This is a genomic window from Spiractinospora alimapuensis (assembly GCF_018437505.1).
Lineage (GTDB): Bacteria > Actinomycetota > Actinomycetes > Streptosporangiales > Streptosporangiaceae > Spiractinospora > Spiractinospora alimapuensis.
The window spans coordinates 3761151-3818353 of the sequence record NZ_CP072467.1; the positions used below are offsets into that span (position 1 = coordinate 3761151).

Below are 57203 nucleotides of genomic sequence, written 5' to 3' on the forward strand. Positions count from 1 at the left end.
GAAGCTTGATCAGGTCCTCGACCAGGACCACCATCTCGTCCGGTTTCTTGCGCATCGCCTTGGCGACCGACTTCGGTGCGTCGAGCAGCTTCACCTGGAGCGCCTGGGCACCCTTACGGCCTTCCACCACACCGAACTCCACGCGTTGGCCGGAACGTAGCCCCGCGGTGTCGGGAGGAAGGGCCGAGGAATGCACGAACACCTCACCGCCGTCGTCGTTGGTGAGGAAGCCGAATCCCTTGTCGCTGTCGTACCACTTGACCTTGCCGGTGGGCACGTGAGACCCCATCGTCGTTCGAGTCGGACCTGTGGCGGAGCCCGGTGCCCCCGAGGATGGGGGTCGCCTGGCGCCGCCACTCCCATCTTCCCATGGGAACAACTCGAGGCTAGCCCCATCGGCGGTGCGTCTACCACCCTGTAATTCCCCGCTCACCGAGGTCTCCGGCACCGCCGACGCCGGGAACAGTCGCCACTCCGGAGACGTCACTCCGGTCCCATTTTCGGATGGGTTCGATGGCGGGACCGATCGGGGTCGCAACTCGTGCCGGTGGGTGACATGGGGACCACGAATCGTCCTGGACGGGGAGAGTCGGGAGGGAACCGACGGAGCGGGAGAACGACGGCGAAGGCCCGAAGCGCGCCCTCCGGGCCTTCCCCTTGACCGCCCCCGGTTGCGGAAAGCACGGACGGGTGCGTCGGTGGCGGTCGGCGTAGCTCTCGCCCCGCCACGCCCTTGTGACGGCCACGAGAAGCTCTTCCACCCCACGAGGCGGAGCACGCTGGGCGGATACCTCTCCCAGGTTTATGCCCGGACTCGCGGTGATTGGGGGACCAACGAGCGGGGGTTAAGCGGATTTGTCCGCGAATTTACCTGTCGCTGACCTGAACGGCGTGTCACCCGTGACGGGGAAGTGGCCGGCGTCGACCCGGATGTCGGTGACGATCCGCGCCATCCGAACGAACAGGTAGAACGCGCAGACGAACGCACCGGCGCGTAGGCCCCAGACTCCGGTCGCGAGGAACGACTCCTGGATGATCGTGTCCAGGTACGGGGCTTCGCCGGGCCACAGTGCCATACCCACGACCGTCGTCGCGAGCGGCACGCCGAGTGCCACCCACCGGTCCATCCGCTTCCAGAACCCCCCGAAGGCCACCTGGGCCGCGGCGAGCGGCCAGAAGACCGTCAACGGAAAGATGATCGCCGAGATCAGGTAGAAGAAGGCCGCGGCGGCCGACGTCGGGGACTTCCGTACGCCGTGCGCACAGCGGACGAAGACGACCCCGGGCGACATGCGCCCGAGAATGCCCTCCCGCGGTTCGAACCCTTCCGGCGGGCTCTGGCGCTTGGGGCTCTTGACGGGCCGCTGGTGGAGCCGAGTGCGGCGCGGTCCTCCTCGCCAGGGTGGAGGCGCCCGCCTCAGGTTCACCGGCCGGGACAGTACCCCGAGTGGGCGACGGCCGTTCGCCGGAGGCGGGGGTCGGGTCTCCGTGGCCTCGACGGGCTCGGCGAGACCGAGATCCCGCGCCACGAGCTGCTCCGCCGATCCGAACTCGTCCAAGACCCGCCGCATCTCGTCGGCCGAGGCGACGCCGAGCTCCGCACGCCGCTTCTCGATCCGCTCACGCACCTCCTGGATGTACCGGGTGCGCCGTTGCGGGGGCATGTGCTGTTGGGTCTCGGCGGTCACCGAGGCCAGATACTCGTACAGCAGTTGATCGACACCCTGCTTCATAGTGCCAATACTGCCGGAAGATCACGTCGTCACAGTAGGTTGGAATTCCCCTAGTACGACAAGGACGTCCGATGCCGGTCGAATCCGCACGGAGTGACCCCCCAGAGCGTCGTGGCGGCGCTCCGAACGGCGAGGGCACGAGTTCGTTCATGGTGCTGATCCTGCACCTGCTCACCTTTGTGTGCTGCGCGAACTGGATCTTCGGACCGTTGGGCATCGTCTTCGCCGTACGTTCGGCGATGAACCGCGAGCAGGGACGCCTGGCGCGGGCGGAACTCCTCGCGCGCTACTCCTGGTACTGCCTGGGCGCGGGGCTGGTGATGCTCGTCGTGATGGTTGTGTTGGTTGGTGCGCTCGCCTACTTCGGGCTGCCCGTCATCGGCCAGTCCGTTATCCCGTACTGAGCGACCGAAGTGCCGAACTACACGGATTCGTGCCGTCTCCGTGTCCGAGCGTGGCGGTACGCTCGAGACCCGACACGTCGTTCGGTAATGCCCGCCGCGACATGAGACGAGCATTCCCATGAGCAATCAGTACCCAGATCCCAACGGATACTGGCAGAACAACCCCGGGTGGCAGGCCGCCCCACCCGACGGCCCCGGCGGCAGCTACTACGACTCCGCCGGCTACCCCGGTGGGGGCGGCTACGCCGGGGACGCTGGTTTCGGTGGTGGCTACGGTGGCCAGTGGGGCACCCCTCCGTCCTATCCAGAGCCTCCGGACCGCACGAGCACGATCTGGGCGCTGATCATCGGTATCGGCAGCTTCATGTGCTGTGCGACCAACCTCGTCGCCGTGGTCTTCGCCGCGATCGCCCTGTCGAAGGACAACGAACCGAACGAGATGGCGCGGTTCACGCGCTACGCGTGGATCTCCAACGGCATCCACCTGGGGCTGGTGGCTCTCTTCGTCCTCTTCATGGTCGTGATGATCATCATCGACCCCTAGCCCGCCCCCGGCCGTCACATCGGCCGGGGCTCGTCACCTCCACGGGTGGGAGCTCCGGTGCGGGGGCCACCGTGCGGAGCGCGGTTCGTGACGAGCTAGTCGATCCTGCGGTGGACGTCGGCGGATGCCGTGGGGCCGGGGTCGGCGGGGGCGATGGCCGGGCCGGGGACACTGGGGTCCACCGTTCCGTCCTCCAGCCAGTCATAGTGGTCGTCCATGGCGCGGTGTGACAGTTTGCGGTCGGTCTCGTCGCTGTTCGTCCACAGGGCTGTGAACAACGTGTCGACGCGGGCGCGGGCCTGGTGGGCGAACGCGTCGGCGAGTTCGTAGGCGCTTCGCGCCCGGCTGGGGTCGGCTGTCCCGTCCCTCAGCGCACGGGAGCACACGGCGCTGATCGCGAACAGTTCGGCGCCGATGTCCACCACTCGGCCGAGGAAGGCCTGCCGGTGCTCGAGGGCGCCCTGCCAGCGGGTCATCGCGTAGAACGTCGACCGGGCGAGGCGCCGGGCGGAACGTTCCACGAATCGCAGGTGGCCGGCCAGCGGGCCGAACTCCGTGAACCCGGTGGGGAGCTGCCCCTGGCCGACGGCGAGGGTGGGCAGCCACCGCGCGTAGAACTTCCCCGCCTCGGCGACCGCTCGGGCCTTCGCGGAGCGGTCGGTGTCCGGGGAGATGATGTCGCCGGCGACGGAAAGGTGGGCGTCGACCGCTTCCCGGGCGACGAGCAGGTGCATGATCTCGGTGGAACCCTCGAAGATCCGGTTGATCCGCAGGTCCCGGAGGAGCTGCTCGGCCGGCACGCCGCGCTCTCCGCGTGCCACGAGGGAGTCGGCGGTCTCGTAGCCTCGACCGCCACGCAGTTGGACCAGTTCGTCGGCGACCTCGTACGCCAACTCCGAGGCGTACAGCTTCGCGATCGCGGCCTCGATCCGGATGTCGTGATGCCCGTCGTCCGCCATCTGTCCAGCGAGGTCGAGCATCGCCTCCAGGGCGTAGGTGCTCGCCGTGATGAAGGCGATCTTCTTCGCGCCCTCCTCGTGCTCCCCGATGGGGCGTCCCCACTGGACGCGTTCCCGCCCCCACTCCTTGGCGTACTTCGTGCACAGCTTGGCCGCGCCGACGCACATTGCAGGCAGGGACAGCCGCCCCGTGTTGAGTGTCGCCAGCGCGATCTTCAGACCGCGGCCTTCGCGCCCGATGAGGTTCTCCGCGGGAACCCGGACGTTGTGGAACCGCGTGACCCCGTTCTCCAGGCCCCGCAACCCCATGAAGCGGTTGCGGTTCTCCACCGTGATGCCGGCGGATTCGGCCTCGACGACGAACGCGGAGATACCGCCTGGATGTCCGGGGCTCTCCGGGACCCGCGCCATCACCACCAGCAGATCGGCCACCACACCGTTCGTCGTCCAGAGCTTCACACCGTCCAGCACGTAGGCCGCGCCGTCCTCGGTGGGAACAGCGGTGGTGCCGAGCCGCGCGGGGTCGCTGCCGACGTCGGGTTCGGTCAGGAGGAACGCGCTGATGTCGGATGAGGCGCAACGGGGAAGGTAGCGGCTCTTCTGCTCCGGGGTCCCGAACATCATCAACGGTTGGGGAACGCCGATGGACTGGTGTGCTGACACCAGGGCGGACAGGGCCGGTGAGGCCGAACCGAGGAGGACGAGTGCCTTGTTGTAGTAGACCTGTCCGAGCCCCAAACCTCCGTACTCCACCGGGATCTTCATCCCGAGTGCCCCGAGTTCCTTGAGTTCCCGGAGGGTGGCGTCGGGGACGCGTTCGTCGTGCTCGATCCGCTGGGCGTCCACGTCGCGGCAGAACCTGCGGAGCCGGTCGAGGAAGGCGTCCCCGCGGTCGCGCGCGTCCGGGGACGGGACGGGGTAGGGGTGGATCAGGTCCATACGGAGGCGGCCCAGGTACAGCTCCTTGCCGAAGCTCGGCTGACGCCATTCCGTCTCCCGTGCGGACTCGGCGACCCGCCGGGCCTCCCGCTCGTCCACTCCGCTCGTGGCGCCGTGCATGGCGGTCATGGTCACCTCGCAGATATGTGGCGTTGACCACAACCTACCCAGCCGCGGTCCGGATAGGCGGGCGCCGAGCACCGGCGTGCTGTGCCCAGCGGGGCGGGAGTCCTGGTCGTGGCGTCGTCCCAGTCACCGTTTACTGGGAACGACGCTCGCGGGGAAGGAGACCTGGACCGTCGTGCCACCGTTGGGCGCGGAGTCGATCAGGACTTCTCCACCGTGGGCGACGGCGATGGCGTGGACGATGGCGAGCCCCAGGCCGCTGCCTCCGCCAGGGGCGCGTTGGCCTCTGTAGAAGCGATCGAAGGCCCGGTGCTGGTCGTCGAGGCTCATCCCAGGGCCGTCGTCCTCGACCTCCAGCCGAACCACACCCGCTTCCTCGTCCTCCTCCAGACGGATGGTGGCCGGCGTGCCGGCGGGAGTGTGTTCCCGCACGTTGGCGAGCAGGTTCGCGAGAACCTGGCGGAACCGTGCCTCATCGATCCACCAACTGAGCCGATCTGGTGTGGCGACCGTGAACGGTCGGTCCGGCTCGACCGCCTCGGCGTCGGCGGCCATCTCCCGGGTGATGTCGGCGAGGTCGCGGATGGACAGCGTGAGGACCTCTCCCCGGTCCAGTCGCGCGAGTTCGAGTAGCTCCGCCACGAGCTGGCTCATCCGCTCGGCCTCGTCGTGGATGCGTCCCATCGCGCCGGGGAGCTCACGGTCGGGAATCGCGCCCTGTCCGTAGAGCTCCGCGTAGCCCCGGATCGTGGTGAGAGGTGTGCGTAGCTCGTGCGAGGCGTCGGCGGCGAAGGTTCGGATCCTCTCCTCCGACTCGCGCTGCCGCTGGAACGCCTCCTCGATCCGTCCCAGCATGGTGTTGATGGCGAGCCCCAGCCGACCGACCTCGGTGCGTGAGTTGGTCTGGGGCATCCGGGCGCCCAGGTCGGGGCCACTGCTGATCTCACTGGCTCGCGTGGCCATCCGGTCCAGGGGGGCGAGGCCGCGCACCATGAGCCAGCGGCCGCCCAACGCGAGCCCGAGGACGAGGACCCCAGCCGTGATGAGCTGACTGCTGACCAGCCGCATCGGATATATCTCGCGCTCGTCGGTCGGGACGCCGCTCACCATGATCCAGTCGGGACTGAGTCGCACAGTGGCCCGTTGGGAGGGAACCGTGTCCGTGACGCCCTCCAGGTCGAAGATCTCCTGGGTGATCCCGAAGGAGCGCAGCGTCTCAACCGCGATGTCGTCGATACGCTCAAGCACGACGTCCTCGCGCGGCGTGTCCCCCCAGTAGTGCAGAACCTCGCCGTCCTCCGGGTCGAGGACCACAACGAAGTACCGAGACGGGCTGGGCGCCTCTTGCCCCGCCGGCGGCGTCCCCACCTCCATCCGCGTCTGGGCCCGCTCGGCCGTGAACTCGACCTCGCTGTCCAGCCGATCGGTGATGAAGCCTCGGAGCGTGAGGAAACTGACGACCCCACTGACCAGTAGCCCGAGTCCCGTGATGACGAGCAGTCCGATCAGGAGTCGGGTGGCGAGGGACCCGCCGGGGAACATCAGCGTTCGTCGTCCTTCGCCCGCAGCGCGTACCCCACACCACGTTGGGTGTGGATCAGCGGCGGGCCCAGGGGGTCCAGCTTGCGGCGCAGGTAACTGATGTAGGTCTCCACGATCTGGGACTGTCCCGCGTAGTCCCACCCCCAGACGTTCTCCAGGAGCTGGGCCCGGGTGAGGACGCGGCCGGCGTTGCTCATCAGGTAGGACAGCAGCCGGAACTCTGTGGGGGATAACTCGATCGGCGTGCCACCGCGGCGGACCGTCCACGTGCTCTCGTTGAGCTCCAGGTCGCTCACCCGCAGCGGGCGGTCCACCGGACCCTCCTTGGGATCCCCGTCGCCGCGCTGCGAGCGCCGCAGCAGCGCCCGGATCCGCGCGATCAGGGCCTCCACCGAGAACGGCTTGGTCACGTAGTCGTCGCCGCCCAGGGACAACCCCGTCACCGTGTCGGAGGGGGTGTCGCGCGCGGTCAGGTAGATGACCGGCACGTTGTTCTGGGCGTCACGGAGCTGACGGCAGACGTCGAAGCCGTTCACGTCGGGTAGCAGCACGTCCAGGACGATGAGGTCGGGGCGTTCGGTCCGAGCCAGCGCGAGCCCCTCGTTACCGGTCCGAGCGGTCACCACGGTGAAGCCGTGGAATCGCAGGGCGGCCTGCACGAGGTCACGGATGTTGGGCTCGTCGTCGACGACGAGAATGTGCGGCTGCGTCGCGGGGTCGGGCATAGGAACTCACTCAACTACGTCGTGGGGGTGGACGACCCTGACCGTTCCATCATGCCCTGACTGCCGAAGTGCGGCACAGTCAGTCGGGCGAAAGGCGACAAGCGGGAGCCGCTCCGCGCACGTGGAGGAGATCCGGTGACCCCCGGAACAACGCCACGGGGGCCCGAATCGAAGAACGCGCGCCCGGACGGACCGGACAAGAACATCCGGGCGCGGTATCTGAGACGCTCAGCTCCACACCGGCGACCCGAGACCACCAACCCGGGGGGTGTCTCCGACCCCCGACTTCGCACCATCGGTTCCGCCAAAGCTGACCATCGCCATGAAAACCGCACAGCCTGGGACACAGCATGGTACCCGCTGGGAATTCACTGGGTGAGTCCGAAGAACAGCGGGGAGTGTGTCACATGCGACGGTCGTGCCCCCGGAGGCCGATGAATTCGATCCGTCGCCATGTTGGCGCCAAGTCGCGTGAACCAGATGGCGTGCCCAGCCATCTAAGAAGGTAGGCGGCGACGAAGGGGCTGTGACTGACTCCCTCACGAAGCCGCGTTGGGTCCTTGGCGCAGAGGACGGCTGCGCCAAGGACCATCGTTCGTTCTCACCCGGTCGGCCGGTCTGACCACACGATCGTCACCACGGGGGGTTAGCCTGGCCCTGTGCGATTGGCGACGTGGAATGTCAACAGTGTCCGAGCTCGGTCCGAGCGGATATCCGCCTGGTTGGAACGCAGCGATGTCGACGTTGTGGCCATGCAGGAGACCAAGTGTCGAGATGACCAATTCCCCATGTCGGTCTTCACGGACCTGGGCTACGAGGTCGCGCATCACGGCCTGTCGCAGTGGAACGGCGTCGCGGTAGCGTCCAGGGTCGGCCTGGAACAGGTGGAGATCGGGTTTCCGGACCAGCCGGGGTGGGGGGATCCGCCCGAGTCGGAGGCCCGCGCCATCGGCGCGACCTGCGGCGGGGTGCGGGTGTGGAGCCTGTACATCCCGAACGGCCGCGAGATCGACGACCCGCACTACCAGTACAAGCTGCGGTGGCTCGAGGCCCTGCGGACCGCCGGGACGTCCTGGATCGCCGCCGACGACGCGCCACCGGTCGCGCTGTGCGGCGACTTCAACATCGCGCCGCAAGACGACGACGTGTGGGACATGGCCGCCTTCGAGGGCAAGACCCACGTCACCGAGCCGGAGCGCGCGGCCTTCAACGCACTCGAGGGAGCGGGGTTCACCGACGTCGTGCGGCCCCACACCCCCGGTCCGGGTGTGTACACCTACTGGGACTACAAGCAACTGTCCTTCCCCAAACGCATGGGGATGCGGATCGACTTCGTCCTCGGCTCGCCCGCCTTCGCCGCCATGGTGACGGAGGCGCGGATCGACCGGGAGGAACGCAAGGGCAAGGGCGCCTCAGACCACGCCCCGGTCCTCGTCGACCTGGAGTGACGGCTCCCAGCCCTCAAGAGCGCCGATCTCCCGGAGGAACTCCGCGGGGTCGGCGTCCTGCAGGCGGACCTCGAGCACGATGTCGATCTCGTCGCCCACCATGCGCACGCCCAGCGGCCCTGGGCCGCCGTCCCCGACACCGAAGTCCGACAGGCGGATCCGCGTCGTCGCCGTGAGGAAGTGTCCGAAGATCGTGTCGGGATGGATGTAGTCCGGTGACTCGCCCACCCAGGCTCCCGAGAGTGCGACCTCGCGGGTGACGCCGTGCAGGGACAGGTCCCCGCGTAGGACGAAGGACTCCGTTCCCCGCCGGCCCGGCTCGATCGCGGTGCTGACGAAACGCAGCTCCGGGTGTGTCTCGACGTCGAGGAAGTCGGCCGAGCGCAGATGGTCGTCCCGCGGACCGACCCCTGTGTTGACGCTGGCGGCCCGCAGCACCACCTCGACCGACGACTCCGCCAGCTCCGAGCCGACCACGACCACGCCACGCGCCTGCCCGATGGTTCCCTGTACGCGCCCGTAGCGCAGGTACTTCGCGACGAAGATGATGCTGGAGTGCAGTGGGTCCAAGTGCCAGACCCCCGGCGTGAGGGGCGGTTGGTCACCGTCGCCCGGAACGTTCGAGGTCATGCGGCTCCTCCGGTCGCCTCAGCTCAGCTTCCTGCCATTCCTCCATCCGAGTATTACCCCGACAGTTCGCCTAAAAGAGCTGGTCGGGAAGGTATTGCGACGAATGCCGCCCTTCGTCGCGCGAGCGCGGTCACGCACAGTGACTGGATCGTTGGTCGCGAAGGCCGACCCGCGCGGGGCTGGAAGTTCGCGTACCAGACATGTCGCGTGCACGGTGCGTAGTCGCACCACGGAAGGATTGTGAGGATCGCCGCATCCGCCGGCGGGCTGTGGAAAACCGACGAAGTGCGAGCGCACGGCGGCGCGAAGGAACGAACCGGGGAGCGCGGAGCCGGGGAACCAGGGGGTGGGGAACCTGGTGGGGCGGTGACTCCGTGGGGGTGCCCGGACACGGTCCCAGGCACCCCCACGCGGGCGTCACATCTGTTCGGGGGTGTTCACACCGAGCAGGTCGAGGCCCCGGACGAGGACGTCCAGCGTCGCGGCGGACAGGGCGAGACGAGAGGCGCGGACCGTGTCGTCGCCGGCCTTCAGCACCGGGCACTCCTCGAAGAACGTCGAGAACGCCGTCGCCAGGTCGAAGAGGTAGGCGCACAGCCGGTGGGGTTCCAGTGTGTCGCCCACCTGACGTACCGTCGGGCCGAACTCCAGGAGTTTGAGGGCCAGGGCCCGCTCCGCCGGCTCGGTGATGGTGACCGGTCCGGTCGCGTCCTCCGGCTTCAGCTCTCCCTTGCGGAAGATGGACCGGACCCGGACCGCCGCGTACTGCAGGTAGGGGCCGGTGTTGCCGGTGAGCGCGAGCATCCGGTCGAAGTCGAAGACGTATTCGGAGTCGTGCGAGACGGAGAGGTCCGCGTACTTGACCGCGCCGACCCCGACGTCCGCCGCGATCCGGTCCCGCGTCTCCGCGTCGAGGTGGGGCCGGGTCGTGGCCACGACACCGGCCGCCCGCTGGACCGCCTCGTCGAGCAGGGCCGTCAGGCGCAGCGGCTGCCCGCGGCGCGTACGCATGATCTTCCCGTCGTCGCCGAGAACGTTGCCGATCTGCACGTGGATCGGGGTGACGTCCGGCGGCAACCATCCGGCGGCGCGGGCGGTGTCGAACACCATGCGCAGGTGCAGCGACTGCGGGGCTCCGATCACGTAGACCACGCGGTCGGCCTTCAGGTTCTCCACGCGGTACTTGATCGTGGCGAGGTCGGTCGTGGCGTAGCCGTACCCGCCGTCGCTCTTGCGGATGATGAGCGGAACCGGCTTGCCCTCACGACCGGTGTAGCCGTCGAGGAAGACACACAGCGCGCCCTCGCTGACCATGGCGATACCGCGGTCCTCGAGCTCGTCACAGATCGGGCCGAGCATGTCGTTGTACTTGCTCTCGCCGGCCAGGTCGTCGTCGGTGAGCGTCACCCCGAGCTTCGCGTACACCGTGTTGAAGTACACCTTGGAACGGTCGACGAGTTCGCGCCAGATGCGCAGCGTCTCCTCGTCGCCTCCCTGGAGCAGCACGACCCGCTGGCGCGCACGGGCCGCGAAGTCCTCCCGCGAGTCGAACTCCGCCCGTGCCGCCTGGTAGAAGGCGTTGGGGTCGGTGGTGAGGAACTCCGCCTCCGCCGAGTCCGCACCCACCTGTAGGAGATACTCGATCAGCATCCCGAAGGGCGTCCCCCAGTCACCGATGTGGTTCTGGCGGATCACCCGGTGCCCAAGGAACTCCAGAGTGCGGGCCAGCGCGTCGCCGACCACGGTCGTGCGCAGGTGCGCGACGTGCATCTCCTTGGCGACGTTCGGCGCGGAGTAGTCGATCGGGATGACCTGCGGCGACTGTGTGGCCACGCCACTGCGCGGGTCGGACCGTACGGCACTGGCCCGCTCGGCGATCCACGCGTCGGAGAGTGTGAGGTTCAGGAACCCGGGCCCACTGATCTCCACCTCGCCGCACACGTCGGCCACGTCCAGGTGCTCCACGATCGCCGCCGCGATGTCGCGCGGCTTTCGGCCCAGTCGCTTCGCGAGCGGAAGCGCCACGTTCGCCTGGTAGTCCGCGAACTGTGACGGACGAATGACGGGGTCCTCGTCCGCGAACTCCGGGCCGAACGCGGCACTGAGGGCGGACTGGACACGCTGTGTGAGCACGGACTGCGGATCGGCCATGGCAGAGAGCCTATCGATCTCGAGAGGTGTCCGGATCAGCCCGGACGGCACCCCCGCCGACCCACGCCCCACCCGCTCCGCCCACTGTCCCCGCCACCCAACCGGAGGGGCGGCGCACCCGATGTCCACGGCATGCGAAGCGTGACGAACATCCAAGGACGTCACTCGGGTCAGCCCTCGAACGACGCGTCCCGACGAGCGTCCGACGTTCCGTCACCGTGGCCTGCCCCCCACTTCGAGGTCATCGCCGTCCACCGCGCTCCCTCGCCCGGCGGGGCCCGCGAAGTTCGCGCCCAAGAGCACCAGGCTGGCGGCCGGGCCCTGCCACCGGCATTGGCCACGTGGCGCGAGTCCGCGCGGGACATCCGAGTTGGTCGGCCGCTGCCGCGCGATGCCCCCTCGGCCCAGGTGGGAGGAACTCCGTACGCCACACCTCCGCCGGTGAGACGGGGATCGGGGGCCGCGCTCGAGGGGAGAGGCTTCGTGGTGTCGAGTATCGCTCTGTGGCGGTCCGCGGGCCGCGGGCCGAGGACTGCGTCACCTCCGGGGGCGTGGGTGCCTCGGCGGTGTCACCATTGGCTACTGCTGTCCTCGAGGTGGGCGCAGCGCGGAGCGTCCGGTGGGGACGTTGCGGCGGACGGTGTCGGCGATCTGGCCGCGGACGAGGGTGGCGGCGCGGGAGCAGGCGCGTTCGATGTCTTCGGCATGGCTGGCGCCGTGGGCGACGATGACGGTGCCGTTCAGGCCGAGGAGGACGCCGCCGGCGGCGTTGTCTCCGGTCAGGCGGTCTCGGACTTCCCGTAGCGCGCCGCGGGAGAGCCAACCGCCGATGCGGTTGCGCAAGCCGTTCGTGGAGGCGTCCCGGAGCTGGCCGAAGAGGAAGGCGACCGTTCCCTCCACCGACTTCAGGGCGACGTTCCCGGTGAAGCCGTCCGTGACGGCGACATCCACCGCTCCGGTGAACAGGTCGTGGCCTTCGATGTTGCCGCGATACTCGAAGGTCGGAGTCTCGGAGGCCAGGGCGGCGAGGAGTTCCGCGGCCTTGCGGGTGAGTTTGTTGCCCTTGCCCGGCTCGGCCCCGATGGTGAGCAGGCCCACCCGGACGGGGTCGACGCCGTGCGCCGTCGCGGCGTACGCGGCGCCCAGCCCGGCGTACTGGGCGAGCATCTCCGGTTTGGCGTCCGCGTTCGCCCCGGCGTCGAGGAGCACGGTGGGGTGCGGGCGGGTGGGCAGGTCCACCGCGAGGGCGGGGCGGAGCACACCGGGCAGGGTGCGAAGGCGCACCGTCGAGGTCGCCACGACGCCGCCGGTGGAGCCGGCCGACACCAGGGCCTCCGCCGCGCCCGTGCGGATCAGGCGGCAGGCGACCGCGACGCTGGACCGGGGACGGCGCCAGCTCGCGAGCGCGCCCTCGGCCATCGCCAGTGCGTCCTCCGCGTGCACCACCGGGATGTCCCGCTCCGCGCCCGCCTCGCGGAGCAGCGGCGTCACCTCCGCGCGGCGCCCCACGAGAACGACACGGATCCCCCGCCGGCGCACCGCGTCCACGGCGCCCCGGACGATCTCTCCGGGGGCGTGGTCGCCGCCCATCGCGTCCACGGCGATGACAGGGGACGTCGCCCACGCGTCCGTCGCGTCAGCCCCGCCCGCGCGTCGTGCGCCGTGTCCGGACTCCGCGTGCCTCATCCCTGTCCTTACCGACGTCGCTTGGTTACTCGACGTGAACAACCCTACGTGTCGGACATGTCCACGCGAGGGACGGTGGACCACTCCGTGTGGGAGGTGTCATTCATGCCACTTGTCCCGGTTAGGGGAGCTACGGGTACAAAGTGATCAGGGTGGGTATCGCTGTCCTACGGCGATTTCGCGCCGTCGCGTCGCTGGCTTCGCCGGCGACAACAGAAGGTTGAGAGTCGGACGGACGACCCCACGGGGCCCGTCCGTCAGACACATTCGTCGCGCAAGGGCCCGTACCGGCGTGCGCGACAATCGAAAGGAGACGTGTGAGCCTGACACAGGATGCGGCCGTGCCGCCGATGCCTCCGGCGGGACGTCGTTTTCGGGCCTACACCGCGAAGCACCTGGACGAACTGACCCAGCGTGCCGGTCTGGCGGCCGACGAACGCCTCGCGGTCCGTGCCGTGGCATCAGTGCTGCCGTTTCGGGTCAACGCCTATGTGATCGACGAGTTGATCGACTGGTCCTCGGCTCCCGACGATCCCATCTATCGCCTGACCTTCCCCCAGCCGGACATGCTGCCCGCCACCGACGTCGCACGGATGGCGGACCTGCTCACCAAAGAAGTACCGAAGAAGGAGCTCGACGCCGCCGCGAACGAGATTCGTGCCCGGCTCAACCCCCACCCCGCCGGCCAGATGGACCTCAACGTCCCCAAGGACGGCGAGGAACCCCTGCCGGGGGCACAGCACAAGTACCAAGAGACCGTCCTCTTCTTCCCGAAACAGGGCCAGACCTGCCACGCGTACTGCACCTACTGCTTCCGCTGGGCGCAGTTCGTGGGTGAGCCCGACCTCAAGTTCGCCAGCGACCACGTGGACCAGCTCGTGGACTACCTGGGGCGGCATCCAGAGGTCACCAGTGTGCTGATCACCGGCGGCGACCCGATGATCATGGGCGAGGGGGTGCTCTCCCGCTACGTCGAGCCGCTGTTGGAGATCGACACCCTGGAGTCGATTCGTATCGGTACCAAGGCGCTGTCGTACTGGCCGCAACGTTTCGTCACCGACCCGGACGCCGACGAGACCATGCGCCTGTTCGAGCGGGTGGTCGACTCCGGCAAGAACCTGGCGCTGATGGCGCACTTCTCGCACCCGAACGAGATGGTTCCGGACTTGGCCCGGCAGGCCGTCTCCCGGGTACGGGACACCGGCGCGGTCATCCGCACCCAGGCGCCCCTGATCCGCACGATCAACGATGACCCGGCGGTGTGGGAGAGCATGTGGCGTACGCACGTGCGCAGTGGCATGGTCCCCTACTACATGTTCGTGGAGCGCGACACTGGGCCGCAGGACTACTTCGCGGTTCCGCTGGCCGAGGCCTACCGGATCTTCCGTGAGGCCTACTCCCGGGTCTCCGGTCTGGCGCGAACCGTGCGCGGACCGTCCATGTCGGCGACACCCGGCAAGGTGTGCGTGGACGGCGTGACCGAGGTCGCCGGGGAACGCGTCTTCGTGCTGCGCTTCATCCAAGCCCGCGACCCGGAGCTGGTCGGTCGACCGTTCTTCGCCAAGTACGACGAGACGGCGGCGTGGCTGTTCGACCTGGAGCCGGCCCTCGGAGCCACCCACTTCCCTCATGAGGCGCCGCCCGCCCCGAGTGTCGAGGCCGCGGGAAACCCCGGGCTGTGAGTTCAATCGTCGGGTGAGCCGAGACGCGGAACGGACGAGGCGCATGCCCTGGGGACGGACGCACCGGCGCGGGCTGGTGGTCGGGGTCGACATCGGCGGCACGAAGCTCGCCGCCGGTGTCGTCACCCCCGGTGGCCACATCCTGGCCCGTCGCTACGCCCGCACCCCTGGCCAGGAGAGTCCCGAGGTGGTCGAGAAGACCATCACCGAGGTCGTGACCGAACTCGGCGCGCGGCACCGGATCCGCGCCGTGGGTGTGGCCGCGGCCGGCTTCGTCGACCGGGACAGGTCCACGGTCCTCTTCGCCCCTCACCTCTCCTGGCGGGACGAGCCGCTGCGGGACGCGCTCAGGGCTCGGCTCGGCGTTCCCGTCGTGGTGGAGAACGACGCCAACGCGGCGGCGTGGGCGGAGGTGCGGGTCGGCACCGGGGTGGGGGAGAGCAGCACGGTTCTGGTCAACCTGGGAACCGGCATCGGCGGGTCAGTGGTCCAGGACGGACGCCTCTACCGTGGACGGCACGGCACGGCCGGCGAGTTCGGCCACATGACCATCGTTCCCGACGGCCACCGGTGCGAATGCGGCAACCGGGGGTGCTGGGAGCAGTACGCGAGCGGCAACGCGCTCGTCCGTGAGGCACGGGACCTGGTGCGCTCACGCTCCCCGATGGCGCACGCCCTCGCCGCGGCGGTCGACGGCGACGTCGACGCCGTCACCGGGCCCCTCGTCACCTCACTCGCCCGGGGTGGTGACCGGGCCAGTGTGGAGCTGCTGGAGTCCACGGGCGAGTGGCTCGGCCTCGGCCTGGCGAACCTCGCCGACGCCTTCGACCCGGGGCTGTTCGTGATCGGGGGCGGGGTCTCGGAGGCCGACGGTCTGCTGTTGGATCCGGCGCGTCGCGCGTTCCGCCGCAATCTGGCGGGGCGCGGCTACCGTCCCGAGGCGGGGATCGTTCCGGCGGGCCTGGGCAACGACGCCGGCATGATCGGCGTCGCCGATCTCGCCCGTGCGACGGTCACCAAGTGGGACCGCCGCACGGGCACCGGATGGCACCCCGGGAAGAGTCGGCGCCATCAGGCGAGGCGCCGTCGGTGAGGGATCGCGCGGCCGGTCACGTCCCTACCGACGGGTTCCTACAGTTCGCCGGTGCGTACTCCGGCGAGGAACGCGCCGAACTCGGCGTGGGGGAAGGCCAGGTGACCCAGCGGACGGTTCTGGGTGTCGCGGATCAGGACCGAACTGTCATAGGTTTCGGCCACCTCGACGCAGTCGCCGCCCTGCTGGTTGCTGTAGCTCGACTTGTGCCAGTCAACGCGCATATATCTCGTCTCTCCTCTGTCGCAGTAGTTCGACCGTTTGTTCGGGTGAGAGCGCGACCCCTTGTAGCGTGCTGAACAATAGAGTTATGGGGCCGACGAGTTCTGGTTCGGCAACCATCTCTCCCTGCGCGACCGTCTCGACATACACCGCATCCGGTTTGTCATTGAATGACAGGATCTTGAATGGTCCGCTCAGGCCCGGATGGTGCCGGGTGCTGAACGGGACCACCTGAAAACGGATGCGTCGCTGTTCGATCAGGTCGAGCAGTAACCCAATCTGTTCATACACGGTTTCCGGTGGGCCCACCGGCCTTTTGATCACAACCTCGTCAACAATGAGCCAAACAATCGGACTTCCGGTGGAGTTGAGAAGACTCCTTCGCCTGGTTCGCGCGCTGATCAGCTTCGTTAGCTCCTCCTCCCCGAGGAGTGGATTCCCCGCTCGCAGGATGGTTCCCGCGTAGTTCTCGGTTTGGACCAGCCCGGGGACGAGGAGTGGATTATATTCCCGGACCATGGTCGCAACCGGTTCGGCTTTTACTAATTCACGTAGTGCCTCCGGAGGAGCGCCGCCGTGTAACTGGGGCCATATTTCGACCAACACGCCCTCGCCGCCAAGAACACGATCGGCCGCCTGTGCGAATGCGCGACTGGGGTATCGTTCTCCTCGTTCCACGGCACCGACTTGCTGGGGGGACACGTGGACGGAGTACGCGAGGGTCCGTTGGGACATTTCGGCGAGATTGCGCAGGCGCGTGAGCTCCGCGCCGAATCGCCACAAGGCCGGATTCTTCTCGGCTGGTCGCTTGTGCCCCATGACCACAGAGAACCACAGTTCTCCACTACCCGCCACCGGTTCGCCAAAAATACTCGGTGTTGCTCTATACCTGGTGTATCTATGGAAAATGTGCGGCGTAGCACGGGATAGTCGTCGCATGGGGATGGAAGATATAGAGCCTCCCGAACCCGTGAGCGAGAGGGAACATCGCCAACGGTGTCTCGCCCTGCGAACCCTGTCGTCGGCCCTGGCCGGTCACCGTGTCCGCAGCCGACTCTACGGACAGGTGGAGCTGGGTGTGCGCCGACGCGTGACCATCGACTTCCGACGTCGGTACGACCCACTGCTCAGCGTGCTCACCCGGGAGAGCGACTCCGAGATTCAGGTCCGCGTGCACGAGGACACATTCACCTGGAGCCGCGCGGACGGCGCACCGCGTGCCGTTCCCGTGGCGGACACGGAGCGCGCCGCCGAGGAGATCATCGTCTGCCTCGGCGGACACACCCGCTCCGGCCGATAACGTCCCAGTCCGTGGCACGCTCCGCCCCCCACGCGGCACGGGGTCGAGGAGCGTCGAAGCAAACCACCGCCAACGACCAGTGCCCGTGCGTCGACGATCTCGTCGCGGGCACCCACATGGCCAGGGCCCCTAGGGCACGTGTCCCATCCAGGCGAGGGCCTGGCGGACCAGCACTCCCTGACCGTCGGCCATCTCGTCCTGCACCGCCGGACCGGCGGCCTCCTCCGGCGTGAACCAGACCAGGTCCAGGGCGTCCTGTCGTGGCTGGCAGTCGCCGGTGACCGGAACGACGAAGGCGAGCGCGACCGCGTGCTGTCGTGCGTCGTGGAACGGCGTCACGCCCGGGGTCGGGAAGTACTCGGCCACGGTGAACGGCTGAGGCGAGGGCGGGATACTTGGCAGGGCCACCGGGCCCAGATCCTTCTCCAGGTGGCGACGCAGCGCGTCGCGGACCCGTTCGTGGTACAGAACTCGCCCCGACACCACGGTTCGCGTGAACGTCTGGTCCGGAGCGATCCGCATGAGTAGTCCGACGCTGGTGACGCCGCCGGATTCGTCCACACGCACGGGGATCGCGTTGACGTAGAGGATTGGCATCCGACCACGGAGTGAGTCGAGCTCCGTGGCGGTGAACCAACCGGGCATGGTGTCCGTCGTGTCCGTCATCCTCGCCTTTCTATCGCGGTTGGGCCTCATGGTGCGAGAGTGGCGCAGGAGGCTCCCGCCGGCCCACCTCGATTCTGCCCACTCGCGGATTGTCAGACCCTCGCCAAGGCCGCTACTCGCGGGTAAAGTCTCGCGGCATGGAGCTGAACGGAGTGGCCGCACTCGTCACCGGTGGCGCGAGTGGCCTGGGGGCAGGCACCGCTCGGGAGCTGGCGGCGGCGGGTGCCCAGGTCGTCATCGCGGACCTCAACATGGACGCCGGCCAAGCGCTGGCCAACGAGATCGGCGGCGTGTTCGTCGCCACCGACGTATCCGACGAGAACCAGGTGCGGGCGGCCGTGGCCGCGGCGGTCGCCACCGGCCGTCCGCTGCGGGTGGCGGTCGCGTGTGCCGGAATCGCGTGGGCGGCCCGCACGGTGGACCGCTCGGGAGCGCCGCACGACCTGGACAGCTACCAGAAGGTCATCCAGGTCAACCTGATCGGAACGTTCAACCTGCTACGGCTGGCCGCCGCCGCGATGGCGGAGACCGACCCGGTGGGGGAGGACGGCGAACGCGGCGTCATCGTCACCACCGCGTCGGCGGCCGGGATCGAGGGCCAGATCGGGCAGATCGCCTACTCCGCGTCGAAGGGTGGCGTGATCGGGATGACGCTCCCGGCGGCACGCGACCTCGCCGCGATCGGTGTTCGGGTCAACACCATCGCCCCCGGAATCCTGGAGACGCCGATCTACGGTGAGGGTGAGGGTGCCGAGGAGTTCAAGCGACGTCTCGTCGCGCCGGTGCCCTTCCCCAAGCGACTGGGAACGGCGGGGGAGTTCGCGAAGCTGGCACGGGCCCTGATGGAGAATAGCTACATCAACGCCGACGTCGTTCGTATCGATGGCGGCTTGCGGCTACCGCCGAAATAAGAGGAGAGCCGATGACGGAGACAGGCGACGCCTCACAGGAATCGCCGGTGATCTATGAGACCGACGGCGGGATCGCGGTCATCACGATCAATCGGCCGAAGGCCAAGAACGCGTTGGACGCCGCCACGGCGCAGGCGATCGCGGAGGCTTTGGACGATCTCGACGCCCGTCCCGAGCTGCGGGTGGGCATTCTGACCGGTGCGGGTGGGACGTTCTGCGCCGGGATGGACCTCAAGGCGTTCCTCCGTGGCGAGACCCCAGTGGTTGAGGGTCGGGGGTTCGGCGGCATCGTGGAGCGTCCCCCGCAGAAGCCACTGATCGCGGCCGTCGAGGGCTACGCGTTGGCCGGGGGGCTCGAGGTCGCGCTGGCCTGCGACCTGATCGTCGCCGCGCAGAACGCGAAGTTCGGCATCCCCGAGGCGAAGCGGGGGCTGGCCGCCGCGGCCGGCGCGCTGCTGCGCCTGCCCAACCGGGTCCCCCGCAACGTCGCGATGGAGATGGCCCTGACGGGTGACTTCGTGTCCACGGCCAAGCTCGCCGAGTTCGGCCTGGTCAACGAGGTGACCTCACCGGGGAAGGCGCTCGCCTCCGCCAAGGAGCTCGCGGGTCGCATCGCGAAGAACGCTCCGATGTCGATCATCGCCTCCAAGCGGGTGATCGTCGAATCGTCGGACTGGTCCCAGGACGAGATGTGGCGGCGCCAGGACGACATCACCGGTCCGGTGTTCTCCAGCAAGGACGCGATCGAGGGCTCGGCCGCGTTCGCGGAGAAGCGGGCGCCGGAGTGGAAGGGCGAGTAGGCTCCGGTCTCCTCTCTCGCCGGGCCTTTCGGTCCCCCAACGGCCCGCTCGTACGACACAGGAGAGGGGCGTGTCCCCGACGCTCGACGTCGGTGGGCACGCCCCTCCGTGCTGCGACTAGTCCACTGGCACGTCGTCGTCGAGTTTGGCGCCGTCGCCGTCCCGGTGGGCACGCCGTAGACGCATCCCCAGCGCGATCTGCGCGATGCCCAGCAGGATCGCGAAGCACCCGATCAACAGGGCGATCGCGAACGCTCCGGCGAGCGGTAGCAGGATCAGGCCGAGGCCGACCAGGATCGTCAGGATGGCGCTGACGATCAGCATCCACTCGTTGGGGATCTCCTTGCGGAGCTGCACCGCGGCCACGGCCTGGGCGATCCCGCTGGCGAGCGCCCAGATGCCGAAAACGATCACCAGCGCGAGAACGCCGGACGTCGGCCAGATCAGCAGCAGCGCGCCCAACACGACGCTGAGGACGCCCTGGAACACCAGCCACCACCGTGGTCGGTGTTCCTGCCGGTGCGTGAACGCGTGGTAGATCGCGAACAGTCCGTCCACCAGCAGGTACGCGCCGAGCAGGATCACCAGGACGAGCAGTGTGATGCCTGGCCAGAACACTGCGAGCAGTCCGAAGATGATCGCCAGGATTCCGCGGACGACGAACACCCACCACCGCCGCGACAGCAGTTCCCGCATAGACACCTCCATGACAATAAGTCACAGGGTAACTACCCATAGTTCTTTTCGTTCGCACATCGACATGTGTCACCCCATCTGACCTCGATGAGCGTTTCATCCGGTTCGCGGCGCCCCGTGCCAGATAGGCATGGGGCGCGTGGTTATGATGATCGGCATGTCGGGTTACCGGTCAGCGGGCGCCGAGGCGTCGCGACGGTAGCGGCGTGCGGACTCCACGCGCCGGATGCCCCCATCCCTTGGGGTCAGGCGCCCGGAAGCCGCACGCGGAGACGGAGAGAGAGCGAGGTCAGAGCGAACATCGTGTGTTTTGCGAACTCTGACCCCCGCGCCTTCACGAACCTGTGCGTCGTTCTGCTGAGCGAGGTCGGTGCGCGGCGCTGGAACGGCACCGGAGCGGATTTCTGGTTACGGCATCCGCGGACGTCGTACCCCGCTCCGAGGTGAGCCACCAACGCCCCCGTGTCCCGGGCCATCCACCGGACACGCCGCATCCACCATCCGCCACTTTCGTTCCACGCGCGGTGCAAGGTGGTGCACGGAGCTGTTCGCTCACCCGACGGTCCACCGGCGTCACCGTGCTTCCTTCTGGGGGGCGAACACGGGTGGAGAACCACGCGTGGGTGCCCGTACCGGTGGTCCTGCGTGATGCCGACACCTGCCGCCGGCCCCTGTCCGACTGACCTGAAAGGTGGTGCCGGGTGGTACTCGGGATCGTCTTCGCTGGGCTGATCGCCACGGCGGCACTGGCCCCGCTCCTCGCACGTTACTTCGGGCGAGAGGCGGGCTGGCTCCTGGGGGCGGCGTTCCTCGCCCTCACCGTCCTGGCGGCGGTTCAGATCCCCGCGGTGCTCTCCGGAGAGACACTCTCGTTCGAGCTCCCCTGGATCCCCGCGATCGATGTCGCGTTCCGGCTGCGCATGGACGGGATCGGGCTGCTCTTCGTCATGCTCGTCCTCGGTGTCGGGGCCGTGATCATGGCTTACTGCGCCCGCTACTTCGGCCCCGAGACCTCCATGAGTCGCTTCTACACGCTCATGGGCCTCTTCGCCGTCGCGATGCTCGGCGTCGTACTCGCCGACGACATTCTGCTCCTCTTCGTCTTCTGGGAGCTCACCAGCATCTGCTCGTTCTTCCTCATCGGTGGAGCGAGCCTGACCGCCGACAAGCCCGCGCTGCGCGCCCTCGTCGTCACGGCTGGGGGCGGGCTGGGCCTGCTCGCCGCGGTCTGCGTCCTCTCCCTGCACGCCGGCACCACCCAGCTCAGCGTGATCCTCAGCGACACCAGTTGGGTGACCGACGGCTGGGTCGGACCGGTCGTCGCGTTGTGCGTCATACTCGCCGCGTTCACCAAGTCCGCACAGGTTCCCCTGCACTTCTGGCTTCCCGGCGCGATGGCCGCGACCACCCCGGTCAGCGCCTACCTGCACGCCGCGGCCATGGTGAAGGCCGGTATCTACCTCCTGATACGCTTCACTCCCGCGTTCGGGGACCTCGCGCTGTGGAACGCCCTGCTGATCGGTCTGGGACTGACCACCGCGATCTGGGGTGGCGTCCTCGCCCTGAAGGCCACCGACCTCAAGATCCTCACCGCGCACTCCACCGTGAGCCAGCTCGGCTTCCTGGTCGCGGCGATCGGCGTCGGGACGCCCTACGCCCTCGCGGCCGCCGCCCTGCACACGCTGGCGCACGCGTTGTTCAAGGCGACGCTGTTCATGATGGTCGGAGTGATCGACCACCAGGCGCACACCCGGGACATCAAGGAACTCGGCGGGCTGCGTCGGGTCATGCCGGTCAGCGCCGTCATCGCCGGCCTGGCGGCGCTCGCCCTCGCGGGTATCCCGCCACTCCTCGGCTTCTACACCAAGGAGAAGGTGTTCGCGGGTCTGTTGGAGACCCCAGGTGGGGGTGCCTTCACCGTGGTCGCGGCCGTGGCCGCCGTCGCCGCGGCGGGACTGACCTTCGCCTACGCCGCGCGGTACTGGTACTCGGTCTTCGGTGGCCCTCTCACCCAACGCACCGACATCCGGGAGGGCGCGCCGACCTTCCTCCTCGGTCCCGTGATCACCGGCGTGCTCGGATTGGTGGCCGGCCTCGGTGTCGTCACCCTGACCCCGTTCGCCGAGCGTGTGGCCGCCGACAGCGGACACCCCGGGACGACAATCGGGATCCACGCGATCCCCGGTCCCAGCGTGGACCTCGCCATGTCGGCCGCGGCGATCACCCTCGGTGTCCTGCTGTTCCTCGCCCGTTCCCGCGTTGAGTCGGTCCAGGACCGCGTCAGTGCCCCGGTCACCGGTAACAGCGTCTTCGACCGTGGCTACTACCTCAGCCTCGCCGGTGGACACCGCGTCGGCGACCTCACCCGTACCTCGATCCCCGCGGCCCACATGCCGCCACCGCTCTTCCTCCTCTGTTGCATCGCGGCGGCCGCGCTGTGGTGGGGGATGGACGTCGGGCCGGCGGACTGGGCCGAGACCCGACCCACGGACTGGATCGTCGTCGGCGCGGTCGCCGCCGGAGTGCTGGCCGTCGTCGTGGTGCGACACCGGATCGCCGCGATGACGATCCTCGGCGTCGTCGGTGTGCTGCTCGCCGTCTGGTACGTGCTGCTTGGCGCCGTCGACCTCGCGTTGACGCAGCTCGTGGTCGAACTCCTGACCGTCGTCGCGCTCGTGCTCGTGCTGCGCCGACTGCCTCGACTGTTCCACCGCACCGGCGCCGTCCGGAACTGGACGGCCGGCGCCACCGCCGTGCTGATCGGCGCGCTGGCGGGCGCGGGGACATTCATGATGACCGGGCGTCGGGAGCTCTCCGAGGTCAGCCAGTGGTTGCTGGAGAACTCCGAGGCGGAGTCCGGCGGGATCAACGTGGTGAACACGATCCTGGTCGACTTCCGTGCCCTGGACACCCTGGGCGAGGTCACCGTCGTGGGCATCGCCGGGATCGGCATCATCGCCCTGCTCGGGACCACCTGGCTGCCCGCGGAGCAACGCCTGCCGCGTGGACGCGACCAGGCCGACGTGTCGACGGACAATCTCGTCATCCTCCGTGTCGTCGCCAAGGTCCTGACACCCATCGCGGTCGTGTTGTCGCTGTGGATGCTGTTCCGTGGCCACAACAACCACGGTGGCGGGTTCATCGGTGCGCTGATCGCCGGTGCGGGGCTGTGCCTGATGCACCTGACGGTCGCCGACCCGGCGCGTTCGCCGCTCCGCCGCTTCAACGGGGTTCCCCTCATCGCCGGGGGCCTGGTGCTCTCACTGGTGATCGGATCCCTCGGGGTCCTCTACGGCGGGTTCCTCACGCCGTTCCCGATCGAACTCGGCATCACCTACGTCACCTCGTCGGTGGTGTTCGACATCGGGATCTACCTGATGGTGCTCGGAACGGTGCTGATCATGCTGAACCGGTTGGGCGCACAGCAACCCGCGGACTTCGCGGGCGCGGCGGTCGACCCGGCACCGTCGGATCCCGACCCACCCGTGGCCGCGGCCGCGAGCCGTGGTGACGAGAAGGGGGTAACCAAGTGAGCAGTGCCATTCTCGTTGGTGTCCTGGTCGCGGGGGGCGTGTTCCTCGTCCTGCAGCGCGGCCTGATCCGGATGGCGTTCGGCATCGTGATGATCGGCAATGCCGCGAACGTCATGCTCCTGGCCTCGGGGGGAACTCACCGGCGTGAGGCGGCGGTGATCGACCAGATCGCCGCCATGAACGCGGCGGCGGATCCCCTGCCCCAGGCCTTCGTCCTCACCGCCATCGTCATCACCTTCGGCGTCGTGGTGTTCCTCGTCGCGCTCGCCGGTGCCGGGGGCAGCGACGACACCGAACCGGCCGGCCAGAATCCCGAACCCGGTGGAGGCCACGACGGGCTCGACCCGGTCGGGGACGCGACTGGCGAACCGAACGGCCAGGTTCCCGCCGTCGACGCGACCACCGGCGGCGCGATCCACGCCACCGGGACCACGACCACCGAGCGCCCGGAGGAGGATCGCTGATGGACGTCACCCTGCCCTTCGCGGCCGGTGTCCCCCTGTTCGTGGCGGCGCTGCTGCTGCTCCTCCGGGAGCCCGCGTGGCTGCGCCGCGGCCTCACCCTGGGCGTGGCCGCCGGCGCGCTCGTCTACGCCGGCTTCCTGATCGCCGCCACCTATGACGGCTCGGTCCTCGTGCACAGCGTCGGACTGTGGCCGGGGGGCGTCGCCATCCCCTTCGTCGCCGACACGCTCAGCGCACTCATGCTCGCGGTCACGTCCCTACTGACGCTGGTGTGTTCCGCGTTCGGCATGGTCGCCGGCGACGACGAGAAACACTTCTTCCAACCCCTGGTGATGGTCCTGTTCGCCGGCGTCGCCGGAGCGCTCCTCACCGGTGACCTCTTCAACTTCTTCGTGTTCGTCGAGGTCATGCTGCTGCCGTCCTACGTGCTGATCGGCATCCTCGGCGGAGTCGGACGCGTCCGCGCCGCCCGCGTCTACATCACCTACAACCTCCTCGCCTCGGTCGTCCTCCTCGCGGGGATCGCGTTCCTCTACGGAGTGGTGGGTCGGGTCAACTTCGCCGCGCTGAGCGGTGCCGCCTCGGAGTCCACCGCGGCGGCCGTCGCCGGCGCGGTCGTCCTCGTCGCACTGGGGATGAAGTCGGCGGTCGTGCCGGTCCACGGCTGGCTCTCCCGCGTGTACCCGGAGACCTCTCCCGCTGTCTCGGCCCTGTTCTCCGGACTGCACACCAAGGTCGGTATCTACGCCATCTACCGCATCTACTCGCTGCTGTTCGACGGCGACGACCGCTGGCTGGGCATTGGCGTGCTGATCATGTGCGCCACCATGGTGGTGGGCGTCCTCGGGGCGGTCGGCGAGGGAACGATGCGCTCCATCCTCGCCTTCCACATGGTGAGCCAGATCGGCTACATCCTGCTGGGTGTCGCACTGTTCGGACCCCTGGGCCTCGCCGCGGGGATCTTCTACCTGCTGCACCACATGATCGTGAAGGCCTCCCTGTTCCTGTCGACGGGAGCGGTGGAGACGGTCTACGGCAGTCAACGCCTGGAGGAGGTCGGAGGCGTCGCCCGGAAGGAACCCCTGGTGGCGTTCGCGTTCATCGGCGCGGCCCTGTCCCTGACCGGGATTCCCCCGTTCTCCGGTTTCTTCGCCAAGTTCCTGCTTCTGCAGGCGTCGATCGACGAGACCGAGTACCTGGCGGCCGTCGTCGTCGTGGCAGTCAGCCTCTTCACGCTGCTGTCCATGGCGAAGATCTGGACGAACGTGTTCTGGGGACCGCCGGGACGCCAGCCACCGGTGCGCGCCCCGGCGCGGGTCGGCGCCGTCGATGAGTCCGGTGGCGGGGACGCGGGCGAGCCCACCAGTGGTGGCGGCACCGAGGAGGACAAGGCGTCCGCACACGGGTCCCGGCGCCACTCGAAGGCCGGTCGCCCGTTGACCAACATCAGGTTCGCCCTCGCCGCTCCGGCACTCGTGCTCACCCTGGTGTCCCTGGGGCTGGGTATCGGGGCGCAGGGACTGCTCGACCTGTCACAGCGCGCCGCCGAGGGCCTGCTGGACACCTCGACGTACGAGGAGGCGGTGATCGAACCGTGAGCTCACTCATCACCTGGCCCATCCGCATGGTCGTCTTCGCGTGCCAGTTCGCGTTCGCGTTGGTGACGGCTTCGTTCCAGGTCGCGCGGGACGTGCTCGCGCCCAACAGCAGGTTCCGGCCGGGGATCGTCGAGTTCCCGCTGCGGTGCAGCACGGACTTCGAGATCACGATGATGGCCAACTGCATCACCCTCACCCCCGGAACCCTGACGCTCGCGGTGCGCACGTCCCCACCCACGCTGTGGGTCCACGGCATGTACTGCAAGGACCGGGACCAGGCGATCCAGGAGCTCCGTGACTACGAGAGCCAGATGCTGCGCGGGATCCGCCGTGACGGCGTCGTCCCGGACGCCCCGGTGACCGAGAACGGCCCGATCGAGGAGACGTCATGAGCCTCATCGACATCCCACTGGTGCTGATCGGCGTCGTCTTCGTCGTCGTTGTCATCCGGATGCTGCTGGGCCCCAGCCAGGGCGACCGCGCCGTCGCGGCTGACCTCTCGTTCTTCTGCTTCATCGCGATGACGGCGCTGTTCGGGGCCAGGCAGGGCTTCGGGGCGGCGTTCGACGTCGTACTGGTCGCGACCCTGACCGGGCTCGTCGCCACACTGTGGCTCTCGCGCCTGATCCGTGCCGAGCGGCCGTCCGACACCAAGGAGTCGGAATCCACGGGGGAGGGAGCCGCATGACGCTGCTCAACGTGCTCGCGGGCGTCGCCATCGGGTTCGGCACCGCGTTCATGGTGACCTCGGCGATCGCGCTGATCCGGCTGGACGACGTGTTCACGCGGATCAACGCTGTCACTAAGGCGGCCACGCTCGGGGTCATCCTGATCCTCATCGGATCGTTCCTGATGATGCCTGGGTGGGACACCGCCTGGAAGGTCGTGCTGGCCGTGCTGCTGCAGTTGATCACCTCACCGGTGGGGAGTTTCTTCGTCGCGCGGGCCGCCTACCGGTCGAGGTCCGCGCTTTCCTCCTCGACCTGTCGGGACGAGCTGGGCGGACGGGTTCCAGACGGGACCGAGTGACGCCCTGCCGCTGACCTGTTGGACGTCTCCCCAGGGGCCACGCCTGTGCCCTCTGGGGAGACCTCCTCCGGGGGAGGTATGACACCTGTCATGGGGCGCCCCGGGTGAGTTACACCCCGGCCTGGTGACAACGGTGTCTGCCGGGGTAACGGGCGCATGCGGTTAAGTGTTCGGTATGACCACGCAACCACTCGACTCCGCGTCCTCACCTCCCACGACGGAGCGTCCGGCCCTCTCCGTCGACGACCTGCGGGTCCGCTACGCCGACTTCGAGGCGGTCCGCGGGATCTCCTTCACCGTCGAGGCGGGCGAGCTGTTCGCGCTGCTGGGGACGAACGGCGCGGGGAAGACCACCACCATCGAGACGTTGGAGGGCTTCCGCCGTCCTCACTCCGGTGTGGTGCGTGTGTTGGGGCAGGACCCGTTTGGGCAACCGGCGGGCCTGCGCCCGTTCGTCAACGCGGTGCTCCAGCACAGCGGGTCGTTCCCCGAGCTCACGGTGAACGAGACGGTCGACCTCGCGCGTGACCTGGCCGCCTCGGCACGTGAGCGTGCCGAGGTTCTGGAGATGGTGAACCTCGCGGCCAAGGGGAGGACCTACGTCCGCCAGCTCTCCGGCGGTGAGAAGCGTCGTCTCGACCTCGCGTTGGCCATCCTGACCCGGCCGCGGGTGCTGTTCCTCGACGAGCCCACCACCGGCATGGACCCCGAGGCCCGACACACCACGTGGGAACTCCTACGCCGCGTCCAGCGGGAGGGAACGACCATCCTGCTCACCACCCACTACCTGGAGGAGGCGGAACGCCTCGCCGACCGGCTGGCCATCATGCACCTCGGCGAGATCGTGGTGGAGGGTGTGTTGCAGGACGTGCTCGCGGAGTGGGGCGACCGTCTGGGCTTCCGGCTTCCCGACACTCTACGCACCGACGACCTCCCCGAGGTTCCCGGCGCCACCGTGTCCGTCGAGGTCCGCTCCGGCGAGCCCTGGATCTCCTACACCGTGCTCGGCGGGGACGGCGAGGACGTCGCCGCCCGCGCGCACCGCGCGATGTCACACCTGATCAGATGGGCGGACACCCACAACGTTCCCCTCCACCACCTGGAGGCGCGCTCGGCGTCCCTCGAGGACGTGTTCCTGAACGTGGCCGGATCGACGACCCTGCGGGAGATGGGGGACAACGCGTGAACACCGCGACCGACGACACCCCGACAACCTCGCCCCGCGTCAATGCCGTGCGGCAACTTCTGCGCCTCACCCGGACGGAACTCACCCTGTTCTACCGGTACCGGGTGGCGGCGTTCTACGCCGTGTTCCCGCTGTTCTTCGCGTTCATCCTGATGGGCGTGCCGAACGTGGACCTGGTGCCCGGTGTCGGAGCCGCGGCCCTCTCCACCGTCGGCATGGTCGCCATGGCTCCCATGATGATCGCGATCTTCCACATCCCCAACGTGCTCGCCGCGCGTCGTGAGCTGATGATCCTCAAGCGGTTCCGGGTCAGCGGGGTTGGCCCCTTCGCCCTCTTCGGCGCCGTCACACTGTCCGTGCTCTGTGCCGGCCTGCTCGTCGCCGCGGTGATGGCGGTCCTGGCCGGTGTGCCCGCGGGTCTGCCCCTTCCCCGCGACCCGGTCATGGTCCTGGTCGGTGTTCTCCTGGGCGGAACCGTGGTGTCGCTGCTCGCGGCCTCGTTGACCCGCCTCGCCCGCAACGCCGAGAGCGCGCAGATGATGACCATCCTGCCGTTCCTTGTGCTCTTCGCCGCCAGTGGCCTGATGCTGCCCCTCGACCTGCTGCCCGACGCCGCGCAGGTGGCGGCACGACTCCTCCCCATCGCCCCCATGGTCGACATGGTGTCGTCCGGCTGGTTCGGCTACGACTTCTTCGGCGGCCGCGAGGGCGCGGAGACGGCGAGTGTCCTGTCCCTGTGGGGATCCTCGGTGCCCGCGCTTCTGGTCGGGATCGCGTGGCTCGGTATCACCTTCGCTCTGCTCCGGGGATTCCGCTGGGACCCCCGAGGAGCGAAGTAAGCTGCGAAGACGATGATCACCGCGACCCCCACACCATCCACCACGGCGACACTGGAGTCCGCCCAGGACGACGCCAGCCGAAGGCGACTGCGGAGAGCCCGACGCTACGTCCTTGGATACGGGGCGCTCAACGTCGTCTTCTACCCGCTCCTCGCGGTGACGTCGCTGCTTGTCTATCCCGAGTTCGACAACGCCTTCTGGTTCGCCGCCGCGTTCGGAATCCCGCTCAGCCTGCTGCAGGCGGTTCTCGTCTACTGGATCTACCGACTCCGCTTCGGTATGCCCAGCCGGCTCCGGAGAAGCGTCGTCGTCTGGGGGTCCATCGTCCCCCTGGTACTGCTGTGTTCGTTCTACGGCTTCACGCCATCCTCGGGTGTCTACATCGGCGTCTGGTGGGGTGTGGTGACGCTCGTCGCCACCCGCGGACAAGTGGTGATCATCTCCACCGGGCTTTGTGTCGCCTGGAGCGTCGCGGCGGTCCTCGTTCTTCCGTTGGCGCCACTGTGGGAGGTCGTGTTCGTCTATCTCTATACCTTCGGCATGGCGGGACTCTCCGCCGCGACCAACCACGCGTTCGCGACCATGTGGGACGTCGCGCAGGACGCCCACAACAGCCGGTGGGTACAGGCCCGCCTCGCTGTCACCGAGGAGCGCCAGCGCATCGCCCGCGACCTGCACGACCTGCTCGGGCACAGCCTTTCCGGCATCGCCGTGAAGAGTGAGCTCGCCGCGCGGCTCGCGCACAGGGACCCCGACCGGGCCGCGGCGGAGATGCTGACCGTCCAGGCGCTCGCCCGCGAGGCACTACGTGAGATGCGGGCGACAGTGAGCAACTACCGCGAACTCGACCTCGCGGTGGAGATCAGCAACGTACGCCAAGTGCTGGACGCCGGCGGCACCACCTGCACCATCGCCGGCAGCGACGTCGACATGACCCTCGCCAACCGCGGTGTGGCCGCCTGGGTGATCCGCGAGGCCGTCACCAACGTCCTCCGCCACAGCACCGCGAGCCAGTGCGACATCACCCTGTCCCGCCGGGGGGAAGTCGCCGTCGTGGAGATATTCAACGACGGCGCGGGCGACACCGGATCCGCGCCGGAATCACGCCACACTTTCGGCAACGGCCTGCGCGGCCTGACCGAACGGGTGACGGCGGTCAACGGTACCCTGACCGCCAACCCCACGGCCGATGGAGGATTCCTCGTTCGGGCACTGCTCCCCGACGCCCCACCGAAGGCGACACCCTCCCCCACCGACGAGGCGCACCACCCAAGCGAGGCGACCGTGACGCCGGATCGGACCGACCACGCAAGGAGCGACGCGTGACCCGGATCGTCCTCGCCGACGACGAACACCTTGTTCGCGGCGCCATCGCCGCACTGCTGCGAATGGAGGACGACCTCGACATCGTGGCCGAGGTCGGCCGCGGCGACGAAGTCGTTCCCGCCGTCCTGGAACACGGCGCCGACATCGCCGTCCTCGACATCGAGATGCCCGGAGCGACCGGCATCGACGCCGCCGCCCAACTACGCACCGCGGCCCCCAACTGCGGCGTCGTCATCCTCACCAGCTTCGGTCGGCCCGGATTCCTCCGCCGCGCACTGGAATCCGGCGCCCGCGGCTTCCTCGCCAAAGACGCACCCGTCGAACTGTTGGCCGGAGCCATCCGAAAAGTCCAGGCAGGTGGCCGCTACATCGACTCCGAACTCGCGGCCACCGCCATGGCCTCCGGCGAGAGCCCCCTCACCGAACGCGAGACCGACGTCCTGCGCGCCGCGTCGGACGGGGCGTCCGTCGCCGAGATCGCCACCGTCCTCAGCCTGAGTCCCGGGACGGTGCGGAACTACTTGTCGTCGGCGATGACGAAGACGGGTGCGGACACGCGGTTGTCGGCGATTCGCACGGCGGAGGAGATGGGCTGGTTGTGAGGTGGATGGGGGCAACCCCGCTGGAGTGAATGGGGGGAGCACCCCCACATGTTCGTTGTGCCGGAGTCCTGATTGGGGCGGCGAAATCCTGGTGGGGGAGGGAGGAGGGCTGCCTCGTGGTTGGTGCGGGGTACGGCTCAGAGGAACCGGAGGACCAACATGGCGGTGTCGTCGGTGTGGCCGCCCGGGGCGAACGCCATCAGCTCGCGTTCGATCCGGGCGATGACCGCCTGCGCCGTCAGGCCGGAGCAGGTGTTGAAGATCTTGGTCAGGCCCTCGTCACCCAACATGTCGTCCCCGTTGCGGCGTTCGGTCACCCCGTCGGTCACCGCCAACACCACGTCCTTGGGATGGATCTCCACGGCCTCGGTGAAGAAGTCCACGTCCTCGAAGGCACCCAGCAGCGGCTGGGAACTCCCGATCGACTCCACGTCCCCCGAGGGCCGCAGACGCAGGGGCAGCGGATGACCGGCCGAGACCATACGCAGCCGCATGCCCTCCTCCGGCCGGCGGGCCGCCGTGAGCTCGCCGTAGAGCATGGTCAGGAACCGGGTGGACGGGTTCTCGTCGAGGATCGCGAGATTGAGCCGGTGCATGATGTGGGCGGGCGAGAAGCCCTCCCGGGCGAGGGCACGCAGGGTGTGCCGAGCCAGGCCCGTGATGGAGGCCGCCTCCGGCCCGGTGCCGCAGACGTCACCCACGGCGAAACACCAGCGGTTGTCGGCCGCGAACACGTCGTAGAAGTCGCCACCGACGACGGTGCGCTCACCGGCGGGCTGGTAGAAGACCGCGTAGTCCACGCCCGGGATGTCGGGACGCTGTGCTGGAAGGAGGCTGCGCTGCAGCGCCTCGCTCATCGACGTCTGGTTGGAGTACAGACGCGCGTTCTCCAGCGCCGAGGACACCCGGCGGGCGAAGTCGTCGGTGACGTCGATGTCGCCCTGGCCGAAGTCCGCGCCCGGGCGTTGCCCGATGGCCAGCAGACCCAGCCGTCGACCACGGGCCAGCAACGGCAGGCACACGGCCGGGCCGTCGGCGATCTCCTTGGCGAGTTCCTGGCGCAGACCGGCCGCGCTGAGGTCGGCGTCGTCCCAGAGGCGCTGCGGATGCTCCTGCTCGTGCGGCGGGAGCGCCTCCAACAACAGGCGCAACGCGTCGGTGTACTCCTCGTCGGCGTGTGCCGCGTACACGAGTCGCAGGTTGTTGGTCTCGGTCGTGGTGAACACGCCGCACCACGCGCCCAGTCGCGACGTGATGAGCTGCGCCGTCAGGGCCGCGGTCATGCGCTCGTCCAGCGTGCCGGCCAGGAGGTCGCTGGCCTCGGCCAGGAAGCTCAGGCTGGCGCGCCGCGCCAGCTCGACCTGGGCCAGACGCGCGCGTTCGACCGGCAGCGCGATCCGGTCCGCGCCCTGCTGCAGCACACTCGCCGCGGACTTGCTGAAACGGCCGGGACTGGAGGAGGCGACACCGATCAGGCCGGTGATCCGGCCCTCGACGATGAGCGGAGCGGTGACCAGCGAGCGCATTCCCGCGCTGGCGAGCATCCCACGATGTGCCCGGGCCAGCATCACGTCGTCGTTGATCAACGGTCCGGGGCCGGGAGCGGCGGACGGGAAGGTTTCCTCGGTCCGACTCGTGAAAGGCAGCAGCGGGTAGGCGAGGCCCACCGCGGACCGCACCTCCCACAGGGTCTCGTCCGTGGTCGCCAGCGCGATGTAGGCGGCGTCGCCAGCCAGGACGCCGCGGGCGACCTCGACCGTGCGTTCCAGGAGCTCGTCCAGGGCCAGGCGTTCGGCGAGGGCGGAGTCCAGCGCACCCCAGGGGTCGGGGCGTCGACGGGGCTCGGTCTGTTGTTCGGTCGCCGGCGGCAGCAGCAGCGTCGATCCCGTCCCACCGGTCGTCGGCACCTCGGCCACCCGGATCCACACCGCCTTGCGGTCGCCGGAGTAGCTCACGCCCCAGCTCTGGGCGATGGCGGCGACGAGTCCCAGACCCATGCCACCGTTACGGGTGGAGTCGGTGGAGGGCGAGGTGTCGACGTCCAGCGGCCCGGCCTGAGGAACCGGGCGTTCCGGCAGCCGGTCCGCGACGGCGATCTCCACGACGTCGGTCAGGTCACGCACCGTCACCTCGACGGGGGTTCCCGCGTGCAGGACAGCATTGGTCGTGAGTTCGCTGACGAGGAGCGTCGCGTCCTCGATGACCGCGTCTCGCTCCCAGTCCCGCAGAACTCCGCGGGTGAACTCCCGCACGGTGCCCACGGTCTCGGGGGTGGCGGGGAACTCCCGGTGGGCGACTTTCGGGTGTGGCATGGTGAATTCGTAGGCTATCGCGTGAAGTGAAGGTTCGGTGCTGGTAGGGGCAACGTATCGGGATGCCTTTCCAAACAGCACTGTCCATCCAGCACCGATGACGGCAGTCTTTCTAACGGAGCCGAACGAGAGGGGGCGCCGTGGCCAAGACGACGAGGCCCGGGACGCGGGAGCCGGAGAGGCTTCTGAACGTGCTGCGTGCCATGCGCGACGGCGACTTCAGCGTTCGGCTGGAGCCCGCCGCGGAGGGCACGCAGGCGGAGATCGCGACGGTGTTGAACCAGGTGCTGGACAACTGGCAGCACCTCAGCGACGAGCTGCAACGCGTCAGCGGAGCCGTCTGTACCGAGGGCCGCCTGCACGAGCAGGTCTCGGTGGAGCAGACGCGCGGCGCGTGGGGCCGCAACGTGCGTGCGATCAACCGGATCCTGGAGCAGGTCAACGAACCGGTGTCCTCCGTCGCGGAGGTTCTGGACGCGGTGGCCGACGGCGACCTGGAGCAACGGGTCGACCTGAACAGCCGGACCGGTCCCCTGCACGGTGACCTCCTCCGGCTCGCGAGCTCCGTGAACCGGATGGCGGACCAGATGTCAGGGTTCACCGGCGAGGTGACCCGCGTGGCCCGTGAAGTGGGTACCGAGGGCAAGTTGGGCGGGCGGGCCCGCGTGGAGGGCGTCTCCGGCGCGTGGCGCGACGTGACCGAAGCGGTCAACGGTATGGCCGGACGGCTCACCGACCAGGTACGCGACATCTCCCGCGTCACCACGGCGGTGGCCGAGGGTGACCTGACCCGTAAGGTCATCGTCGACGTTCAGGGCGAGATGTTGTCGCTGAAGAACACCGTGAACACGATGGTGGACCAGCTCGACTCCTTCGCCGACGAGGTCACCCGCGTGGCCCGTGAAGTGGGTACCGAGGGCAAGCTGGGCGGGCGCGCCAACGTCAAGGGCGTGTCGGGCATCTGGAAGGACCTGACGAACAACGTCAACTCCATGGCCGACAACCTCACCGACCAAGTGCGGGATATCGCACAGGTGACGACCGCGGTCGCCAGGGGCGACCTGACCCGCAAGGTCACGGTGGACGTTCAGGGCGAGATGTTGTCGCTGAAGAACACCGTGAACACGATGGTGGACCAGCTCGACTCCTTCGCCGACGAGGTCACCCGGGTCGCCCGCGAGGTGGGTACCGAGGGCAAGCTCGGTGGCCGCGCCAACGTCAAGGGCGCGTCGGGCATCTGGAAGGACCTCACCGACAACGTCAACTCCATGGCGAACAGTCTCACCACGCAGGTGCGCAACATCTCGCAGGTGACGACCGCTGTCGCCCGCGGTGACCTGACGAAGAAGATCACCGTTGACGCGCACGGCGAGATCCTGGAAGTGAAGGACACCGTGAACACGATGGTGGACCAGTTGTCGGCGTTCGCCGACGAGGTCACCCGGGTGGCGCGGGAAGTGGGTACCGAGGGCCAGCTCGGCGGCCAGGCGACGGTGCCGGGCGTGTCGGGTGTCTGGAAGGGCCTCACCGACAACGTCAACTCCATGGCCGACAACCTGACCCGCCAGGTGCGCCAGATCTCCGTGGTCACCACCGCGGCGGCGCGCGGCGACCTCACCAAGAAGATCACGGTCGACGCACGGGGCGAGATCCTGGAGCTCAAGGAGACCATCAACACGATGGTCGACCAGCTCTCCGCATTCGCGGCCGAGGTCACGCGCGTCGCGCGTGAGGTGGGTACCGAAGGCCAGCTCGGTGGCCGGGCGAACGTGATGGGCGTCTCGGGGATCTGGAAGGACCTCACCGAGAACGTCAACTCGATGTCGCACAACCTCACCACGCAGGTGCGCAACATCTCGCAGGTGACGACGGCCGTCGCTCGGGGTGACCTGACGAAGAAGATCACGGTGGACGCCCACGGTGAGATCCTGGAAGTGAAGGACACCGTGAACACGATGGTGGACCAGTTGTCGGCGTTCGCCGACGAGGTCACCCGGGTGGCACGGGAGGTCGGCAGCGAGGGGCAGCTCGGTGGCCAGGCACGGGTCGAGGGCGTCTCGGGCACGTGGAAGCAGTTGACGGACCGGGTGAACGAGCTCGCCGGCAACCTGACGACCCAGGTGCGGGCGATCGGCGACGTGGCCAGCGCCGTCACCCGGGGCGACCTCACCCAGTCGATCACGGTCGAGGCGCGCGGCGAGCTGAGCAAGCTCCGCGACAACATCAACCTGATGGTCTCCAACCTGCGGGCGTCGACCAACGCCCAGCAGGACGAGGACTGGCTGAAGAGCCACCTCGCCCGGATCTCCGGGATGGTCCAGGGGCATCGCGACCTCCACGAACTCGCGCGCCTCATCATGAGCGAGGTGACGCCGCTGGTGGAGGCCCAGTACGGCGCCTGCTACCTGCTGGACGGCGACGGTGAGGAGTCCTACCGGCTCTACGCCGGCTACGGCTACCGGCCCAAGAAGTCGCAGCGCCGGATCACTCCGGGCGACGGTCTCGCCGGGCAGGTCATCGCGCAGCGCCAGGAGCTGCTACTGCACCAGGTCCCCGGTGACTACGTGCGGATCGAGTCCGGGGTCGGGGACTCGCCGCCGCTGAGCCTCGCGATCTTCCCGATCGTCTCCGAGGGGCGTGTGTTGGGCGCGCTGGAGCTGGCGTCGTTCACGGAGTTCCGCCCCATCCACCTGAACTTCCTGCGTCAGCTCGTCGACCTCATCGGGGCGACGATCAGCAGCATCCTCGCCAATGTGCGCACCGAGTACCTGCTGGCACAGTCGCAGCAGCTCGCGACGGAGCTGCAGGAACGCACCAACGAGCTGCAGCGCCAGCAGGAGGAGCTGCGGGAGAAGAACACCGAGCTGCACGCGCAGGCCGGCCAGCTCGCCAACCGCAACCGCGCCATCGAACTGCAGAACCGGCAGATCGAACGCGCCCGACAGTCGTTGGAGGAACGGGCCCGGCAGTTGCACGCCTCCTACAAGTACAAGTCCGAGTTCCTGGCCAACATGTCCCACGAGCTGCGGACCCCGCTGAACAGCCTGTTGATCCTCGCCCGCCTGCTCGCGGACAACCCGGAGGGCAACCTCACCTCCAAGCAGGTCGAGTTCTCCCGCACCATCCACAAGGCGGGGACGGATCTCCTGCAACAGATCGACGGCATCCTCGACCTCTCCAAGGTCGAGGCGGGGCGCATGGAGGTGAACCCCGGCGAGGTCTCGATTCCACAACTCGTGGAGTACGTGGAGGCGTCGTTCCGAGCGCTGGCGAACGAGAAGGGCCTCGCCTTCACGATCGAGGTCTCCCGGGAGATCCCACAGGAACTGTGGACGGACGAGCAGCGCCTGAAGCAGGTCGTGCGCAACCTCCTGTCCAACGCGCTGAAGTTCACCTCCAGCGGCGAGGTCCGACTGCGGATCCACCCAGCGTCGGAGCTGGCGGACATGGACGTCGCCGCCTCCGTGCCGAGCGACGAGGCGGTGGCCTTCTCCGTGGTGGACACGGGACCGGGGATTCCACCGGAGCAGCTCCAGCTCATCTTCGAGGCGTTCCACCAGGGCGACGGCGGCACGTCGCGTCGCTTCGGCGGGACGGGATTGGGGCTGTCCATCAGTCGCAACCTCGCACGGCTGCTCGGCGGTGAGGTGAGCGTCGCGTCGACGGTCGCGACCGGCAGCACGTTCACCCTGGTCCTGCCCGTGCACCTGCCGGACGAGCTCGCCGAGCAGGATGGGGAGCGAACAGGAGAGGCTGTCGCGGTCGACGCCGAGTTCCCGACGACGGGACTGCTGAGCGAGTCGCTGCTCCCGTCGTCGGGCGAGGTGCCCGACACCCCGCTGACCGGACCCACGCCGCAGCTCAAGAGCGAACCAAGCACGATGATCGCCTCGGCGAGTACGGCCTCTCCGGAGCGCGACGGTGTGCTGCGGGGCAAACGCGTGCTCATCGTCGACGACGACATCCGCAACGTCTTCGCCCTGACCAGCGCACTGGAGGCGCACGGCCTGCGGGTGCTCTACGCGGAGAACGGCGCCACGGGAATCGCCAAGCTGGAGGCCAACGACGACATCGCGCTCGTGCTCATGGACATCATGATGCCGGAGCTCGACGGCGACGAGACCACGCGGCGGATCCGGGAAATGCCGCAGTTCGCTGACCTGCCGATCATCACGCTCACGGCGAAGGCGATGCGGGGCGATCGAGAGCGTAGCCTTGAGCACGGGGCGTCGGACTACGTCACAAAGCCCATCAACCTGGATCATCTGCTCGACGTGATGCGAGCGTGGTTGGATCCGTCGTGGGACGCCGAACAGAACTAGGCATGTGTTGCAGAAGGAGATGCCCGCTTGCAGGTGAACATCCTCCTCGTCGACGACCGCGAGGACAATCTCACGGCACTGGAGGCCATCCTCGCCTCGCTCGACCAGAACCTGGTGCGGGCCACGTCCGGTGAGGATGCCCTGAAGGCGCTGTTGGAGCGGGACTTCGCGGTGATCCTCCTGGACGTCATGATGCCGGGCATGGACGGCTTCGAGACGGCCGCTCACATCAAGCAGCGTGAGCGCACCAAGGACGTACCGATCATCTTCCTGACCGGCGCGGGCATCGACCGGCACCAGGTGTTCCGGGGCTACTCCTCGCGGTCCATCGACTATCTCTCCAAACCGTTCGACCCATGGGTGCTGCGCTCGAAGGTCGAGGTGTTCATCGAGCTCTACCAGGCCCGCCAACGTCTCCACGAGCAGGCGGCACTGCTCAGCAGCTACGTCGGGGACGCCAACGAGAGCGAATCGGGCGAGGGGTTCGCCTCCCAGCTCATTCGACAGGTGGAGACGGTCAACGCCGAGGTGGGGACACTGCGCGGGCAACTCGGCGAGGCGGAGCCCGGTGTGCGCCGTGCGTTGCGGGACCTGGACGCCGCGGTCGCCGACCTGCGCAGTCTGGTCCGGATACTGCACGAACCCTGACCGCACGCCCGTCGACCTCTGGCCTCCGCCCTACGAGGGCGGAGGCCAGAGGCGTCTTCACGCCCGCGACGCGCCGCGGTCGCGGCCGACGCCCGTGGAGTCGCCTATGTCACCTTGGTGTGAGAGGTCCGCTCTGGCCGAATTAGGTCACGGACGAATCCCGTGTAAACCATCGGTGAACCACGGACCTGGATGAACACAGAGTAATGATCTTCGCCTGGATAAGGCGATCGACCTCTCGATCTCGATCACGGAATGTAATGTGATGTGATCTATGTCACGCTCATGGCGAATTGGTGTGACTGAAGTGGATTTGGGGGGGACCTTCTACTGGTGTGTGGCTCGTGGTTAAAGTGAGTTCCGGTTGGCCTCATTCGCCGGCGCTGCCGGGAGAGCACAGCTCGCCAGCGGCCCCCTGACCCCGACAACGCCGCCCCCAGGCCGGTCGCGGTGCCAACCTCCGGAGCGTGACTCGGTGAGGTTCCGAGCCGCTCCCCCCTTCAACCCGAGTCTTATAGGAGAGATCCTTCGTGTCTCGCAGGAAAACCAGGACCCTCACCGGATTCGCCGCGACGACGTTCGTCGGCTTCGGTCTCGCCATCGCCGCCCCCGCCGCGATGGCCGACACCGCGGACCAGGAGCTGACCCTGGACCCTCGCCAGGCTCCCCAGACCCTGGACACGCCGGGTAGCACGGCCGAGGTCGACTACAACTGTGTCGACCCCAACGGTGAGTCGCACCCCACCTCGCTTGAGGTCACCTTCGCTGGGCCGGACGAGGCCGAGACCGGTCAGACCATCGAGGTCATCGGTTCGTCCGACGGCCTCTACTTCTCCTACCCGGGCGAGTCGGTCGAGGCCGGCGGGGCGACCGCCAGCGTCGCCTTCGGTGTGTCCGGCGACGCTGCGCCAACGGACGGCGTCAGCTTCTCCGTCCAGAACACCGAGGCGTACACGCCAGGCGAGGACGAGATCTCCTGGTCCGAGCCCGACGCCGCGGCGCTGGACCTGACCAACCCCGGTGACCTCGTGTTCGTCCCCGGCACCATCTCGACGACCGTCGAGCAGGCGAGTGGCACCCTCACCACCGACTGTGACCCGGTCGACGCCGAGCCGATCCACGTCACCTCCGTCGCCGGCGACCCGATCGACGACGAAGACGAGGACGAGGACGAAGACGAAGACGAAGACGAAGACGAGGACGACGACGAGGACGACGGGGACGACCAGAACCCGCCTGAGGACGAGGACGAAGACGAGGACGAGGGTCCTGAGGACGAGGACGGCAAGGAAGACGAGGACGACGAGGACGGCAAGGAAGACGCCGACGGTGGTCTCCCCGTGACCGGTGCCGCGCTGGGCGGCCTCGTCGCGGCCGCGGTCGCCGCCCTGGGTGGCGGTGGCGGCGCGATGTACCTCGCGCGCAAGCGTCGTAACGCGGCGTCGGCCACCGAGGAGTGAGCAGGACGCGTCCTTGACGACCCCGTGGGGCGTTGAGTGAGAGGGGCGGGCGAACCTAGGCGCCCGCCCCTCTTGTCGTTCCCCCTTCTCGCCATGACTCTCCGTTGGTCCTAAGCTGAGGGGCGTGGAACTGCTAATCGTGTGCCCCTCGTGCCAGGGGGCCGGTCACCGCATCGCGATCGTCGGCTATGCCGGCAGTGACGTGGTGGGTGAGATGCTGGTGTCGCGGGGGTGTACCCCATGTGCGGGAACCGGCAGGTTGGCCATGGAGGGGTGGACACGCTCCACGTGACCAACCGTGACGGTTCCCCGTCGTTAGCCGGTGGAAGTCGGCACTATCCGACGTTTTCCACCATGATGTTCACTGGTGCCGGCCGTGGATACACAGGAGGTAAGGCGCATGGGTGTTGAGGCGGAGACAGTCACGGTCACGGCTCTTACCCATAGAGGCGCCGTGCGAAAGAGCAACCAGGACGCCATCGTCATGGGCACGCTGACCGTGGCCTGCGCGGACATGCTGTCCCCGGCGCGGTGCGTCCTCCCGGTGCGCGAGCCGCTGATCCTCGCGGTCGCCGACGGTCTCGGCGGGCACGCTGCGGGCGAGGTCGCCTCGGAGCACGCGGTGCGCCGCATGGCCGAGACCGGCGCGCAGATCAGCGATCCGGAACTCGTCGGTCAGTTGCTGAAGCAGGTGGACTCCGAGATCCGCGACCACGCGGAGCAGATCCAGGAGTTCTACGGGATGGGGACCACGGTCGCCGGCATCCTCTGCACCGCGGACACCAACTACTGGTTCAACGTGGGCGACTCCCGGGCCTACCGGGTGCGCGGCAGCCGGCTGGAACAGTTGTCGATGGACGACTCCCCACCGCTTCCCCCGTCGGAGGACGGCCGCCCCGCGACGACGAACTTCATCACCCAGTCCCTGGGCGGGAGTGGCGCCTCGGCCATGGAGCCCCACGTCGGCACCGACGAGGCGACCGACGCCGACGGCTGGCTCGTGTGCAGTGACGGCCTGTCCGACCTCGTCTCCCCGGACGAGATGGAGCAACTGCTGGCCGCCGCGTCGAGCGACGAGGCCGCCGTACGGACGCTGTGGCAGGCGGCGATGGACGGGTCGGGGCGGGACAACATCAGTATTCTGCTGATCCGTCGCGGCCGTTAGGTCACCCTGGCGGAGGTGTGTCTCCGGTCGCGTTCGGCTTGAAGACGCGTCCGTGGGTACGCCGAGCCCGACACCACGTTCGGTTGGGCTGGGAAGGGCCGCCGTCAGGCGTCGGAGTTTCCCCGTGAGCGCATGAACCGGATCAGGATCGAGACGACGATCCCCACCACGGCGATGGCGATGACGACCGCGACCCATGGCGGCATCGCGAGGTCGGCCACCGGGTCCTCGGAGTCGGTCTCCTCGGGTGACCCGTCGTCGGTCGTTCCGTTGGGGTCCTGGGCGTCGGTCGCCTCGTCCGAGGGGACGGCCTCGTCGGCGAGCGTGAAGCCCAATGAGTCCTCGAGCGGGTGCCCGTCGGCGGAGATGATCCGGTAGTTGATCGTGTAGTCGCCGGCCTGGTCCAGCGGGGAGAGGCCGATCCACGCCCGCTCGGTGTCGGTCTGGACCTCGCCGTCCTCGTAGGTGGAACCGTTGGGGCCGGTGACGACGATGCCGTTGCCGCCCTCCAGGACCTCCTCGTTGAACACGAGCTCCACCTGGTCCGGTGCGCTGTCCAACGTTTCCCCGTCCTGCGGGGTGGACTCCACCAGCACGTTGTGCGCCGAGGCGGGGCCAGCCGTGGCGAGTAGAAGGCCACCGGCGGCCAGGCCCACGGCGGCGCCCAGCGCCCAGCGCGGTGAGCGACTCACCGATCGGTCGGACGACCAACGTGGTGAGTTCCCACTGTGGCGAGTCCGCATTCCCTACCTCCTGTCCCGCCCCACGTGCCCCGTGGGTGCCGCGGCGTCGGGGATCGTGTCGGGGCCCCCTTGCGTATTCTCACCGCTTGGCGTGGAGTCCACGCTAGACGGGGACCTCCTCGTTGAACACGAGCTCCACCTGGTCCGGTGCGCTGTCCAACGTTTCCCCGTCCTGCGGGGTGGACTCCACCAGCACGTTGTGCGCCGAGGCGGGGCCAGCCGTGGCGAGTAGAAGGCCACCGGCGGCCAGGCCCACGGCGGCGCCCAGCGCCCAGCGCGGTGAGCGACTCACCGATCGGTCGGACGACCAACGTGGTGAGTTCCCACTGTGGCGAGTCCGCATTCCCTACCTCCTGTCCCGCCCCACGTGCCCCGTGGGTGCCGCGGCGTCGGGGATCGTGTCGGGGCCCCCTTGCGTATTCTCACCGCTTGGCGTGGAGTCCACGCTAGACGAGACGTGGCGTGTCCGACTCAGCTCGCCGGCGCCAACTCGGTGCGCAGGTAGCGACGTTCCTCGGGGGTGGTGCCGCCCCAGACGCCGTGGGACTCCCCAGCGCGGACGGCCCAGCTCAGGCACTCCTGGCGGACGACGCAGGTTCGGCAGATCGCCTTGGCGAGAGCGGTGTCGGCGCCGCCGATCCCCGTGCTGCTGACGGGGAAGAAGAGTTCGGGGTCGTACTGCCGGCACGCACCCTGGTTCACCCAGTCCTCACTGTCGTGGTACAGGCGGTTCATGGGAGCTCACCTCCAAGTGAATGAGCGGGTACCGGCATCCGACCCGCTGTAGTACTACAGTACGTCGTACTACAGCTTGTCCGCAAACTTTTCCCTGTTGTCATAAAGGGCGCGTGACGTCGCCAATCCCTGTGGCATAGCCCATGCTTAAAGTCCGACCGAAGTGCCTTAATGTGTCCGTGACGGCTCCGCCGCGCCGGCGACGACCTCCTCGATCGTGGCCGACCTCCCGGCCCCGGCGGGACGCGTCAAATCCCTGGGTGCGCACCGATTTCCGCGTCGCGATGTGATCTGCCGCATCGGAGTTCCCGGCCGGAAGCGGGTCCTAAAGTGGCCAAAAAAGGCTAAACCTACCCACTCGTGGCGGGCTCAAACATCCCGCCAGTTTGTCGTCGCGCCACCGGTTCAGCGACGTTCGCTATGTTCGGTGAGCGTGCCTGATGAACGAAGTGTTGCGGCCGGCGTCACCCCCGAACTCACGGTGGAGACGCCGCGGCTTGAGGACGGCAAGGCGCTGTGGGCCCTCGCCGCCTCATGCGGATTGGACGTGAACTCTCCCTATGCCTACACCCTCTGGTGTCGAGACTTCTCCGAGACCTCGGTGGTGTCCCGGGACCAGACGGGAGAGGTCCGCGGCTTCGTGACGGGCTACGTGCGGCCACGGGCCGCCGACACCTATTTCCTCTGGCAGGTGGGCGTTGACCAGCATGTTCGTGGTCACAGACTCGCCCGCCGGATGCTCGACCATGTCGGTCGGATCTGCGCCAGCCTCGGCGTTCGCTACGTCGAGGCCACGGTCACTCCGGACAACACCGCCTCCCGGGCACTCTTCGCGTCCTTCGCCCGGGACAACGGATGTGACCCACAGTGGAGCGCCCTCTTCGAGCGCGAGCACTTTCCGACCGAGTCAGGGGGGCACGAACGGGAGGAGCTGGTTCGCATCGGCCCTCTCTCCGCACCCCTGGCCAGCTCATGACACCCGTGTCATCACCCAAAACCCTGGGAAAGGGCCACAAGGTTCATCACCATGGAGATCTTCGAACGGCTGGAATCAGAAGTCCGCAGCTACTGTCGCGGTTGGCCAGCCGTCTTCACCGAGGCGCGCGGCAGCCAGATCCAGGATGAGTCGGGGCGTTCCTACCTTGACTTCTTCGCGGGGGCCGGGACCCTCAACTACGGACACAACAACCCGGCACTGAAACGAAAACTCATCGAGTACCTGGAGCGCGACGGGATCACCCACACCCTGGACGCCTACAGCGGCGCCAAGGCGGAGTTCCTGGGTACGTTCGAGGAGACGATCCTCGCGCCGCGCGGACTCGACTACAAGGTGCAGTTCCCGGGACCGTCCGGGAACAACGCGGTGGAGGCCGCGCTGAAGCTCGCCCGGAAGTACACGGGGCGCGAGACCGTCGTCAGCTTCACCAACGCCTTCCACGGCATGACCCTCGGTGCGCTGGCCGTGACCGGCAACTCCATGAAGCGTGGCGGCGCGGGTGTGCCCCTCAGCCACTCCGCGACGATGCCGTTCGACAACTACTTGGACGGTCAGACGCCTGACTTCCTGTGGCTGCGCAGCCTGCTGGAGGACAGCGGCAGCGGCCTGGACAAGCCGGCCGCCGTCATCGTGGAGACCGTCCAGGGTGAGGGAGGCGTCAACGTCGCCAGCACCGAGTGGCTGCGGGGGCTCGCCGATCTCTGCCGTGAGCACGACATCCTGCTCATCGCCGACGACATCCAGATGGGGTGTGGGCGCACCGGTTCGTTCTTCAGCTTCGAGGACGCCGGCATCGCGCCCGACATCGTGACGCTGTCCAAGTCGATCAGTGGGTACGGTCTGCCGCTGGCGTTGACCCTGATGCGCCGCGAGCTGGACGTCTGGGAGCCCGGAGAGCACAACGGCACCTTCCGGGGCCCCAACCCGTCGTTCGTCACGGCCACGGCCGCGCTGGACACCTACTGGCGGGACGACCAACTCCAGCGGGAGACGGCCGCGAAGGGGGCCCTGGTGGAGGAGCGCCTGAAAGCGATCGCCACCGCGCACGGTGACGTGGTCGCCGACGTGCGGGGACGGGGTCTGGCCCGCGGCATCGTCTTCGAACGCCCCGAGGTCGCCGGTGCGGCGTGCTCTGAGGCGTTCCAGCGTGGACTGCTGCTGGAGACCTCCGGTCCCGAGGACGAAGTGGTGAAGCTGCTGCCGCCGCTCACCACCACGAACGCGGAGCTGGAGCGCGGTCTGGACATCCTTGGCGAGTCCGTCACCGCGGCCCTCGCCAGCACGCTCCAACCGGCATAGCATCCCTGTCGGCAGAGCATCCGAGGGACAGCGTCCCGCCCACCAGCGTTCGCTGGTCCAGTCGCCATCCGGCCCAGCACTGAGTAAGGAACCACCCGTGATTGTTCGCAGCCTGGACGAAGTCGACGGCACCGACCGCGACGTACAGAGCGAGACCTGGCGCAGCCGCCGCGTCATCCTGGCCAAGGAGGGGGTCGGCTTCTCCTTCCACGAGACCGTGCTCTACGCCGGCACCGAGACCACGATGTGGTACGCCAACCACATCGAACTCGTGCACTGCGTCGAAGGCGAGGCCGAGCTCACCAATGAGGAGACCGGGGAGGTGCACCACATCGTTCCGGGCACCCTCTATCTCCTGAACGGGCACGAGCGGCACACGGTACGTCCCAAGTCGGACTTCCGTGTGCTCTGCGTCTTCAACCCGCCGGTCACCGGCCGCGAGGTACACGACGAGAACGGCGTCTACCCCTTGGTGACGGAGGACAGCTAAGCCCTCCCTCCCCGGGCCGGCGAGCATCGGTCCTGGGCGAGGAGATTGACGGTGGTCGTGTGTGGGGCGGGTGGGGGTCCACCCGCCCCACTGTCATGCGGACATCCCCGCGCGCGCCACGTCCGGTGTCCGACAATTCTTTGTCGCACCGTCGACCTAATGTGGTGCGCGACGGCGCCGGTGTCGCAATCACGCGCGAGGCGTCGTGATCTGTCGCGCCCGCTGGGTTCCCGCGCCCGCGGGCTATTCGTCCCGGCCGGACGACCAGCGAGTCCGTAACAGCGGGACGACGCAAAGTCCGATGCCCCGACTCCGTCGTCGCGGCCACATCGCCGGTTTTTCGGGATTTTCGTCGGCGATGGTCGTGACCAGCCCGTTCGGTGAAATGGAAGCGCGACTCCCCAAGTGTCGGGCGACAACGCAATGTCATCCGTCACTCACCCCACCAATGCCGCCTGATTGGCGCACAACGCAACTCTTGGGCGCAACTTGAATGACGATCAGATTTCGATACATGAGATATCGACCGAAGTGAGATACATTGCGTCCTGATGAGGTCGCAAAACGAAGGAGATCCCGCGGCTCGAGAAGAACGACACATCTTCCACTTTCGCGGCGTTTCGTCGTCCACACGTCAGTGTGCGGCGCGCCGTCGGCTTGTGACGTGAGGAGAAGAGATGAAGCCATCGAGGACCAGACTGGTGCGCCGCCGGGACTTCCTCTATCGCGCCGGCGGCGTCGGCCTGGTCGCGGTCACCGGACCGGTGCTGCTGTCGGCGTGCTCCCGATCCGAGAACGGTGAGGAGGGGCCCCTCACCCTGGAGCGCCTCCAGGAGCAGGGCTACATCCGGGCCGGGATCGCCAACGAGCAGCCCTACGGGTTCGTCGACGACGCGGGGGAGCTGACCGGTGAGTCCCCCGAACTCGCCAAGGCCATCTTCGCCGAGCTCGGTATCGACGAGGTCCGAGCCGACCCGGTGGCGTGGGACGGGCTGATCCCGGGACTCACCTCCGACCGCTTCGACTTCGTGGCGGCGGGCATGTCGATCATCCCGGACCGGTGCTCGGAGGTCGCCTTCTCCAACCCGGAGTACCAGGGACAGACCGCGTTCATGGTCCCCGTCGGCAACCCGGAGGGTATCGAGACCTTCGAGGACGTCGCCGGGAACTCCGACATCACGCTGTGCGTCCTGAACGCGGCGGTGGAGCAGACCTTCGCCGAGGAACTCGGTGTCCCCAGTGGTCAGTTGGAGGCCGTGGACGACCAGGTGACGGCGTTCGAGTTCCTGGAGTCCGGCCGGGTGGACGCGATCGCGCTGACCAACATCTCGTTGAACTGGATGCTGCAGGAGCGCGAGGCCGAGGACGAGTTCGAGGTCACCGATGGATACACGCCGGTGATCGACGGTGAGGAGCAGATCGGCGCCGGAGGGTTCGCCTTCCGACAGGAGGACACCGAGATCGTGGAGGCCGTCAACGGGGTACTGGCGGACTTCCAGGAGAGCGGTCGCCTGCTGGAGATCATCGAGCCGTTCGGGTTCACCGAGGACAACCTCCCCGGCGACCTGACCGTCGACGACCTGTGCTGACCGCGGTCGGGGCCGCGCCGGCGACGGGGTCGTGACCGCACCACCACGCGGTGTGTCCACGCTGGTGGACCCGACGGACCCGACCCACCCCGGCGACGCCCCGTCCGTCCCCCAATCCTCCCTGGCAATCCTCTCCGTCCCCCAACGCATCGAGAGAGCGAGGTGACGGCCCGTGGACGTGGTTCTGTGGGCGCAGACGGCCTGGGACTGGGCCGTCGGCGCCGTCGAGTTCATCGGGACACGATTCCCGAGCTACCTGGAAGGCGCCAAGTTCACCGTCCTGGCGACACTGGGCGGGGCCGCGCTCGGCTTCGTGCTCGCCATGGTCATCGGCATCGCCGGGACCACGCGCAGTCGCGCGCTGCGTGCGGTCGCCACGGTGTACACCGAGACCTTCCGCGGTGTGTCGGCGCTGGTGTTGATGTTCTGGGCGGCGTTCGCCATCCCGAACGTCACCTCGTTCACCTTCGAGCCGTTGACGGCGGGAATCGTCGCGCTCGGCGTGAACATCGGAGCCTACGGCGCGGAGGTCGTCCGGGCCGCGATCAACGCCGTGCCCCGGTCCCAGGTCGAGGCCACCATCGCGCTGAACATGACGTGGACGCGCCGCATGTGGTCGGTCATCCTGCCGCAGGCCTGGGCGCAGATGCTCCCCACGTTCGGCAACCTGGTCATCGAGTTGATGAAGGCGACGGCGGTGATCTCGCTGATCGGCGTCACCGACATCATGTGGTCGGCCGACCTGGCCCGGAGCAGCACCTTCGAGACGGTCTACGCCTACGGCTGGGCCCTGGTCATGTACTTCGTCTTCGCCCAGATCCTGGTCTTCCTGATGCGCCTGCTGGAACGGCACGCCAACCGACGGCTGGGCCGCGCCTCGGGAACGGGGTTCTGGTCGCTGCTGCGACCGCCCTCCATCACGACGGCGGGAGGTGCGCGCTGATGGTGTGGGACTGGGAGTTCACCGGACAGGTCCTGCCCGACCTGGCCTCCGGCCTGTGGGTCACCGTGCAGGCGACCGTCTTCGGTTACGCCATCGCACTCGTCCTCGGCCTGGCGGTCGCGCTCCTGCGCCGTCTGCCGGTGATCGGGACCCTGGTGTTCGCCGTCTTCGAGTTCATCCGCTCCACCCCGCTGCTGGTGCAGCTCGTCTTCGTCTTCTTCCTCGTTCCCGGTGCGGTGGCACCGCTCACCGTTGGGATCCTCGTCCTGGGCGTGCACTACTCCGCCTACACCGCGGAGGTCTACCGTTCGGGAATCGAGGGAGTGCAGAAGGGGCAGTGGGAAGCCTGCCGCGCGCTGAGCCTGCCAGCGCACCGCGTCTGGGGAGCGGTCATCCTGCCCCAGGCGATCCGCAAGGTCATCCCGCCGCTGGGCAACTACCTGATCGCGATGTTCAAGGACACCCCGCTGTTGTTCGCGATCGCGGTCCCGGAGCTGTTGTCCCAGGCGCAGCGGGTAGGCGGACAGTACTTCCGGGTGTTCGAGGCGATGACGATGGTGGGTCTGCTCTTTATCCTGGTGAGCGTCCCATCGGCGATACTCATTCGACGATTGGAGCGACGCTATGCAGCCGTCTGACGCGGCGTCCGAGGCCGCCGCCGGGGGCGCCGAGCCCCTGATCCGGTTCGAGTCGGTCGTCAAGCGATTCGGCGAGCTCACCGTGCTCGACCACCTCGACTTCTCCGTCGACGCCGGGGAGCGCGTCACCCTGATCGGCCCCAGTGGGTCGGGGAAGACCACCATCCTCCGGCTGCTGATGACGTTGGAGCGGGTCACCGACGGCGTCATCTGGCTCGCGGGGGAGCCGTTCAGCCACATGCGGCGCGGCGAGGCCCTCGTCGCGGCCAGCGAGCCGCACCTGCGTGCCCACCGCAAGCGGATCGGCATGGTGTTCCAACAGTTCAACCTGTTCCCGAACATGACCGTGCGCAAGAACATCACCGAGGCGCCGGTGCACGTCCTGGGAGCGAACAAGGACGCCGCCAACGAGCAGGCGGTGGAGCTGTTGGAACTGGTGGGGCTGGCGGACAAGGTCGACGCGCACCCGACCCAACTGTCGGGCGGTCAACAACAACGCGTCGCGATCGCCCGCGCGCTGGCGATGCGGCCCGAGATCCTCCTCCTGGACGAGGTCACCTCGGCCCTGGACCCGGAACTCGTGGGCGGGGTCCTGGACGTGCTGCGCGACATCGCCCAGTCGACGAACGTCACCATGCTCATCGTGACGCACGAGATGGGCTTCGCCCGGGACGTGTCGAACCGGGTGCTGATGTTCGACAAGGGGCGCATCGTCGAGGAGGGGCCACCGGACCAGATCTTCGGCGACCCGCACGAGGAACGGACCAGGGGTTTCCTGCGGGCGGTCCTCGAGTCGGAGTGAGTGGCCGTTCTCCTCGGTGAGGGGGTTCCCTTCCGGCGCTGGCCGCGGAAGGAACCCCCGCCCTGCCACACTCGCCTCACGGACGCCCCCTCGGGCGCGCTTCGGTCCGGAACAGACTCGCCGCGGGGGCCGGCCCGTGGTCCGTCCTCGCGGTGGGCACCCCTGACCCTCTCCGTGGTGTCCGGCGGTTGCCGCCCCTGATCTACCGTGGGTGCATGAACGAGCGCACTGTCGAATGGACCGGCACCGGTCTACGTCTGCTTGACCAGACCAAGCTCCCCGGGAAGATCGAGTACCTGTCGATCGAGACCGTGGACCAGCTCGTCGACGCGATCGCGCGGCTCGTCGTGCGCGGCGCCCCGGCCATCGGGGCGGCCGGGGCGTACGGGGTCGCGTTGGCGCTCCTCGAAGCCGAACGGGAGGGATGGTCGGAGGAACGGCGCGAGGAGGCGATCGATCGGATCCGCGACGCCCGTCCGACCGCCGTGAACCTCGCCTGGGCCGTGGACCGGGTTCGCCCCGCGGTCGCCCAGGGGGTCACCGCGGTGTCGGCGCTCGCGGAGGAGATCGCCCGTGCCGACGCCGCGGCGAACCGCCGGATCGGACACAACGGCGCCGACTGGCTGGCCGAGCGGCTGGGGACGGACCGACCCCTGCGCGTTCTCACCCACTGCAACACCGGCGCTCTGGCCACCACCGAGTGGGGGACCGCGTTGGGCATCGTCCGCGAACTGAACCAGCGGGGACGGCTGGAGTCGGTCCACGTCGACGAGACGCGTCCCCTGCTGCAGGGATCCCGCCTGACCGCGTGGGAGCTCGACCGGGAGGGCATCCAGCACTGGATCCAGCCGGACGGCGCCGCCGCGAGCACCATCATGTCCGGTCGGGTGGACGCCGCGATCGTGGGCGCGGACCGGATCGCCGGGAACGGCGACACCGCCAACAAGATCGGCACCCTCGGGGTGGGCCTCGCCTGCGCCGAGGCCGGGATTCCCTTCGTCGTCGCGGCGCCGACGAGCACCGTCGACCTGGCCACGACGTCGGGGGAGCGGATCGAGATCGAGCTACGCGGCGAGGATGAGGTCCTGGAGTTGGCCGGGATCCGGGTCGCCCCCGTGGGGTCTCCGGGATTCAACCCCGCCTTCGACGTGACACCCGCCCGCTTCGTCACCGCGCTGGTGACCGAGGAGCGGGTGTACGAGGTGGCGAAGGGCGACACTCCGGCCGGGAACTGAGAACGGCGGACGTCGGAGCCGCGTGACGGGACGCCGCGGGGTCGGGGCCGCGGCCCCTCAGAACGCGGTGACTACCACCAGCAGATCCACCGAGGACAACCGTCGTCCTCGTCCTCGTCGCCCTCTTCGTCCTCGCGTTCGCCGGGCTGCGGTGGACGTTCCCCGACACGCTCGTTGGACTCACCCGGTGCCTCGGTCTCCGGGGAGTCGACGTCGTCCTCGGGGGTCGGTGAGGTGGAGCCGCCGCCCCCGTCTCCGCCGCTACCGCTCTGGCCGTCCCCGGAGGACGCGCTGTTCGTCGAACTCTGGCCGCCGCTGTTGGACGTGTCCCCGTCGTCCACGTTTCCCGCGGCGTCGTCCTCGTCGGAGGTCGTGTCCCCGTCGGCGTCGTCCGCCTCCGGGGTCGACTCGTCCTCGTCAGCGGAGGGAGAGGACAACGGCGGTCCGGCCGCACCTCCGGAGAAGGGGTTCTCGTCGTCCTCCGCGGGGGAGTCGGCGGCGACCTCCTCCCCGTCCGGGCCGGGCTGAAGCCACACGACGCCACCGACGATCAGGCCGAGGGCGAGGGCCCCGGCCACGAGAACGGGGGCCAGCGGGATCCGGCGCCGCTTGGTTGGCTGGGCGTGGCGACCGCGAACGGGCCCGTTGGGCTCGTTCGGCTCGTCGTCGACGTCGGGGTAGGTGAAACTGCCGAGGGTTTGGTCGGAGGGGCTCCGTGACGCACTGGCGGCCCCGAAGGACTCTGTCGCGGAGGATCGATCATCGAATCCCGCGACGTCCGGGTCGTCGCTGCGTGACATGGGAAACTCCAATGAAGGCGGTGACTTCCAGGTCTGGGGGATCGAAACGGTATGGATACCGCAAAGGTGATCAATGGTGTCGGATGGGTGTGACAGTGACAAGCGACCTCACGCTGTGTGACTGAATCTCGTGCATTCTGCCGCACTTTTTGTCAGCGGGAATCCCCCTGTGCGCGGGCGGTCCGTCAACCAGGAAGAACACACCGAGAAACGCAGGCGGGGTGTCGGTCCAATGGCGGGAATTCCACCTGGTGTGGGAATGGGTGACCGACGAAAAGGGTGGTGAGGACCGCTCAGCCGACAGCGGCGCTCAGCGGTGCGAGTCCACGGCCGTCGCGGTTGGAGTGGAGCGTATTTCCTGGTCTCGGGCGTCCTCCTCACTGCTGCCCCGGCGTGGGCGGCGCGCCCTCGCGGGGTGAGGTGAGGAGGGGGATGAACAGCGAGAACACGACACGTGTATCTTTCGTGCCCGTCCGTGTTCCCCTGGCCGGTTGCGGCCAGGGGGGAAATCGGGGGTGCTGCGGAGAGTGAGGGCGGTGTGGCGCCGGAGTCGACCGCGCGGCGTGTTCTTCCCGTGTCCCGGTGTTGGGGGCCGGGCACGGCCGTGCGGCGGCGCCCAAGGGGCACCGCCGCACGGTTCTCGCCACAGTGGGCTCCGCCGGGCCGGCCCGCACCGCGAAGCGTCGCCCCTGGGCCACTGCCCGCGCGTGAGCCCCAGGACCAGCGGTGACCGAGCGGTCGAGACGCGGACCTCGACCGTCGGCCGTGGGGCCCACGCGCGGGGGCCTACTTGCGGTTGTAGAGCCACATGGTGAGTGATCCGAAGACGCCGATGCTCACCGCCCCCGCGACGGCCACCCACATCAGCGCGCCGGCGTCGGGCGTCCCCGCCATCACCGATCGGATCGCGGTCGTCAGGTTCGTGATCGGGTTGACGTCCACGAAGGCCCGCAGCCAGCTCGGCATGGTCCCGGGATCGACGAAGATGTTGCTCAGGAAGCTCAGCGGGAAGATCAGCATCATGCTGATCCCCATGACCGCCTTCTCACTCCGGGCGAAGAGCCCGACGCTGGTCCAGATCCAGGAGATGGAGAAGGCGAACACGAGCAGCAGGGCCACCCCGGCAAGCACGCCGAGCACGCCCCCCTCCGGCCGGAAACCGATGAGCAACCCCACCACCAGGATCACGGCGGACCCCAGGGCGTAGCGCATCAGGTCGCCCAGGAGGTAGCCGACCATGGGGGCGGGCCGCCAGATCGGGAGGGTCCGGAACCGGTCGAAGACCCCCTTCCGGATGTCCTCGTTCACCGAGACGCCGGTGTACATGGTGGTCATGACGATACTCATCACCATGATGCCGGGCAGGAGGTCCTGGATGTAGTCCCCGGTCGATCCCGCCAGCGCCCCACCGAACAGGAAGGTGAACATCAACGTCATCATGATCGGGAACAGGGTGACGTCGAAGAGCTGCTCGGGGACGTGCTTGATCTTCAGGACCGCGCGCCAGCCGAAGGCGAGGGACGCCGCCGCGGCGGACGGGCGCGGCGGGTGCTCCCCCGTGCCCAGGACGGCTTCGAGGCTGGTGGTGGACGGGCTCTTCGTCGGCTCCGTGGCGGTCTGCGTCGCGGCCATCAGGCGGCCTCCTCTTCCGTCGCTTCGGTCGCGGGGTGATCGGTCAGGGCGAGGAAGACCTCGTCCAGGCTGGGTTGGCCGAGCGCGAAGTTGTCCACGATGATTCCGGCGCTGGTCAATGAGGCCAGCGCGTGCGCCGCACGGTCGGAGGGCAACGCGTCACCGGTGAGCCGCGCGGTCAGGGCCAGCGGGTCGGAGTCGGTGTGGACCTCCGCGTCCAGAGCCTCGTGGAGGACGCGCCGCGCCTCCTCCCGTTGGGCGACCTCGCGGATCCGGACCTGGACCGACCCCGTTCCCACGGACGCCTTCAGCTCGCCCGGGGTGCCTTCGGCGATCACCCGTCCGTGGTCGATGACGGCGATCCGTGCGGCGAGCTGGTCCGCCTCGTCGAGGTACTGCGTGGTGAGCAGCACCGTGGTTCCCTGGGCGACGATGATCCGGATGATGTCCCAGACCTGGTTGCGGCTGCGGGGGTCGAGACCGGTGGTCGGCTCGTCCAGGAACAGCAGTGAGGGAGGACGGATGATGCTGGCGCCGATGTCCAGACGCCGCCGCATGCCTCCGGAGTAGTTCTTCACCTGGCGGTCGGCCGCGTCGGTCAGGCCGAACGCGTCCAGTAGGCGTTCGCCCCGTGCGCGTGCGGCCGCCTTGCGGTGACCGATGAGCCGGCCGAGCAGGGTCAGGTTCTCGATCCCGGTGAGGTCCTCGTCGAGCGACGCGTACTGACCGGTCAGGCTGACCTTGTTGCGAACCAGTTCCGGGTTTCGCCGCACGTCGTGGCCCAGCACGTGCGCCTGGCCACCGTCTGGGGACAGCAGCGTCGCGAGCATCTTCACGGCCGTGGTCTTCCCCGCGCCGTTCGGGCCCAGGACGCCGTACACCTGTCCGGTCGGGACGGCGAGGTCGAGGCCGTCGACGGCACGGTTCTTCCCGAACTGCTTCACCAGCCCTTTGGCGTCGATCGCCAGGTCGGTGGTCCCACGCTCCATCACGTTGTTGCCCCCTTGGCACTGTTCTGTGGTGCGAACGTCTGCGCCACCACAAACTAGGACTTCAAGAATGATTGAAGTCAAAAAGTGATGACATCGGAATATCGCACACAGGTACGACAAAACCCGCGAATGCCGCATGGACGTAACAGTGCCGTGGGTCGATCGCTTCCCGGTCCCCGGTGAATTCTTGGGAACGGATCGACATCCGCGGTGGGACAGCGCTGGCGAGCGATTCGCCATGTCACGTGAACAGCCGGTCGTGGCGTCACCGTGACGCGCGGCCACCCACATCGTCCCGACCCGCCCGCTGAGCGGACTGTCGGGGGTCGACGCGAGGGGGCGACCAGGACGTGGCGTGGGGGAGCACGATGGATCACCTGGATGCCACGCCGTGGCCGTGCGGTGGTGCCTCTCGGGGGGGAGAGAAAGGGGCTGAAACGGGGCGGGGCGCGGTGGCCCGACGGAGAACTAGATAGCGGTCGGCTCGGGGATGCGCTCGGTGCGCCAGACCCAGTTCCCGCTGGGCTCCGTCATTCGACGCTGGACCTTGTCGACGTCGTCCAGCCGGATGCTGAACTCCGACTGCCAGAAGCCGGCGGCGCGCTTCTCCAGGTGCAGGATGTCGGTGTCGACGCGCATCCGTACTGCCTGAACCGTTTCGACGGAGCCGTCGTTCTTGCGCAGGCGGAAGGTAGGCATGGGAGCTCCCCAGATCGCTTGATTCGTGTCGGCTGGCGCGCGGGCGCGAGCGCAGAGGCATCCTGAGCCGATGAGGGGAAGGTGCAGGTTGGCCGCGCAGGGACCGTCGCGAGCGGCGCCGGACAGAATTCTATCCGCCTTACGAATTGCCTCGGGGCGCCGGGGGAGGTTTCTCCCCCAAGTCGATCACATGTCCCATAACTGCGGAGATGACGCGGTCACTGTGGGGCGTCACGATCGCCGCACCTTATGCGGAGTCGGTGCCCAACCGTTCCAACGCGTCGCCGATCGCGCGGTGGAACGTGGGGAAGGCGAACGGCAGGTGCCGTAGCGTCGCCACCGGTGTCCGCGCGTGCACCGCGACGGCGAGCGCGGAGAGGACCTCGCCACCCCACGGGCCCACCGACGTCGCGCCCACCAGCACGTCGCGTTCGGTGTCGGCGACCAGTTTGATCACTCCGGCGTTGCCGACCTCGTGGATCCACCCCCGCGAGCTTTCGGGAACCTGGGTGGTACTGGTGCGAACCGCCAAACCCTGTTCCCGTGCCTGGGCCTCGGTCAGTCCGACCGAGCCCACCTCAGGATCGGTGAAAGTCACGTGCGGGATCGCGTGGTACTCGGCCTCGGGGCCGTCGATCCCGAGGATGTCCCGCGCGGCGATGTCCGCCTGGTACATCGAGACGTGGGTGAACTGGCCGCGCCCTGTGATGTCACCCACGGCGTAGATCCCGTCCGCGACCCGCATACGACCGTCGGGATCCAGGAAACGCGCCCCAGGGTCCAGACCGACGGTGTCCAACCCCAGACCGCCGAGATTGGTGCGCCGACCGGTAGAGACGAGGAGTCGGTCGGCCCGCACCGTCTCGTCGGGGAGATGGAGGGTGAACTCCTGCCCGTCCCAGGTGACCTCGGTGACGCGGGCGCCTGTGCGCACGTCGATGCCGTCCTCCGCGCAGGCACGGGTGACGATCGCCTGGGCCTCCGGCTCCTCGACTCCGAGGAGTGAGGGGCCCGCCTCGACGATGGTGACCCGGGTTCCGAACCGGGCGAAGGCCTGTCCCAGCTCCACGCCGATCGCCCCACCGCCCAGCACGGCCAGCGAGAGGGGGGCGCGTTCCGCGGTGAGCGCCTCTCGGTTGGTCCAGAACGGTGTGTCCCGCAGCCCCTCGACGGGCGGGACCGCGGGCGCGGTTCCCGTGTTGAGGACGATCGCGCGGCGGGCCGCGAAGTCGGTGTCGCCCACACGTACGGTGCCGGGCCCCGTGAGACGGCCGTGTCCCCGGACGAACCTGCCCCCCGGTGCTCTCGAACCGTTCGACCGCCGCGGTGTCGTCCCACCCGTCGGTGGCCTCGTCGCGGATGCGTTTCGCCACGGGTCCCAGGTTCGGTGAGACGTCACTCGCCCCGGCGAGGACGTTCACCCGCCGGCCCTCCGCCAGAGAGTTGGCCGCCCGGATCATCATCTTGCTGGGAATGCACCCGTAGTAGGGGCACTCCCCGCCCAGGAGGCGTGCCTCCACGCCGACTACGCTGAGTCCCTCCGTGGCCAGCCGGCCCGCCAAGGCCTCTCCGCCTGGCCCCATGCCGATGACGACCACGTCCACGGTCTCCGTCATGATGTGACCCCCCATCGGCACTGTGCTACCCGCTGACGTGACCGTGCTATCCCCCGGGGGGACATGAGTGTGCCGGGCGTCCCCACCGGTGCGTACGGAGGTCCGTGGGTGTGGTGTCGGAGCGGCGGTTACTCACCGGCCGCGAGCGCGGAGTTCACGGCCGCGGCGAGGTGCAGGTCGCTCGCGGGTGATGCCCCCTGCGTCGTGCGTGGTGCTGGTGACCGTCACCCGGTTGTAGTCGTGGACGGCGATGTCGGGGTGGTGGTTGCGCTGGTTGGCGACGTAGGCCACGACGTTGGCGAGCTGCATGGCGCCGCTGAAGCCCTTCACCTGCCAGGAGCGCACGAGGGTGTCGCCGTCGCGACTCCAGCCGTGCAGGGCGGCGAGTTCGTTGTCGACGGTCTGTGGGTCGAGGAGTTGGGCCACGGAGTCCTCCAGGTGGTGAATGGGCGGCGCGAACGTCGGCAGTGTCGCAGATCCACCGCTCCGGGGCACGCATCTGGCGTTCCGACGACGCCGCGGCCGGTTGGGGAGCCGTGGCGGGGCTACAGTCATGGGTTGGGAGCGGGGCTCGACCCCGGCCTTCCGTTCGGCGGGAGTGCGACGGAGTTCGTCGTCGGACATCGCTGGAGTCGACAGGAGATCCGCTGTCATGGCCGTGCTCTATCCACTGATCCCCCTGCTCGCCGGGGGCGGGATCCTCTGGTGGGCCCTGCGGGAGTCCGGCGTGCGTACGCGGGGAAGCACCCGGGCGCTGCGGGCCGACGCCGAGGTCGTGGGCTACGCGGAGACCGGCAGGTCCTCACGGATGATCATCGAGTTCCGCACGGGTGACGGTGTGGACGTGCGGACCACGCACAGCAGTACGGGCTGGTCCGCGGCTCGTCGCGGCGAGCGTGTGGTGGTGGCCTATGACCGGGAGGATCCCGAACGCGCCCACATCGTCGAGGGCCCCTGGCTCAGCCAGTGGACGCCCCGTCTCCTCGTCGGAACCGCGGTGGCGCTGATCCTCGTGGGCGCGGTGCTCGCCTACCTCGCCTGGAGCCCGGCGTGAGCCTGACGGCGGTCCGCCCCAGCCCGGAGGGCGGGTCATAGGCGGCGAGCCGCGGACCATCACTGACCGAGGCCGAACGAGTCACCCGGAGCGCGACCGCGGTGTCCTCCCTTCTTGCCCCGGGGCGGGGTGACTGGCCCTCACGGTGGAGACCGAGACCCGTCACTCCGTCCAGGAGACGGTTCGCACCGGGCGCGG

Annotated in this window: 53 protein-coding genes and 1 pseudogene (1 of these 54 only partly in view); 31 read left to right on the plus strand and 23 right to left on the minus strand. The window is 68.4% G+C overall.

Translation table 11 applies throughout. The annotated features are described in order from the left end of the window. Positions 1–277, minus strand: the 5' portion of a protein-coding gene (locus tag J4H86_RS17485) for a cold-shock protein (RefSeq protein ID WP_236538853.1). The gene continues 107 nt to the left of window position 1, outside the view; only the first 277 of its 384 coding nucleotides appear in the window; its start codon is at positions 275–277; its stop codon lies beyond the left edge, outside the window. Between the two features lie 568 nt (positions 278–845). Continuing rightward, positions 846–1733, minus strand: coding sequence for an HAAS signaling domain-containing protein (locus J4H86_RS17490; protein WP_236538854.1), 888 nt, complete (start codon positions 1731–1733; stop codon positions 846–848). A gap of 71 nt (positions 1734–1804) precedes the next feature. On the opposite strand from J4H86_RS17490, the gene J4H86_RS17495 reads away from it, so the two are divergent. Both J4H86_RS17495 and J4H86_RS17500 read left to right on the plus strand, forming a co-directional pair. Then, positions 1805–2137, plus strand: a complete 333-nt coding sequence (locus J4H86_RS17495) for a CD225/dispanin family protein (protein ID WP_236538855.1) — start codon at positions 1805–1807, stop codon at positions 2135–2137. A gap of 118 nt (positions 2138–2255) precedes the next feature. Further along, the gene (locus J4H86_RS17500) at positions 2256–2681 is read left to right on the plus strand and encodes a hypothetical protein (RefSeq protein ID WP_236538856.1); all 426 of its coding nucleotides are present in this window, start codon (positions 2256–2258) and stop codon (positions 2679–2681) included. Between the two features lie 95 nt (positions 2682–2776). Here J4H86_RS17500 and J4H86_RS17505 read toward each other — a convergent pair whose 3' ends face one another. From J4H86_RS17505 to J4H86_RS17515, 3 genes are all read right to left on the minus strand, one after another. Further along, positions 2777–4708 (minus strand): acyl-CoA dehydrogenase family protein, encoded by a 1932-nt coding sequence (locus J4H86_RS17505; protein WP_236538857.1) that lies wholly within the window; start codon positions 4706–4708, stop codon positions 2777–2779. 123 nt (positions 4709–4831) lie between these two features. Continuing rightward, positions 4832–6247: a sensor histidine kinase gene (locus J4H86_RS17510; protein ID WP_236538858.1), complete on the minus strand. Its 1416-nt coding sequence runs from the start codon at positions 6245–6247 to the stop codon at positions 4832–4834. Further along, the gene (locus J4H86_RS17515) at positions 6247–6972 is read right to left on the minus strand and encodes a response regulator transcription factor (protein WP_236538859.1); all 726 of its coding nucleotides are present in this window, start codon (positions 6970–6972) and stop codon (positions 6247–6249) included. The genes J4H86_RS17510 and J4H86_RS17515 overlap by 1 nt, the downstream gene beginning before the upstream one ends. Before the next feature lie 659 nt (positions 6973–7631). On the opposite strand from J4H86_RS17515, the gene J4H86_RS17520 reads away from it, so the two are divergent. Continuing rightward, positions 7632–8420 (plus strand): exodeoxyribonuclease III, encoded by a 789-nt coding sequence (locus J4H86_RS17520; protein WP_236538860.1) that lies wholly within the window; start codon positions 7632–7634, stop codon positions 8418–8420. Here the strand turns inward: J4H86_RS17520 and J4H86_RS17525 are convergent. The 3 genes from J4H86_RS17525 to plsX form a co-directional block, all read right to left on the minus strand. Beyond that, a complete protein-coding gene (locus tag J4H86_RS17525; RefSeq protein WP_236538861.1) occupies positions 8385–9050 on the minus strand; it encodes a YceI family protein in 666 nt (221 codons plus the stop codon). The two genes, J4H86_RS17520 and J4H86_RS17525, sit on opposite strands and share 36 nt — an antisense overlap. A gap of 417 nt (positions 9051–9467) precedes the next feature. Next, positions 9468–11201: an arginine--tRNA ligase gene (gene argS / locus J4H86_RS17530; RefSeq protein WP_236538862.1), complete on the minus strand. Its 1734-nt coding sequence runs from the start codon at positions 11199–11201 to the stop codon at positions 9468–9470. A 579-nt stretch (positions 11202–11780) separates the two neighbouring features. Further along, complete coding sequence (gene plsX, locus J4H86_RS17535) at positions 11781–12887, minus strand: phosphate acyltransferase PlsX (RefSeq protein WP_269134479.1); 1107 nt, start codon at positions 12885–12887, stop codon at positions 11781–11783. Between the two features lie 350 nt (positions 12888–13237). On the opposite strand from plsX, the gene J4H86_RS17540 reads away from it, so the two are divergent. Then, positions 13238–14569, plus strand: coding sequence for a KamA family radical SAM protein (locus J4H86_RS17540; protein WP_236544077.1), 1332 nt, complete (start codon positions 13238–13240; stop codon positions 14567–14569). Positions 14570–14612: 43 nt separating this feature from the next. Beyond that, on the plus strand, positions 14613–15662 hold the full coding sequence (locus J4H86_RS17545; protein WP_236538864.1) for an ROK family glucokinase: 1050 nt from the start codon (positions 14613–14615) through the stop codon (positions 15660–15662). Positions 15663–15700: 38 nt separating this feature from the next. Here J4H86_RS17545 and J4H86_RS17550 read toward each other — a convergent pair whose 3' ends face one another. Both J4H86_RS17550 and J4H86_RS17555 read right to left on the minus strand, forming a co-directional pair. Beyond that, entirely contained in the window at positions 15701–15886 is a 186-nt protein-coding gene (locus J4H86_RS17550) for a DUF397 domain-containing protein (protein ID WP_236538866.1), read from the minus strand. Further along, complete coding sequence (locus tag J4H86_RS17555; protein WP_236538868.1) at positions 15876–16703, minus strand: helix-turn-helix domain-containing protein; 828 nt, start codon at positions 16701–16703, stop codon at positions 15876–15878. Before J4H86_RS17555 ends, J4H86_RS17550 begins: the two co-directional genes overlap by 11 nt. Before the next feature lie 151 nt (positions 16704–16854). Between J4H86_RS17555 and J4H86_RS17560 the strand changes: the two genes are divergently transcribed. Continuing rightward, complete coding sequence (locus J4H86_RS17560; protein WP_236538870.1) at positions 16855–17184, plus strand: hypothetical protein; 330 nt, start codon at positions 16855–16857, stop codon at positions 17182–17184. 129 nt (positions 17185–17313) lie between these two features. On the opposite strand, the gene J4H86_RS17565 is transcribed toward J4H86_RS17560, so the two are convergent. Next, positions 17314–17850 carry an NUDIX hydrolase family protein gene (locus J4H86_RS17565; protein WP_236538871.1) on the minus strand — a complete coding sequence of 179 codons (537 nt, stop codon included), beginning with the start codon at positions 17848–17850 and terminating at the stop codon, positions 17314–17316. Between the two features lie 137 nt (positions 17851–17987). Between J4H86_RS17565 and J4H86_RS17570 the strand changes: the two genes are divergently transcribed. Together J4H86_RS17570 and J4H86_RS17575 are read left to right on the plus strand one after the other, a co-directional pair. Next, positions 17988–18761, plus strand: coding sequence for an SDR family NAD(P)-dependent oxidoreductase (locus J4H86_RS17570; RefSeq protein ID WP_236538872.1), 774 nt, complete (start codon positions 17988–17990; stop codon positions 18759–18761). Between the two features lie 11 nt (positions 18762–18772). Continuing rightward, positions 18773–19561, plus strand: coding sequence for a crotonase/enoyl-CoA hydratase family protein (locus J4H86_RS17575; protein ID WP_236538873.1), 789 nt, complete (start codon positions 18773–18775; stop codon positions 19559–19561). A gap of 117 nt (positions 19562–19678) precedes the next feature. On the opposite strand, the gene J4H86_RS17580 is transcribed toward J4H86_RS17575, so the two are convergent. Then, the gene (locus tag J4H86_RS17580) at positions 19679–20257 is read right to left on the minus strand and encodes an HdeD family acid-resistance protein (protein WP_236538874.1); all 579 of its coding nucleotides are present in this window, start codon (positions 20255–20257) and stop codon (positions 19679–19681) included. A 701-nt stretch (positions 20258–20958) separates the two neighbouring features. Between J4H86_RS17580 and mbhE the strand changes: the two genes are divergently transcribed. The 10 genes from mbhE to J4H86_RS17630 all read left to right on the plus strand — a co-directional run bounded on the left by mbhE (position 20959) and on the right by J4H86_RS17630 (position 30834). Continuing rightward, complete coding sequence (mbhE, locus tag J4H86_RS17585; RefSeq protein WP_236538875.1) at positions 20959–23790, plus strand: hydrogen gas-evolving membrane-bound hydrogenase subunit E; 2832 nt, start codon at positions 20959–20961, stop codon at positions 23788–23790. Then, positions 23787–24254: a sodium:proton antiporter gene (locus J4H86_RS17590; RefSeq protein ID WP_330932430.1), complete on the plus strand. Its 468-nt coding sequence runs from the start codon at positions 23787–23789 to the stop codon at positions 24252–24254. The genes mbhE and J4H86_RS17590 overlap by 4 nt, the downstream gene beginning before the upstream one ends. Next, on the plus strand, positions 24251–25852 hold the full coding sequence (locus tag J4H86_RS17595; protein ID WP_449451349.1) for a monovalent cation/H+ antiporter subunit D family protein: 1602 nt from the start codon (positions 24251–24253) through the stop codon (positions 25850–25852). The genes J4H86_RS17590 and J4H86_RS17595 overlap by 4 nt, the downstream gene beginning before the upstream one ends. Beyond that, on the plus strand, positions 25849–26244 hold the full coding sequence (locus J4H86_RS17600) for a Na+/H+ antiporter subunit E (RefSeq protein WP_236538877.1): 396 nt from the start codon (positions 25849–25851) through the stop codon (positions 26242–26244). Before J4H86_RS17595 ends, J4H86_RS17600 begins: the two co-directional genes overlap by 4 nt. Further along, positions 26241–26540 (plus strand): monovalent cation/H+ antiporter complex subunit F, encoded by a 300-nt coding sequence (locus J4H86_RS17605; protein WP_236538878.1) that lies wholly within the window; start codon positions 26241–26243, stop codon positions 26538–26540. The genes J4H86_RS17600 and J4H86_RS17605 overlap by 4 nt, the downstream gene beginning before the upstream one ends. Then, entirely contained in the window at positions 26537–26881 is a 345-nt protein-coding gene (gene mnhG, locus J4H86_RS17610) for a monovalent cation/H(+) antiporter subunit G (RefSeq protein WP_236538879.1), read from the plus strand. The genes J4H86_RS17605 and mnhG overlap by 4 nt, the downstream gene beginning before the upstream one ends. 175 nt (positions 26882–27056) lie before the next feature. Then, the gene (locus J4H86_RS17615) at positions 27057–28067 is read left to right on the plus strand and encodes an ABC transporter ATP-binding protein (protein WP_236538880.1); all 1011 of its coding nucleotides are present in this window, start codon (positions 27057–27059) and stop codon (positions 28065–28067) included. Beyond that, positions 28064–28906 carry an ABC transporter permease gene (locus tag J4H86_RS17620; RefSeq protein WP_236538882.1) on the plus strand — a complete coding sequence of 281 codons (843 nt, stop codon included), beginning with the start codon at positions 28064–28066 and terminating at the stop codon, positions 28904–28906. The genes J4H86_RS17615 and J4H86_RS17620 overlap by 4 nt, the downstream gene beginning before the upstream one ends. Positions 28907–28918: 12 nt before the next feature. After that, positions 28919–30232 carry a sensor histidine kinase gene (locus J4H86_RS17625; RefSeq protein ID WP_236538883.1) on the plus strand — a complete coding sequence of 438 codons (1314 nt, stop codon included), beginning with the start codon at positions 28919–28921 and terminating at the stop codon, positions 30230–30232. Then, on the plus strand, positions 30229–30834 hold the full coding sequence (locus J4H86_RS17630) for a response regulator transcription factor (RefSeq protein ID WP_236538884.1): 606 nt from the start codon (positions 30229–30231) through the stop codon (positions 30832–30834). The genes J4H86_RS17625 and J4H86_RS17630 overlap by 4 nt, the downstream gene beginning before the upstream one ends. Positions 30835–30971: 137 nt before the next feature. Here the strand turns inward: J4H86_RS17630 and J4H86_RS17635 are convergent, their stop codons facing one another. Then, a complete protein-coding gene (locus J4H86_RS17635) occupies positions 30972–33146 on the minus strand; it encodes a SpoIIE family protein phosphatase (protein ID WP_236538885.1) in 2175 nt (724 codons plus the stop codon). Positions 33147–33286: 140 nt separating this feature from the next. On the opposite strand from J4H86_RS17635, the gene J4H86_RS17640 reads away from it, so the two are divergent. The 4 genes from J4H86_RS17640 to J4H86_RS17655 all read left to right on the plus strand — a co-directional run bounded on the left by J4H86_RS17640 (position 33287) and on the right by J4H86_RS17655 (position 40741). Then, positions 33287–37468, plus strand: coding sequence for a HAMP domain-containing protein (locus J4H86_RS17640; RefSeq protein WP_236538886.1), 4182 nt, complete (start codon positions 33287–33289; stop codon positions 37466–37468). Positions 37469–37495: 27 nt separating this feature from the next. Further along, positions 37496–38116, plus strand: coding sequence for a response regulator (locus J4H86_RS17645; protein WP_236538887.1), 621 nt, complete (start codon positions 37496–37498; stop codon positions 38114–38116). A 530-nt stretch (positions 38117–38646) separates the two neighbouring features. After that, the gene (locus tag J4H86_RS17650; RefSeq protein WP_236538888.1) at positions 38647–39576 is read left to right on the plus strand and encodes a hypothetical protein; all 930 of its coding nucleotides are present in this window, start codon (positions 38647–38649) and stop codon (positions 39574–39576) included. A 400-nt stretch (positions 39577–39976) separates the two neighbouring features. Beyond that, on the plus strand, positions 39977–40741 hold the full coding sequence (locus J4H86_RS17655) for a PP2C family protein-serine/threonine phosphatase (protein ID WP_394356393.1): 765 nt from the start codon (positions 39977–39979) through the stop codon (positions 40739–40741). A gap of 104 nt (positions 40742–40845) precedes the next feature. Here the strand turns inward: J4H86_RS17655 and J4H86_RS17660 are convergent, their stop codons facing one another. From J4H86_RS17660 to J4H86_RS17670, 3 genes are all read right to left on the minus strand, one after another. Beyond that, positions 40846–41433, minus strand: a complete 588-nt coding sequence (locus tag J4H86_RS17660; RefSeq protein WP_236538889.1) for a copper resistance CopC family protein — start codon at positions 41431–41433, stop codon at positions 40846–40848. 154 nt (positions 41434–41587) lie between these two features. Continuing rightward, positions 41588–41776: a copper resistance CopC family protein gene (locus tag J4H86_RS17665; RefSeq protein WP_236538890.1), complete on the minus strand. Its 189-nt coding sequence runs from the start codon at positions 41774–41776 to the stop codon at positions 41588–41590. A 179-nt stretch (positions 41777–41955) separates the two neighbouring features. Further along, a complete protein-coding gene (locus J4H86_RS17670) occupies positions 41956–42219 on the minus strand; it encodes a WhiB family transcriptional regulator (RefSeq protein ID WP_236538892.1) in 264 nt (87 codons plus the stop codon). 481 nt (positions 42220–42700) lie between these two features. On the opposite strand from J4H86_RS17670, the gene ectA reads away from it, so the two are divergent. The 8 genes from ectA to mtnA all read left to right on the plus strand — a co-directional run bounded on the left by ectA (position 42701) and on the right by mtnA (position 50212). Beyond that, positions 42701–43195 (plus strand): diaminobutyrate acetyltransferase, encoded by a 495-nt coding sequence (ectA, locus tag J4H86_RS17675; RefSeq protein WP_394356524.1) that lies wholly within the window; start codon positions 42701–42703, stop codon positions 43193–43195. A gap of 51 nt (positions 43196–43246) precedes the next feature. Further along, complete coding sequence (ectB, locus tag J4H86_RS17680; RefSeq protein WP_236538896.1) at positions 43247–44515, plus strand: diaminobutyrate--2-oxoglutarate transaminase; 1269 nt, start codon at positions 43247–43249, stop codon at positions 44513–44515. 97 nt (positions 44516–44612) lie between these two features. Further along, on the plus strand, positions 44613–45005 hold the full coding sequence (locus J4H86_RS17685) for an ectoine synthase (protein ID WP_236538898.1): 393 nt from the start codon (positions 44613–44615) through the stop codon (positions 45003–45005). Positions 45006–45682: 677 nt separating this feature from the next. Beyond that, complete coding sequence (ehuB, locus tag J4H86_RS17690) at positions 45683–46594, plus strand: ectoine/hydroxyectoine ABC transporter substrate-binding protein EhuB (protein ID WP_236538899.1); 912 nt, start codon at positions 45683–45685, stop codon at positions 46592–46594. A 172-nt stretch (positions 46595–46766) separates the two neighbouring features. After that, on the plus strand, positions 46767–47537 hold the full coding sequence (gene ehuC, locus J4H86_RS17695) for an ectoine/hydroxyectoine ABC transporter permease subunit EhuC (protein ID WP_236538901.1): 771 nt from the start codon (positions 46767–46769) through the stop codon (positions 47535–47537). After that, positions 47537–48175 carry an ectoine/hydroxyectoine ABC transporter permease subunit EhuD gene (ehuD, locus tag J4H86_RS17700; RefSeq protein ID WP_236538903.1) on the plus strand — a complete coding sequence of 213 codons (639 nt, stop codon included), beginning with the start codon at positions 47537–47539 and terminating at the stop codon, positions 48173–48175. Before ehuC ends, ehuD begins: the two co-directional genes overlap by 1 nt. Continuing rightward, the gene (gene ehuA / locus J4H86_RS17705) at positions 48162–48977 is read left to right on the plus strand and encodes an ectoine/hydroxyectoine ABC transporter ATP-binding protein EhuA (protein WP_236538905.1); all 816 of its coding nucleotides are present in this window, start codon (positions 48162–48164) and stop codon (positions 48975–48977) included. Before ehuD ends, ehuA begins: the two co-directional genes overlap by 14 nt. Before the next feature lie 215 nt (positions 48978–49192). Then, positions 49193–50212: an S-methyl-5-thioribose-1-phosphate isomerase gene (gene mtnA / locus J4H86_RS17710; protein ID WP_236538907.1), complete on the plus strand. Its 1020-nt coding sequence runs from the start codon at positions 49193–49195 to the stop codon at positions 50210–50212. Positions 50213–50283: 71 nt separating this feature from the next. Here mtnA and J4H86_RS17715 read toward each other — a convergent pair whose 3' ends face one another. The 7 genes and pseudogenes from J4H86_RS17715 to J4H86_RS17745 form a co-directional block, all read right to left on the minus strand. After that, the gene (locus tag J4H86_RS17715; RefSeq protein WP_236538909.1) at positions 50284–51012 is read right to left on the minus strand and encodes a hypothetical protein; all 729 of its coding nucleotides are present in this window, start codon (positions 51010–51012) and stop codon (positions 50284–50286) included. A 786-nt stretch (positions 51013–51798) separates the two neighbouring features. After that, positions 51799–52644, minus strand: coding sequence for an ABC transporter permease (locus J4H86_RS17720; RefSeq protein ID WP_236538911.1), 846 nt, complete (start codon positions 52642–52644; stop codon positions 51799–51801). After that, a complete protein-coding gene (locus J4H86_RS17725) occupies positions 52644–53633 on the minus strand; it encodes an ATP-binding cassette domain-containing protein (protein ID WP_236544079.1) in 990 nt (329 codons plus the stop codon). The genes J4H86_RS17720 and J4H86_RS17725 overlap by 1 nt, the downstream gene beginning before the upstream one ends. A 471-nt stretch (positions 53634–54104) precedes the next feature. Continuing rightward, positions 54105–54335: a hypothetical protein gene (locus J4H86_RS17730; protein ID WP_236538912.1), complete on the minus strand. Its 231-nt coding sequence runs from the start codon at positions 54333–54335 to the stop codon at positions 54105–54107. 247 nt (positions 54336–54582) lie between these two features. After that, positions 54583–55578 (minus strand): dihydrolipoyl dehydrogenase family protein, encoded by a 996-nt coding sequence (locus tag J4H86_RS17735; RefSeq protein WP_236538914.1) that lies wholly within the window; start codon positions 55576–55578, stop codon positions 54583–54585. A gap of 253 nt (positions 55579–55831) precedes the next feature. Beyond that, positions 55832–55966, minus strand: a pseudogene (locus tag J4H86_RS27470) (hypothetical protein); the annotation flags it as partial. Between the two features lie 117 nt (positions 55967–56083). Further along, positions 56084–56377, minus strand: a complete 294-nt coding sequence (locus J4H86_RS17745) for a 4a-hydroxytetrahydrobiopterin dehydratase (protein ID WP_236538916.1) — start codon at positions 56375–56377, stop codon at positions 56084–56086. Positions 56378–56603: 226 nt separating this feature from the next. Here J4H86_RS17745 and J4H86_RS17750 point away from each other — a divergent pair, with 226 nt between their 5' ends. After that, on the plus strand, positions 56604–57005 hold the full coding sequence (locus J4H86_RS17750) for a DUF3592 domain-containing protein (RefSeq protein ID WP_236538918.1): 402 nt from the start codon (positions 56604–56606) through the stop codon (positions 57003–57005). Positions 57006–57203: the final 198 nt, after the last annotated feature.

Coding starts and splice junctions, on each gene's coding strand:
- J4H86_RS17635 (WP_236538885.1), bottom strand. CDS start 33,146: ATGCCACACCCGAAAGTCGCCCACCGGGAGTTCCCCGCCACCCCCGAG.
- J4H86_RS17555 (WP_236538868.1), bottom strand. CDS start 16,703: ATGGGGCACAAGCGACCAGCCGAGAAGAATCCGGCCTTGTGGCGATTC.
- J4H86_RS17625 (WP_236538883.1), top strand. CDS start 28,919: ATGATCACCGCGACCCCCACACCATCCACCACGGCGACACTGGAGTCC.
- J4H86_RS17725 (WP_236544079.1), bottom strand. CDS start 53,633: ATGGAGCGTGGGACCACCGACCTGGCGATCGACGCCAAAGGGCTGGTG.
- J4H86_RS17670 (WP_236538892.1), bottom strand. CDS start 42,219: ATGAACCGCCTGTACCACGACAGTGAGGACTGGGTGAACCAGGGTGCG.
- J4H86_RS17750 (WP_236538918.1), top strand. CDS start 56,604: ATGGCCGTGCTCTATCCACTGATCCCCCTGCTCGCCGGGGGCGGGATC.
- J4H86_RS17490 (WP_236538854.1), bottom strand. CDS start 1,733: ATGAAGCAGGGTGTCGATCAACTGCTGTACGAGTATCTGGCCTCGGTG.
- ehuD (WP_236538903.1), top strand. CDS start 47,537: ATGGTGTGGGACTGGGAGTTCACCGGACAGGTCCTGCCCGACCTGGCC.
- J4H86_RS17580 (WP_236538874.1), bottom strand. CDS start 20,257: ATGCGGGAACTGCTGTCGCGGCGGTGGTGGGTGTTCGTCGTCCGCGGA.
- J4H86_RS17500 (WP_236538856.1), top strand. CDS start 2,256: ATGAGCAATCAGTACCCAGATCCCAACGGATACTGGCAGAACAACCCC.
- J4H86_RS17545 (WP_236538864.1), top strand. CDS start 14,613: ATGCCCTGGGGACGGACGCACCGGCGCGGGCTGGTGGTCGGGGTCGAC.
- ehuB (WP_236538899.1), top strand. CDS start 45,683: ATGAAGCCATCGAGGACCAGACTGGTGCGCCGCCGGGACTTCCTCTAT.
- J4H86_RS17655 (WP_394356393.1), top strand. CDS start 39,977: ATGGGTGTTGAGGCGGAGACAGTCACGGTCACGGCTCTTACCCATAGA.
- J4H86_RS17715 (WP_236538909.1), bottom strand. CDS start 51,012: ATGTCACGCAGCGACGACCCGGACGTCGCGGGATTCGATGATCGATCC.
- J4H86_RS17540 (WP_236544077.1), top strand. CDS start 13,238: ATGCCTCCGGCGGGACGTCGTTTTCGGGCCTACACCGCGAAGCACCTG.
- J4H86_RS17510 (WP_236538858.1), bottom strand. CDS start 6,247: ATGTTCCCCGGCGGGTCCCTCGCCACCCGACTCCTGATCGGACTGCTC.
- J4H86_RS17495 (WP_236538855.1), top strand. CDS start 1,805: ATGCCGGTCGAATCCGCACGGAGTGACCCCCCAGAGCGTCGTGGCGGC.
- J4H86_RS17515 (WP_236538859.1), bottom strand. CDS start 6,972: ATGCCCGACCCCGCGACGCAGCCGCACATTCTCGTCGTCGACGACGAG.
- J4H86_RS17615 (WP_236538880.1), top strand. CDS start 27,057: ATGACCACGCAACCACTCGACTCCGCGTCCTCACCTCCCACGACGGAG.
- J4H86_RS17575 (WP_236538873.1), top strand. CDS start 18,773: ATGACGGAGACAGGCGACGCCTCACAGGAATCGCCGGTGATCTATGAG.
- ehuA (WP_236538905.1), top strand. CDS start 48,162: ATGCAGCCGTCTGACGCGGCGTCCGAGGCCGCCGCCGGGGGCGCCGAG.
- J4H86_RS17720 (WP_236538911.1), bottom strand. CDS start 52,644: ATGGCCGCGACGCAGACCGCCACGGAGCCGACGAAGAGCCCGTCCACC.
- plsX (WP_269134479.1), bottom strand. CDS start 12,887: ATGAGGCACGCGGAGTCCGGACACGGCGCACGACGCGCGGGCGGGGCT.
- mnhG (WP_236538879.1), top strand. CDS start 26,537: ATGACGCTGCTCAACGTGCTCGCGGGCGTCGCCATCGGGTTCGGCACC.
- J4H86_RS17525 (WP_236538861.1), bottom strand. CDS start 9,050: ATGACCTCGAACGTTCCGGGCGACGGTGACCAACCGCCCCTCACGCCG.
- J4H86_RS17730 (WP_236538912.1), bottom strand. CDS start 54,335: ATGCCTACCTTCCGCCTGCGCAAGAACGACGGCTCCGTCGAAACGGTT.
- argS (WP_236538862.1), bottom strand. CDS start 11,201: ATGGCCGATCCGCAGTCCGTGCTCACACAGCGTGTCCAGTCCGCCCTC.
- J4H86_RS17605 (WP_236538878.1), top strand. CDS start 26,241: ATGAGCCTCATCGACATCCCACTGGTGCTGATCGGCGTCGTCTTCGTC.
- J4H86_RS17570 (WP_236538872.1), top strand. CDS start 17,988: ATGGAGCTGAACGGAGTGGCCGCACTCGTCACCGGTGGCGCGAGTGGC.
- J4H86_RS17505 (WP_236538857.1), bottom strand. CDS start 4,708: ATGACCGCCATGCACGGCGCCACGAGCGGAGTGGACGAGCGGGAGGCC.
- J4H86_RS17565 (WP_236538871.1), bottom strand. CDS start 17,850: ATGACGGACACGACGGACACCATGCCCGGTTGGTTCACCGCCACGGAG.
- ectB (WP_236538896.1), top strand. CDS start 43,247: ATGGAGATCTTCGAACGGCTGGAATCAGAAGTCCGCAGCTACTGTCGC.
- J4H86_RS17550 (WP_236538866.1), bottom strand. CDS start 15,886: ATGCGCGTTGACTGGCACAAGTCGAGCTACAGCAACCAGCAGGGCGGC.
- mtnA (WP_236538907.1), top strand. CDS start 49,193: ATGAACGAGCGCACTGTCGAATGGACCGGCACCGGTCTACGTCTGCTT.